The sequence below is a fragment of the Stutzerimonas stutzeri genome, from assembly GCF_002909485.1.
Classification (GTDB): Bacteria; Pseudomonadota; Gammaproteobacteria; order Pseudomonadales; family Pseudomonadaceae; genus Stutzerimonas; species Stutzerimonas stutzeri_AH.
This window is the reverse complement of the sequence record NZ_PPXG01000002.1, coordinates 452443-507883: the sequence shown is the minus strand read 5'-3', so window position 1 is coordinate 507883 and position 55441 is coordinate 452443. Positions and strand designations below refer to the sequence as shown.

Sequence of the window (55441 nt, the reverse complement as noted above, 5' to 3'; positions counted from 1 at the left end):
ATCGCCGTAGAAGACCTTGATGTACTTCTGGCCCGCTTCACCGTCGAAGCGTTGAGTGCCGAGAAATGCAACTTCCATAGTCGAACGTGCCATCTTGTGTTTCCTCTCTCTAGTTGCGCTTTATTGCGCTGCTTTGCTTTCTGCAGGCCGAGCGATCCCGAACCGGTGAACTTGCAAGTTCGCCGTAGCTGGTTTGTTACTTGGCCTACTGGTTAAAACTTTGCGTTATGCGTGTTCTCTAGTTGGTTAACACCAAGGGCTTCGCCCTTGTCATCCCACTCTCGCCGCCGAGGGCTCGGGAGCGCGGGAGGGAAAAGCGCTCCCGCACTCACGAGCGGAGGCTGTTTCGGTTCGTGCAGGGTCAAGGGTGCGCTCCGCCCGTGCTTCCGTTCGCCGGATCGGTGGAGCGTGATCCGACGAGCCGGGAGCGCGGCCCTGGACCTCTTCGGCCACGCGCTCAGCCTGATAGCGCTCAGCGATATAGCGACGCAGCTCGACGAGGGACCGGTGTTTCGTTGGCTCGCTACCATCCAACGGAATGAACAGAGGAACGTCGCGGCGATAGGTGACGTGCCCGTACAGCTCCCCGCCAACGGTCAGCTCCCGACCGACCTCATGCCAGTTGGGATCCGCGATGCGAACCTGCATCCGCTTGCGCCCTACCCCACCAGTTCGAACGGTTCGTGAATCGGGACGAAGGGCGTTGGCTTGCCCGAGTCGTAGATAACGCTCCACCACTTCGCGGGGCGGGCGGGTGGCGTGTGTTTCTCGCAGATAAAGGCCGGTTCCACTGTCCACTCCGAGAGCAGAGGCTTCCAGGTTCCACCGACGCACCCCATTTGCAGCGTGCGAATCGGCCGCGCATACGCGGGGCGGCATTGGGCGCAGGGTGTGGACCGGGAGAGATCGGGTTTCGCCATTTCGCGTCTGGACCAGCAGACAGAGCAGCCGCAGTCCTGGGCGTGCGGAAGGCGTTGATAGCTGGCAGGCTTCTGCATAGGTCATCCCCTCCCCTGGCTTTCCGTAGACGGCGCGGATCATGCGGAGCGCTCCTGTTCATTGGCGCTGGGCGCAACCTGGGCGAATGACGCTTCCAGGCGGAGGACGATTTCGGCGTTCAGGGAGCGGCGTGCAGCCCAAGCGGACCGCTCGACCTGGGCGCGGAGTGCAGCAGGCATGCGCAGCTTGAATTGCGGGTCAGTGCGGCTCATTGGTTCACCCCCGGAAAACGCACCAGACGGGTTTTGCCGAGCTTCACGCTCTCGACGGCGCCAGACCTGACCCAGCCAGCGACCATAGCCACGGACACACCGGCCAGAGCGGCGAATGCGGCTTGCGTATAGAAAGGAGGATTCATGCCGTCCACTCCTGTTCCAGCAGCCAGCTACGCAGCAGCGCACTGTTAATCATGCGGCGTTTGCCGAGCTTTACCGTGGGGAGTACGCCCCGGTAGACCCAGGCGCGGGCCATGGAGCATGTCAGGCCGTTACGTTCCGCCCAAGCTTCGACGGTTTCCACGTCCTGCTGTGGGGCGATCAGCTTTGAAGGTTCTAGCTCTTCCAGTTCCATGCTCGTTCCGTCACTATTCGTGGCATTGCATACGGATTGACCCTATCCGTTTTGACTAGAGTCGAAACGAATCATATTCAGATAGAGTCATATTGGATAGAGCTTATTTAGATCGATTCGTAATGATAAAAGAAAGAGTTATTACCGTTTTGAGGCATAGCGGGCTAAAGCTGCCGCAACTTGAGCAGCTGACAGGAATAAGCCGCTATACCTGGAGCAATTTGAAAAACCCTGCCAAAGCACGAGAGATCAAAGCTGACGAAATTGAGGCGGTGGTGAAGCTATATCCACAATTTGCGCTTTGGATAGTCAGCGGCAACGTCCAACCAGAATGTGGACAAACCAGCCCTGAATACGAAACGGCTCATTCAAACTTGCCCAATCAAAACGCGGGATAGCGATCACAAAGGAAGTGGCTAGGCGCTGGTACGCCAAATGATGGAGGCGAGATGAAAGAGTTATTCCCAGGTTATTTTTCTAAAAGTGATAAGTCTCACAAAGACCTGTGGGCCAAATGCATATTCGTATTCGACACCAACATACTACTCAATCTATACCGTTACTCCGACGAAACAACATCACAGTTCCTACAAATCCTCGAACTACTAAAAGATAGAAGCTGGATACCATACAGAGTTGCAAAAGAGTACCTTGATAATCGGCTTAAGATAATAGACGAGCAACAGGAAAAATATACAGTCACGCTAGCCGAAGTACAGGCTTTAAACGGAAAATTAGAGCACCCGCGACAACATCCATTTGTGTCAAACAGCACAATGGAAAAAGTTCAAAAAAGCTTACAGCGCCTAAAAGAAGAGCTTGAAATAAACAAAGAAGCGCACACAAAGCGAATCAACGACGATGACATTAAAGAAAAACTTTCAACGATATTTGAGAGCAGAGTCGGCAACGATATAAGCGACCACCACTTAGAGGAAATAATAAAAGAGGGAGAAAAACGATACGAAGAAAAAATCCCTCCTGGCTTTGCTGATGTAAAAAAATCTACGGGAGAGGCAAGCCTAGCAGCCAGATGCAAGCCGTATGGCGACCTGATTATTTGGAAGAGCATCATAGCGAAATGCCAAACCGAAAAATTACCAGTTATTTTTGTTACAGATGATGGGAAAGAAGATTGGTGGCTACGGTTCAAAGGGAGAACAATTGGCCCCAGACCGGAGTTAATTAAGGAGTTTAATGCAGAGACAGGCATGGACTTCCACATGTATCAACCTGAGCGTTTCCTGTTCTTAGCGGGTGAGTTCCTTAAGGAGAAAACATCCGAAGAAACACTCGAAGAAATCAGAGAACTCCGAGAGAAAAAATATTATTCCAGAACTCTATCAGAAAAAGTTTCAACAACAGAAAACAATACAACAGAAGCCATAGCTGCTGAGTTAGACAGAATCCTTACAAGAAAGGATATGGAGCGCGACTTTGCAATGCTTTCAGCTACGCAAAGGTTTTTGACGCTTAGACTTAGAGACTTACTAAACCTGCGCAAATCTGCAAGCGATAGTGCTCACAAGATCCGCGACATGTACGAAGGACACGATATTGAGGACGCCTTTGAATACCAGCAATTAAAATCGGAGTGCGTCGAACTAGACTCAAAAATATTTAACGCACAGACCGAGTTAAAAAAGACAGTTAAGCTAATCAGTGAGTTATCGGCAAGAATGGCCGCAGAAGAAGAACTATCTAGCATCACTAGCGGCACAAAATACTAGAAATCAATATAGAGGGAATTTAACGCTAGTAGAGGGGGTAAGTATGACTACGAAAATCACAGAAAACGCAGACAGGCACAGAGACCGAGCTCTCAGCATATTAAATAGCCCCGCAGAGGCAACCGCAACACTGCTGCGAGGCCATCTTCTCATCGAAGAACTCCTAGAGTCATTAATAAAGAAGAAATGCGCCTCACCTTCAGTGATTGATAACTCAACAATTTCTTTCTCCGTCAAGTGCAGCATCGCCAAGGCGCTATACGGATCGGATTTTTATGTATGGCCACTACTTGAACTACTAAATTCAGCACGCAATGAAATGGCTCACTCTATTGAAAGCCCGAAGTTCACAACAAAACTAGAAAAACTTACAAATACCGTTGGCGAATCTCTTGGACGCCCCTCTGACCTTATGGGAGCCATCGGTTACCTTCTTGGATCATTGATGTGCTTAGTAGAAATCACACCGCAAGTAAGTCCCGCGAAAAATTCTCTTAAGGGAAAGGGGCAAGCTAAATAACAACACCGATCACTGAGCAAGGAGGCGTGATGAGATCAGATTGGGATGATGCACCCGTTTACCTACGCAACAGAAAGAAGCCGAGCCCTTGGCGGTTTCTAGCGATCCTGGGTATCGGTTCCGCGGTGCTGACAGCGCTGGCATTTACATTCGGCAAGCCGGTCGTACTGGACGTAAACCAGATCAAGCAAGGCATTCATGTCGGAGGCAAGCCTTGGTTTAACCAAGAGCCTGAGCAGCCCATGCAGCCGGTTAGCCGGCCTTCGGTTGCAAGCTACGAAGCCCCAGCAGCAGCGCCCCAGCAGCGACCGCTGAGCCAGGAAGAACTCGACTGGTTCGAAGAAGGCACCGCGCGAGCGCTACAGCAGCGCCAAACATCGTTTAACGATAGCAACTACACGCCCCGCCCTGTCGCCAACACGATGCAGCCACCACCGGCCCGCTACTACGCAGCCAACTCCACCAGCAGCACGCAAAAGCGCTCCGTTTCCCGTCAGACTCACCTCAGCAACTGGAGCTGGGAGAACGGCCACAACAAGCAGCGCATCAGCGGCCAGTTTGAATGGACAGTGGTAAATGGCCAGATCGACTACAACAGCGTGTGCCAAAACTACAAACGCGGCTCGCTGGTCTACCGCGACTGCCGTAAGGGTGCAAAGGTTGCGTTTAAAAAGATGTGCAGCCGGTATAAACCAGCGTGTGCTGCCGAGAACAATTTCCTACCTTAGAAAGTAAATTAGGACAGTTTAGTGCCACCTTACAGAAGAGCCGCCATCTTAAGTCGACTAAGAAACGTCGCCAATAGCAAAAAAACCAACCCTATTGGTTTTAATTTTGCGAATCTATTTGTTCAACATAAAGAGTTGATCAAGACCATTGGACGACCTCTACTTGTCGCTTTCTCCCTCGCATCCGCTCATTACTTTGGCTTCATGTCGAGCGTTCCGTTTGAGATAGCGTCCGTAGTGACCATTGATTTTTTGCCGGCCTTTATCACCACATTCTCATTTTACTTCTTACTTTGTTACACCATATCAAGCGTCGTTGCATTTATTATATCCCAGGTATTTTTTTCAGCCGGACACACTTTAGCGGCCTTCTCACTGCAACCTAGGAAACGGTGGCCTACCCGCTTTGCTCAAACCTCTATAAAACTCTTCAAAGAGTCAATAAAATATGAAGCACCCGCATACTACTTAGTTCTAGCTATAACATTCTTACTTTTGTTCAATATATCGTACCTAGAACTCCTATATACAAGAGTCGGCATTACCACCTGGATATATTTACTTATTGCACTCATAGCAATGGCGCTAAAACTTGGGTTTCTTGCTCGACCACCTGCGGTTGTAATTAGCCGTCTGAGAGACAAGAAAAGAGTTGCATATAGGCGACAAGCAGCCAGATCAGCGATCTATTTTGCGACTGCTATCGCGCTAGCGTTCTCCTACTATGCTGGACTGCTTAGATTCGACAAGTTAAAGAATGAACAGCCTGTTTCCATCAAGAGCGAGCATTTTATAGGTGCCGCAAACATCCTGTTGAAATCCGGAAGCTCGCATCTAACTCTGCTTCGCGATGAAGAGAAAATCGAGTACATCTATTTCAACCAAAATTTATCCATACGGCACGTAATCAAGCGAAATATGAAAGTGGAAGGTCAGGCTGAGGACTAGCCGCATCTCGTGGCTAGACCCAGCCCTAGTCGTGACGTTCCTGAGTTTCGCTTTGCACCGCTCGGTCAGCTGCTCTGTTACTCGCGTCGACACAGCGAAGCCGGAGTGCAGCGAAATGCTTCTTACCGACAGGATTGGTCAGCGGCGCTGCTGCGCCAGCCAAGAGGCGGTCCCGTAGAGGCTGATTCTCCCGCTTGTCGTCCATCTGTTTACCCTTGAAAAATATACCTAATAGGTTATGTTTACCTCATGGAAAAGCGCAAACCCCATTTCAAGCTTGAGCTGGTGAAGCAGGCCTTAGACGAGCAGCGTTATCGCTTCACCCGTGTCGCCCTTGAAGGGGGAGCTGAGCTGGGTATGGAGCTGGCCGACATGCTAGCGGTCATCAGCAACCTAAACAGCCGCGACTTTTTCAAGAGCATGACAACCTATGCGGACCACACCACCTGGCAGGACGTTTACCTACCGGAAACCCCCTTTGGGCAGGTTTACCTGAAGTTCACGCTGGTGGCTGATCTGCTGATCGTTTCCTTCAAGGAGAAGTGACCATGAAATGTCCGGTTTGCGGCCAGGCTGAACTGGTCCATGACACCCGTAACCTGCCCTTCACCTATAAAGGGCAAACCACCGAGATTGCCAACGTAACGGCAGACTGGTGCGATGCCTGCGGCGAGTGCCTGACAGGCCCTGGTGAAAGCGACCGCGTAATGAAGGCAATGACCGAGTTCCGCCAGCAGGTGAATGCCCAGGGCGGTAGCCAGGAGCTGATTCGCACAGTTCGCAAGCAGTTGCATTTAAGCCAGCGCGAAGCGGCTGAGCTGTTCGGTGGCGGGCCTAATGCCTTTTCCCGTTACGAACGCGGTAGTACCGAAGCCCCTCAACCTTTGGTGCAGCTGTTCAAACTACTCGGCCGCCACCCAGAACTGTTAAAGGAATTGCGAGCCGGCTAGTGTCGAAAAGGTGTCGAAAACACTGTGCCGAATAGCGACGAATCGAGCAGACGGATCAGCCCAGAAACCGCATAACGACACGCTTTGCGACGGAACGACACACCAAGCAAAAGGGTTCGATTCCCTTCGCCCGCTCCAGACACCTAACGTTAAGGCCCTGTTTTACGGGGCTTTTTCGTTTCTGGCTTTTGGTGGTGTCGAAGAAGTGTCGGAAACACCTTCCGGAATACCGGCATGCCTTGAGTCGGCAGCCACGTTATCCACTACAAATCGACGGGACGATTCACGCTCGCCACGGAGATCTCGTCTATCTGCTGGGCATTTTCCAGCAGGTCATCGAATAGCTTCTTCATAGACCGTCAGAATCAGTTGTGACAGGCCGCCTCGAAGCGCATTGCCTCTGCCTTGGTGCTACGCGGCCGGTGGTGGGCTGAAGTGAAGCGGAAGCTGGGAACCGAGTCAGAGTCTCTCCACCACTATTGCCAGCCCCTGCCCCACACCGACGCACATGGTCGCGAGACCAAGCTTGCCGCCCGACTTCTCAAGTTGGTGGACGGTGGTCATCACCAGCCGGGCGCCGCTCATGCCCAGCGGATGGCCTAACGCGATGGCGCCACCATTGGGGTTCACCTTCGGGCTGTCGTCCGGCAGACCAAGGTCGCGGGTGACCGCCAGCCCTTGCGCGGCAAAGGCCTCGTTCAGTTCGATCACGTCGAAATCGCTTAGCGCAATCTTCAGCCGCTCACACAGCTTGCGCACCGCCGGCACCGGGCCGTAACCCATGATGCGTGGTGCGACGCCGGCGCTGGCCATACCGAGCACCTTGGCGCGCGGCTTGAGCCCGTGCTTCTGCACTGCCTCGGCGCTGGCAAGGATCATTGCCGCAGCGCCATCGTTGACACCCGACGCGTTGCCGGCAGTGACTGTCTTGTCCGGGCCGTTAACCGGCTTCAGCTTGGCCAGTGCCTCGGCGGTGGTGTCGGCACGCGGATGCTCGTCGGTGTCGACGACCGTTTCGCCCTTCTTGCCCTTGATCACCACCGGGACGATCTCCTCGGCAAAGAAACCGGCTTGCTGCGCGGCCGCTGCTCGCTGTTGGCTGCGCAGGGCGAAGGCGTCCTGATCGGCGCGGTTGACTCGCCACTCATCGGCGACGTTGTCGGCGGTCTGCGGCATGGCGTCGACGCCGTACAGCTCTTTCATCTTCGGATTGATGAAGCGCCAGCCGATGGTGGTGTCCTCGATCTTCTGCGTGCGGCCAAACGCTGTGTCGGCCTTGCCCATCACATAGGGCGCACGGGACATGGACTCGACGCCGCCGGCAATCGCCAGCTCCATTTCACCGCAAGCTATGGCACGAAACGCGGTACCCACGGCATCCATGCCCGAAGCGCACAGACGGTTGAGGGTCACGCCCGGCACCGTGTCTGGCAGGCCGGCGAGCAGCGCGGCCATGCGCGCCACGTTCCGGTTGTCCTCCCCAGCCTGGTTGGCGCTGCCCATGAACACTTCATCAATAGCCGAAGGGTCGAGCTGCGGATTACGTTCCAGCAGCGCCCGTAACGGGATCGCAGCCAGGTCGTCAGCGCGTACGGCTGCCAGCGCACCGCCGAAGCGGCCGATCGGCGTGCGTATGGCGTCGCAGATGTATACGTCGCGAGTCATTCCTCTCCCCCTTGCTGGCCATAAGCGGCAGCGGTTCAGGCCTCCAGCGCGCGCAGCGCATTGGCGCGAGGCGCTTCGGTGGTGCAGAGCGCATCGGCGAAGCGGATCGCCCAGCCAGTGTCTCCACGCCTGCTCGCGAGCCACGCCCGGATGCAGTGCAGTGACGATGAATTCGTTGGTGCTTTATTCCGGTTCCATGATGCACAGATCGGTAATGATCGCCATCGGGCCTTTGCCAGGAAGGCCCAACTGCTTGCGGTGATCGCCACCCTCACCGAAGCCGACCGAGGTGATGAAGCCCAGCCTGTCGACGAAGGAATGCAGGCGATTGGGCGATTATTGATACCTCCGCCGGTTTTCGCCACCACTTCGCCTCTGATGAGCCCCCCATGAGCGAACTTCCGAGAGACTTATCTCTGTCTTCCTAGGCTCACTAGGCCGAACCGAGTCGGACAGAGGGCGTCTACTGAAACAGATCGCACGAGCGGCAACGCACTCAGGACCCGATGGAGGATGGTGGATGAATGTAACCCGCGGAGTGGTTTCGCTGGCACGTAGTGGCTATGCGGCACGGGGCGTGGTGTACGTGATCATCGGCTTTTTCGCCATCATGGCCGGGCTTGGCTCTGGTGAAACGGTGGATACCCGGGGTGCAGTGCAGCAACTGCTCGGCCAACCGTTCGGAGCGATACTGCTGTGGCTTGTGGTGATCGGCCTTCTTGCGCATGTGGCCTGGCGACTGACCCAGGGTATTGGCGATACCGATCAGCATGGCCACGATGCCAAAGGCCTGCTGATTCGCACCGGGCTGGTGAGTAGCGGCGTGGTCAACCTGTTGCTCGCCCTATTCACGCTGAGCCTGCTGGTAAGCGGCCTGGACCGCTTCTCCGAGGGTGGCGGCGGATCGGGTGGTGAAAGCACCGACAGCCTGATGCGTATCCTCGGCCTCAAGCACTCTCACTGGTTGATTTGGGCAATTGCACTGGTTCCGCTTGGGGTCGGCGTTGCACACCTGATCAAAGCCTGGCGCGCGCATTTCGAGCGCTACTTCCAATGCGATGACGGCACCATGCGTCTGGTCCGTCCCATCTCCCGCGTCGGTCTGGCTGCACGCGGTTGTTCGTTTTTGATCATCGCCGGGCTGCTATTCATGGGTGGCAGCCGCTATGAGCCCACCGACCCACCCGGCCTCAAGGAGGCGCTCGAAGCGCTACAGGGAATACCCGCAGGCGGTGTACTACTCCTGGCAATCGGCATTGGGATGCTCGCGTTCGCGGCGTACAGCTTCGCCGAGGCGCGCTGGCGACGGATTGATTTGTCGGAAGTGATGAATTGAGGGGGTGGACTAGAGCTCGGAGTGAGAGCGCCGCACGTGCTGAATAATGAGGCGGGAAGGCGGACTGAAGCGTACCCTACGGTGAATACGCAACGCACGGCGCATCTGTAGAGCTGGCTTTAGCCCACCACCGGTTAGGTATTGCGCCCACCATGGCACGGGCTTTGGGCATCATCGATTGCAAACAATGTGCAGGCTAAGCCGTGACGCTCAACCTGCGCGCTACCCTCATCAACCAGCGTGGTAATCGGCGTCCGCTTCTTCGAAGCGCTTGACGATTGTCGGCGCCGGTTCGGCGCCCATCTTGCTCACGACATAGATGGCGATGCTGGCGAAGATGAAACCGGGGATGATTTCGTACAGGCCCAGGCCGATGAATTCCTTCCACACCACCACCGTGACCGCACCGACCAGCATGCCGACCAGTGCGCCGTTACGGGTCATGCGCTTCCACAGCAGCGAAATCAGCACCACCGGACCGAACGCCGCGCCGAAGCCGGCCCAAGCGTAGGACACCAAGCCCAGCACCTTGCTCTCCGGGTTGGAGGCGATGCCGATGGCGATCAGGGCGATCAACAGCACCATGCCGCGGCCGACCCAGACCAGTTCGGTCTGCGAGGCATTCTTGCGCAGCATCGCTTTATAGAAGTCCTGCGTCAGCGCGCTGGAGCTGACCAGCAGCTGCGCACTGAGCGTACTCATCACCGCCGCCAGTACGCCGGAAAGGATGATGCCGGCGACCCACGGATTGAACAGGATCTTCACCAGTTCCATGAATACGCGCTCCCCGTTCTGGGTGACCGCACCAGCCTGATCCGGGTGGTCGGCGAAATAGGCGATGCCGAGGAAGCCCACCGCGACGGCGCCAGCCAGCGTCAGGATCATCCAGGTCATGCCGATGCGGCGAGCGTTGGGGATGGTCTTGATCGAGTCGGCGGCCATGAAACGCACCAGGATGTGCGGCTGGCCAAAGTAACCGAGACCCCATGCCAGCAGCGATATGATCGCAACGAAGGAAAGCCCACGGAACATGTCGAAGTTGGCCGGGTTCTGCGCCTCGATGGTGGCCATCGCAGTGCCCATGTCGCCCAGAGCCAGGATGACGAACACTGGCGTGATCAGCAGCGCAAAGATCATCAGTGTGGCCTGGACGGTGTCAGTCCAGCTCACGGCAAGGAAACCGCCGATGAACACATAGAGGATGGTCGCCGCCGCACCGACCCACAGGGCGTATTCGTATGGCATGCCGAAGGTGGACTCGAACAACCGCGCGCCGGCCACTACGCCCGAGGCGCAGTAGATGGTGAAGAACACCAGGATCACCAGCGCGGAGAAGATCCGCAGCATGCGGCTCTCGTCCTCGAAGCGGTGCGAGAAGTAGTCCGGTAGGGTCAGGGCGTTGTGGTTGTGCTCGGTGTGCACACGCAACCGGCCGGCGACGAAGATCCAGTTCAACCAGGCGCCAACGATCAGGCCGATGGCGATCCAGCTTTCCGACAGGCCGGCGACGAAAATTGCGCCGGGAAGGCCCATCAGCAGCCAGCCACTCATGTCAGAGGCGCCGGCCGACAGCGCCGTGACGAAGCTGCCGAGGCTGCGGCCGCCGAGGATGTAGTCAGAGAAGTTCTTGGTGGCGCGATAGGCGATGAAGCCGATCAGGATCATCGCCGCGATGTAGACCACGAAAGTGATCAGAGTGGGTGTGCTGACGTTCATGGGACTTGTTTTCCTTGTTGGTCCTGACATTCCATTGCCAGCGCGGACAACGACCGGCACCCGCAACGGAACAATCGAGGGACGCAAGGATAGCGCGTCATCAGCGTACTTGCGCGTGACCGCGAGGTTCTGCATGCCAGACCGCCTTCCTTAACGAACGAGGGCCGACAGTAGCTGCCGGCCCTCGAGATTGCTGCAGGAGACTTGCTTGCCTTAGAACGCCAGGCGCACGCCCACCGTCAGGTTGCGCCCGGGCAGCAACACCTCGTCTTTGATGAAGGACGTGTGCTGGCGGGCCTTCTCATCCAGCAGGTTGTTGGCCTTGAGGTACAGCAGGTAGTTCGTCTGGTTCAGCGAACCGCTGTAACCCAGGCTCGCGCCGAGCATGTTGTAGCCGCCGGTTTCGCTTTCGTAGTCGGCCAGCTCGTCCTGGCGCTGCACGCGATAGAACTCCAGCTGGCCGTTGAGCGCCGGCGTGAAGCTCTGATCCACCCGCACGCCCAATCGATCGGCGGGAATACGCGGCAGGTCGCCGCCGCCATCGCGCAACTTGCCGCGCACGTGGTCGCCGAACAGGGTGAAGGCGGTAGCGTCGGTCGCCTGGAAGCGCGCCTCCCCTTCTGCGCCAGTAAGCACGGCGTCCTGCTGGCGGTACTCGATTTCGCGGTAGCCCCCGCCGATGTCGTTACCGGTGTCGGCAGCATAGATGAAGTCATCCACCTCGTTGCGGAACACACTTAGGCTGAAGGTCGTCCGGCCGGCGAACTTGCGCAGGGTTATTTCGGCGTTGTGCGAGGTTTCTTCTTCGAGATCGACGTTGCCCAACTCGACCGTGCGGGTCGCCGCATGCGGGCCGTTGGCGTAAAGCTCCTCGGCCGTAGGCAGACGCTGCGAGCGCGTCAGCGAGAAGCCCAGCGAATACTGCGGCGCGAACGTCCAGACCGCACCGGCCGACATCGAGGTGCCACTGTGATCGGTATCCGGACGGCCGTCGGCATCAATGTCCTGCCATTCATGGCGCAGGCCGAGCTCGTAGCGCCAGGCACCAGCGGTGTATTCCTCGAGCAGGAACAGACCGTGGTTGCGCGTTAGCGTCTGCGGCACGTAGGCCTCTTCTCCTAGGGCCTCGAAGTCGCGACGCTGGGTTTGTGCACCGAGCACACCACGCCAGCCGAACAGCGGCTGATGGGTCAGCTCCAGGCGCGCGTCGGTGGCGTCGTTGTTGAAGCGGGTGCCCACTTCGCCCCCTTCGATCTCCTTGTGCTGATAGTCGCTGTGGCCGACGCGCAACCGCGCCAGCTCGAAGCCAGGTAGCGGGTCGCTCAGTTCACCACGCAGGTCCCAGCGCTTCTGGCGCATGTCGACGTAGGGCACGCTGCCATGTTCATGGTCGTCGTGGTCATCATCGTCATGGTCATCATGACCACCGCAGTGCCAGTCGCTGCCGTGGGTGTGGCAATCGGCGTGCTCGTGGGCCAACAGCCCGTAGCGATTGTTCTGCTCGCCGTAAGCCATGCCGATGTAGCCGCGCTCGCCGATGAAGCTGGCACCCAAGTTGAAGCTGTCGGTGTCGTTGTAGGAGCCTTCCTGCTTGTCCGGCGAACCGGGGATTTCATACGGGTCGGCCTGGCGCTTGGTACCTTCGGCGCGCACGGCGAAGTTGCCGCTACCAGCGGTGATGCCGAAGACACCGGCGCCCTCGTTGGCCACGCTATTGGCGCGCAGCTCCAGCTCGCCCTCGTAGCCCTTCTCCGGAACGCGGGTGGGAATCTTCTTGTCGATCACATTGACCACGCCACCGATGGCACCTCCGCCGTACAACAGCGTCGCCGGCCCCTTGAGCACTTCAATGCGCTCGGCGAGCAGCGGCTCGCTGGTCACTGCATGATCGGGGCTGATGGTGGATGCATCGAGCAGCTCCACGCCATCGCTCAGCACCTTGACCCGCGCGCCGTCCAGCCCGCGAATCACCGGACGCGCCGCACCGGCTCCGAAGCTGCTGGAACGTACGCCGGGTACGCTTTCCAGGGTTTCACCGAGAGTCGCTTCGCGGCGCAGCACCAGCTCGTCACCCTCCATCACGGCGGCCGGAGTGGTCATCTCGTGGCTCTGCTTGGCCAGGCCGCTGGCGCTGACCACGACGGATTGCAGTTCGACCGGGTCAGCAGCCCAGGCAGCCGGTACCAGAGCCAGGCTGATCGCCCAGGCCAGGGGATGACGCTTCAGTTTCATGTGACTCTCCAGACAGTGGCGGTTGCCTTTTCAAGGCAACCGAAGACGGCTGTGCGTCGGCCCTCTTGAACGGGCCGACTTCGCGGGGCGAGAATCTAACATGTTATATCGTAACGTTTAAGCCTGTTTTTCCAGTGACAGCACAACGGATGCACGTTGTTCGTGGTCCAAATGGAAACGCCGTGCGACCCGCGTGCGGCTTTGCACCGCTTCGGGAGATAGATCATGACCGTAGACATCGACACCACCACCGGTACCTGCTGCGTGGTCATCAAAGGCAACACGCACCGTAGCGCCCTGATGGACGTACGCATTACCACCGATCCTGAGGCGCGGATGTCGGTAATGAATATCGACGGCACCAGCATCCATGTACCGGAAGACGAAGCCGAACATTTGATTGCGGCGGGCGCGGTGGACGACCGATCCAATCTGGTAGCTGACGACTGATCCCGACCAGAAAAACAAAACCCCGGCTTAGCCGGGGCATCGGCCATTCGGGCGAACTCAGGGTTCGCCAACGCGCGCTCTTCCTCTCATCTAAAGCCTAGCCATTGTGCCGTGAATGGCCAAAACTGCGGGCGTAGGCTTGCACCGCTCGCGATGAGCCCGTGTGAGTTCAAGATGGTCAGTTTTTGAGAGAAATTCACCCTGGGGGTGGCGCCAGAGCGGTGGGCCGAAGCCCACCACTCGTCCTGTATGCCTATACTCCCTCGGTGGGCCACAGAGCGCTATCGACCGCAATGAGGTGCAGGTTAAGCGAAGACGCTCAACCTGCACGCTCTACCTCAGCCCGCGTGGTAATCCGCGTCCGCTTCTTCGAAGCGCTTGATAATGGTCGGGGCCGGCTCGGCGCCCATCTTGCTCACGACAAAGATGGCAATGCTGGCGAGGATGAAGCCCGGGATGATTTCGTACAGCCCGAGGCCAATGAATTCCTTCCACACCACTACGGTGATCGCACCCACCAGCATGCCGACCAGCGCGCCGTTGCGCGTCATGCGCTTCCACAGCAGCGAGATCAGCACCACCGGACCGAACGCAGCGCCGAAGCCGGCCCAGGCGTAGGACACCAGGCCCAGCACCTTGCTTTCCGGGTTGGATGCGATGCCAATGGCTATCAGCGCGATCAGCAGCACCATCGCGCGGCCGACCCAGACCAGCTCGGTCTGCGAGGCGTTCTTGCGCAGCATTGCTTTGTAGAAGTCCTGCGTCAGCGCGCTGGAGCTGACCAGAAGCTGGGCACTGAGGGTACTCATCACCGCCGCCAGTACGCCGGAGAGGATGATGCCCGCAACCCAAGGGTTGAAGAGGATCTTCACCAGTTCGAGGAACACACGCTCACCGTTCTGGGTGACCGGCCCAGCCAGCTCCGGATGCCCGGCAAAGTAGGCGATACCGAAGAACCCTACCGCGACCGCGCCGGCCAACGTCAGGATCATCCAGGCCATGCCAATGCGGCGAGCGTTGGGGATGGTCTTGATCGAGTCAGCCGCCATGAAGCGCACCAGGATGTGCGGCTGGCCGAAGTAGCCAAGGCCCCACGCCAGCAGCGAGATGATCGCGACGAAGCTCAATCCGCTGAACATATCGAAGGCAGCCGGATTCTGGGTGGCGATGGTATCCATTGCCGCGCCCATGTCACCCAGTGCCAGGATGACGAACACTGGCGTGATCAGCAGCGCGAAAATCATCAGTGTGGCCTGTACGGTATCGGTCCAGCTGACTGCCAGAAAGCCGCCGATGAACACGTAGAGGATAGTCGCCGCGGCGCCAATCCACAGTGCGTACTCGTAAGGCACACCAAAGCTGCTCTCGAACAGCCGCGCACCCGCCACCACGCCCGAGGCGCAGTAGATGGTGAAGAAAACCAGGATCACCAGTGCGGAGAAGATCCGCAACATGCGGCTCTCGTCCTCGAAACGGTGCGAGAAGTAATCCGGCAGTGTCAGGGCGTTGTGGTTGTGCTCGGTGTGCACACGCAACCGTCCGGCGACGAACAGCCAGTTGAGCCAGGCGCCAACGATCAGGCCGATGGCAATCCAGCTTTCCGACAGACCGGCGACGAAGATCGCACCGGGCAAGCCCATCAGCAGCCAGCCGCTCATGTCGGAGGCACCGGCCGACAGCGCAGTGACGAAGCTGCCGAGGCTGCGACCGCCGAGGATGTAATCGTCGAAGTTCTTGGTGGCGCGATAGGCGACGAAACCGATCAGGATCATTGCCGCGATGTAGATCAGGAAGGTGATCAGAGTGGGTGTACTGATGCTCATGTGTGTCCCTCGTTAGTTGTTGTTCGGCGCAACGCGAGCGGACCCGCGCGGCACCTTGGCAGAGGGCGATAGCGAAAAGGCCATCACCTGCGACAGGCCCAACCCGGGCCCGTCAGTGGCGGAAGAGCGTCCGCCGACTGTCCAATTTTTGTTGTGTTCGGCGGCCTTAAGCCGCCGTTCTCGCAGGGTGGATAGCCAAGACCATCACCGCCCGCTAAAAGCATCGCCCCGGGGTCGGGCCTCCCACAAAAGCAGCCGGCGTACGCCGCACCCCGGTGGGAGGCGCGCCCTCGCGCCGATTAAAGACCGCAAGGCCTACCCAAAGCACTAATCAGCGCCGCGGAACGGGCCTTCCACAAAAGCAGCTGACGTACACCGCACCCGGTGGAAGGCGCGCCCTCGCGCCGATTACAGACCGCAAGGCCTACCCAAATCGCTAACCCACGCCCCGGGTCGGGCCTCCCACAAAAGCTGCCGACGTAAACCGCCCCCAGTGGGAGGCGCGCCCTCGCGGCGATTGCAGGCCGCAAGGCCTGCCACCCCGTTCAATCGTCTCCAAGCGACAGCAGGGAGGCATTACCGCCCACCGCAGTGGTGTTGATGGAGGTGGTGCGCTCATTGGCGAAGCGCAGCACGTAGCTGGGGCCACCAGCCTTCGGGCCAGTACCGGAAAGGCCGCAACCGCCGAACGGCTGCACGCCGACCACGGCGCCAATCTGGTTGCGGTTGACGTACAGGTTGCCGACCCGCGCCAGCTGCTCGATGCGCGCCGCGGTTTCCTCATTACGACTGTGCACGCCAAGGGTCAGGCCGTAGCCGGTGCCGTTGATCGCCCCGACGACCTTTTCCAGATCCGCCGCGTCGTAGCGCACCACGTGCAGTACTGGGCCGAACTGTTCCTTCTTGAGCTGGTGGATACCGTCGATCTCGAAGGCAACCGGCGCCACGAAGTGGCCGTTCAGACCAGCCGGCAATGTCGCTTCGGCGATCAGACGCCCTTCGCTCTTGAGCTGCTGGATATGCGCCAGCAGGCCTTCGCGGGCTTCCTGATCGATCACCGGACCGATGTCGTTCTCGCGCAGATGGGTCGGGCCGACGTTCAGCTCGGCCATGGCGCCCTTGAGCAGCTCGATCACGCGGTCGGCGATATCACGCTGCACGTAAAGCACGCGCAAGGCCGAACAACGCTGGCCGGCACTGGTGAAGGCGGAGCCGACGGCATCCTTGATCACCTGCTCGGGCAGCGCCGTGGAGTCGACGATCATCGCGTTCTGTCCGCCGGTCTCGGCGATCAGCGTGGCGATCGGGCCCTCCTTCTCGGCCAGCTGGCGATTGATGATGCGCGCCGTGTCGGTGGAACCGGTGAAGCACACGCCGACCACGCGCGGATCGCGGCAGAACACGCCGCCCAGGGTAGCGCCATCGCCCGGCAGGAAGGCGATCGCTTCCTTCGGCAATCCGGCTTCAAACATCAGTTCCAGCGCACGCGCGGCGATCAGGCTGGTCTGTTCGGCCGGTTTGGCCAGCACGGTATTGCCGGCGACCAGCGCCGCGGTGATCTGGCCGAGGTAAATCGCCAGCGGGAAGTTCCACGGGCTGACGCAGACAAACACGCCGCGGCCCTCGTGGAACAGCTCGTTACGCTCGCCGGTCGGGCCTTTCAACTCTTCGCGACCGAGCTTCTGCCGAGCCTGCTGAGCGTAGTAACGGCAGAAATCCACCGCCTCGCGCACTTCGTCGATACCGTCTTGCAGCGACTTACCGGCTTCCACGGTACACAGCGCCATCAACTCGGCGCGGTGCTGCTCCAGCAGATCGCCCAGACGTTCCAGTACGGCGGCACGGGCTTCCACCGGCGTGGCATTCCAGGTTGGCCAGTAAGCCGCCAGCCGATCGACAGCCTGGCGCGCCTGCTCGGCGCTGGCGAACTGGGCGTGGCCGACAACCTTGTTCAGGTCATAGGGGCAACGCACCTCGGACGGCGTACCGGCGAGCCCCTGCCCGCTGATGACCGGCGCAGCCTGCCACTGGCGCTCGAGGAAAGGTTGGTAGGCGCTGGCCAGGTCGTTCCATTGGTTCTGGATATTCATGTTGATCCCTTGGGAGTTCTTGCGATTGCCGAACAGCGCCGACGGCAGCGGAATGCGCGGGTTGCCCAGTGCGGCGAATCTGCGTAGCTGGGTTACCGGGTGATCGATCAGCGATTCGACCGGCACGCGCGGGTCGACCAGCTGGTGGACGAACGACGAGTTCGCACCGTTCTCCAGCAGGCGACGCACCAGATAGGGCAGCAAGTCCTTGTGCGCACCGACCGGGGCGTAGATCCGTACGTTGCGGGCGTACTTCTCGATCACCGTGTCGTAAAGGGCATCGCCCATGCCGTGCAGACGCTGGAACTCGAACTCGCGTGGCTGCGCCGTTTCCTCGGCCATGGCCAGAATGCAGCTGACCGTGTGCGCGTTATGGCTGGCGAACTGCGGGTAGATCACCCCACGGGTGTGCTCGGACAGCAGGTAGCGCGCGCAGGCGAGATACGAGGTGTCGGTGCCTTCCTTGCGGGTGTAGACCGGGTAGCCGTCCAGACCCTGAACCTGGCACTGCTTGATCTCGCTGTCCCAGTAGGCGCCCTTGACCAGGCGCAGCGGAATACGCTCGCCGAGCTCGCGGCCGAGCAGGGTCAGCCAGACCAGCACTGGCAGGCAACGCTTGGAGTACGCCTGGATGACCAGGCCGAACTCGCCCCAACCAGCAATGGCTGGGTCGCGCAGAAGCTTTTCGTACAGCTCCAGAGACAGCTCGAGCCGATCTGCTTCCTCGGCATCAATGGTGATCCCGACATCCCGCTGACGGGCCAGCACGGCCAGCTCACGAACACTGCCGAACAGCTCGGTGAGCACGCGCTCACGCTGGGCAACTTCATAACGCGGATGCAGCGCCGACAACTTGATCGACACCGACGGACGCGGGCCCTTGCCGACCTGCGGCTCGGCGCCCACGGTTTCCACGGCCTGACGGTAGTCGGCCATGTACTTGGCGGCGTCTTCGGCGGTCAGCGCCGCCTCACCGAGCATATCGAAGGAATAGGTGTAGCCCTTCTCGCGCTCGGGACGACCGTTCTTCAAGGCTTCGGAAATGGTACGGCCAAGCACGAACTGCTTGCCCATCAGCTTCATCGCCTGGTTCATCGCGCTGCGAATCACTGGCTCGCCGGAGCGCTTGAGCAGGCGGCCGATGACGTTCTTCGGACGACCATCGGCGGTTTCCGGATCGACCACCTTGCCGGTCATCACCAGCCCCCAGGCGGCGAAATTAACCAGCACGTTGTCGCTCTGGCCGAGGTGACGTTCCCATTCGGCGGCGTTGAGCTTGTCGCGAATCAGCGCGTCAGCCGTGGCGGCATCCGGCACCCGCAGCAGCGCTTCGGCCAGGCACATCAGCATCAGCCCTTCCTGGGTATCCAGGCTGTACTGACGCAGCAGCGCATCGAGGGTGTCGACCGCGTTGTCACGGCCGCGCACCGCCTCGATCAGGCTGCGCGCTCGCTCGCGAATGGCGGCAATGCCCGCCTCCCCAGGATCGGCAAGCTGCAGCAGCTCGGTGAGATATTGCGCCTCGTCAACGGCGTAGTTGCCGCTGATGGCGGGAAAGAATTCCGCGGCTTTCTGGTTGGCGAAGGCGCCATCCAGCACGTGACCGGCCTTGAACATGCGCCGCTCCTCTTGTGAGTTGTGTCTGCTTATAGGTCTAGTCCACGGCCAGGCTGATGGTGCAGCACAAGACGAAGAGCCAGGTCGGGAGACGGAATGTAGGGTCTGCAAGACGGGCCGTTCTTACGCAAAGCTACGGAAGTTTTACGAAAAACTCCGAAAGCCGCGCAGCGAAACGCGACGGTCACAAAAGCGCACCAGGATGGCGCAGGAATATCTACTTTGCAGCTGAAAGGCTCGAAAACAGGGCGATCGGGAATCGCTTAGAAATCCGATTTACGCAGCCCGCGTGGCGTCAGCCCAAGGTAACGGCGGGTGGCTGTGGTCAGCGCACTCTGGCTGGAAAAGCCACATTCCTCGGCAATCCGCACCAACGGTAGAGGCGTTTCGCGTAGCAGCCGCGCGGCGCGGTCGAGGCGGGTCTTGAGCAGGTACTGGTGGGGCGTAAGGCCGACGCAGTCCTTGAACTGGGCATGGAAATGGCTGGGGCTCAGGCAGGCAACTTGTGCCAGCTCGGCGACGGTGATGCGCCGCGCCAGGTTGTCTTGAATATGGTTGTCCAATCGTTGGATATCGAGCGGTCCAACGGGGCGCTGCAGTGACTCACCGAACAGCCGCAGGTGCAGTGCACGCAACAACACGCCCCCCAGCGCACGCGCCAGCAGCGGATCGCTGCCATAGCGCGCCAGCTCAGCGCCGGCATAGGCCAGCAGGTTCTGAAAATCGGCATCCAGTGCCGGATAGCGCGGCGCCTCGAACAGCCGGGCGAGCAACTCCGGGTCCTCGGCGCCAACATCCTGCTCGTCCAGATCGATGATCAGCATGCGGTTGTCGCCCATGCCGGCGAAGCCATGATCGGCATCGCCCGGCACCAGACAGGCACGCATCCGGCAGACTTCGCCACCCGAGCCATTGACCTCGAATTCCGCGCGCCCAGAGAGCGACATCACCAGTTGGTGATAGTCGTGGGCGTGCTGGTGAGTCTGGTCATCCAGACGAAGCAGACGGGCGTTGAGCATGATGGGCACCTGTGCGTGCAAGCACTGTACCGAAGCCTGCATGAAGTGCCCACCCCCATGCGACGGGATTGAAATCATCCGGGCCACCACCCATCTAAGGTGCACGTATTCGCAACGGGTGCCGCATGAACGACGACGTCAACCACGATCATATCGAGCAGGAAATCATCTCCTCCAACGGTCTCGTACTGCCTGACCAACAGCTACCGGAAAAGCTCTACATCATTCCGGTACACAACCGGCCGTTCTTCCCGGCACAGGTGCTGCCGGTGATCGTCAACGAAGATCCCTGGGCCGAGACACTGGATCGCGTTGCCAAGACGCCGCATCAGCGCGTTGCGCTGTTCTTCGTCGATTCGCCAGTACTGGACATGGCGACGTTCGATCCGGATAGCCTGCCGGAGCACGGCACCATGGTCCGCGTGCATCACGCATCCCAGGAAGGCGGCAAGCTGCAGTTCGTCGCCCAGGGCCTGGCGCGGGTACGCATCCGTGGCTGGCTGCGGCGCAAGCCGCCGTACCTGGTCGAAGTCGACTACCCGAAAAGCGATGAAGACCCGCGCGACGAGGTAAAGGCATACGGCATGGCCCTCATCAACGCGATCAAGGAGCTGCTGCCGCTCAATCCGTTATATAGCGAGGAACTGAAGAACTACCTGAATCGCTTCAGTCCCAACGATCCCTCGCCGCTGTCTGACTTCGCAGCCGCGCTGACCACCGCGCCTGGCGCGGAGCTGCAGGAAGTACTGGATACCGTGCCCGTGCTCAAGCGCATGGAGAAAGTGTTGCCGCTGCTGCGCAAGGAAGTGGAGGTCGCCAAGCTGCAGAAGGAGCTGACCGGCGAGGTCAATCGCAAGATCGGCGAGCGTCAGCGCGAGTTCTTCCTCAAGGAACAACTGAAGATCATCCAGCGCGAGCTGGGCATTACCAAGGACGATAAGAGCGCCGACGCCGACGAGTTCCGCGCCCGCTTGGAGGGCAAGGTGGTGCCGCCTGCCGCGCAAAAGCGCATCGACGAGGAACTGAACAAGCTGTCGATCCTCGAAACCGGCTCGCCGGAATACGCTGTCACCCGCAACTATCTGGATTGGGCCACCGCCCTGCCCTGGGGGGTGTTCGGCAAGGACAAACTCGACCTCAAGCGCGCGCGCAAGGTGCTGGACAAGCACCACGCCGGGCTTGATGACATCAAGAACCGCATCCTCGAGTTTCTCGCTGTCGGCGCCTTCAAGGGCGAGATCGCAGGCTCCATCGTCCTGCTGGTCGGCCCGCCCGGCGTTGGCAAGACCAGCATCGGCAAGTCCATTGCCGAATCCCTGGGGCGGCCGTTCTACCGTTTCTCCGTCGGTGGCATGCGCGACGAAGCGGAGATCAAGGGCCACCGCCGCACCTACATCGGCGCCCTGCCCGGCAAGCTGGTACAGGCGCTCAAGGATGTCGAGGTGATGAACCCGGTGATCATGCTGGACGAGATCGACAAGCTCAGCACCAGCTATCAGGGCGATCCGGCTTCAGCGCTGCTGGAAACGCTCGACCCGGAGCAGAACGTCGAATTCCTCGACCATTACCTGGACCTGCGCCTGGACCTGTCCAAGGTGCTGTTCGTCTGTACGGCAAACACCCTGGACTCGATTCCCGGCCCGCTGCTTGACCGCATGGAGGTGATCCGGCTGTCCGGCTACATCGGCGAAGAGAAATTGGCCATAGCCAAGCGCCACCTGTGGCCCAAGCTGCTGGACAAGACCGGCGTGCCCAAGCACCGCCTCGCCATCAGCGACAGCGCCATGAAAGCGGTAATCGATGGTTATGCCCGCGAAGCTGGAGTCCGCCAGCTGGAAAAGCAGCTGGGCAAGCTGGTGCGCAAGGCAGTGGTCAAACTACTGGAAGACCCGCAAGCGGTGCTGAAGATCAGCCCGAAAGACCTGGAAAGTTACCTCGGCAAACCGGTGTTCCGCAGCGAGCAGGTGCTCTCCGGCGTCGGCGTGATCACCGGTCTGGCTTGGACCAGCATGGGCGGTGCCACCCTGCCGATCGAGGCCACGCGGATCCATACACTGAACCGCGGTTTCAAGCTCACCGGCAAACTCGGTGATGTGATGAAGGAGTCGGCGGAAATCGCCTATAGCTATGTCAGTTCGAACCTGAAAGCCTTCAAAGGCGACCCGGAGTTCTTCGACGAAGCCTTCGTGCACCTGCACGTACCGGAGGGCGCCACACCCAAGGACGGCCCTAGCGCCGGCATCACCATGGCCAGTGCGCTGCTTTCGCTGGCGCGTGACCAAGCGCCGAAGAAGGGCGTTGCCATGACCGGAGAGTTGACGCTGACCGGCCACGTATTGCCGATCGGCGGCGTGCGCGAAAAGGTGATCGCCGCGCGGCGGCAGAAGATATTCGAGCTGATTCTGCCGGAAGCCAACCGCGGCGATTTCGACGAGCTGCCCGACTACCTCAAGGAAGGCCTGACCGTGCATTTCGCCAAGCGCTTCGCCGACGTGGCCAAAGTGCTGTTCTGAAAGGTGCAGCAGGCCTGTGGCGAGCATTCGCCGTGAGGGCGCGCCTCCCACTGGTGCGGTGGGCGGCCCAGCCTCGCGGCGTTGCTTTACGACTGGGAGCACAGAATCTCCCACGGCACACTCCCACTTCCATCGTCCGCAGCGCCTGCTTGCCGGTGCTCGGCCTCTTTTGGGCTATGCTTCCCACTCCATCCCGACCGGTGCCGATCATGTCTTTCGACATCCCTCGTCTGCTGCTGCCCACCAGTTTCGCCCTGCTCGCTGCCTGCGCGAGCACTGACACACCCTCCAGCGTGGTACTCAGCGACGATAACCGCTGCCCGCAAGAGCTGCAGAGCGGCCAGCAACTCATCATCAGCCTGCCGAGCAACCCTGCCACGGGATATCGTTGGGTTTTGCACGAAGCTGCCGCGGAGCAAATGCGCAGCCTCGGCCCCGAGGTGTTCAGCAACCCCAAAGGCGACATGATCGGCGGCGATGGTCTGTCCACCTGGCGCTTCGAAGCGCGGCAGCCCGGCAGCGGCCGGCTGTACTTGACCTACCAACGTCCATGGGAGTCCGACGCCGAGCCGGTGGGAATGTTCGATTGTCGGATCGAGGTGCGCTGAGCCAGGCAGGGTCCGCGGCGAACGTGGTTTCGGCTACAATGCCGCCCCGTTTTCATACACGCCGCCCGACACCGTGAGCCACGACCCCGACCGTCTGTTCGCCCAGCCCCTGCCCCGCATTCAGGACTTCGTCTTCAACGAAGATGTGGTGCGGGTGTTTCCCGACATGATCAAGCGATCCGTACCCGGCTATCCAACGATCGTCGAGAACATCGGGGTGATCGCCGCTCAGTTCGCGCAGCCGCATACCTATCTATACGACCTCGGTTGCTCGCTGGGTGCAGTGACGCAGGCGTTGCGGCGCCACGTGACGGCCGAAAACTGCCAGGTCGTCGCCGTGGACAACTCCGCGGCAATGGTCGAGCGCTGCCGCGAATACCTCCACGGGCAGGACTCTATGTTCCAGGAGCTGTTGCCGGTCGACGTCATCGAGGGCGACATCCTGGCTCTGCAGTTCCAGCCCAGCTCGCTGGTGGCGCTAAACTTCACCCTGCAGTTCATCGCACCGGAACAGCGCCCGGCGCTGCTCAGCCGCATTCGCCAGGCACTGGTACCCGGTGGCGCGCTGATCTTGTCGGAAAAGCTGCGCTTCGAAGATGAAGACGAGCAACAATTGCTGACCGACCTGCACATCGCCTTCAAGCGCGCCAATGGCTATAGCGAACTGGAAATCGCCCAGAAACGCAGCGCCATCGAGAACGTGATGAAGCCCGACAGCCTGGAAACCCATCGCCAACGTCTACTGGATGCCGGCTTCTCTAAAGTCGTGCCCTGGTTCCAGTGCCTGAATTTCGCCTCGCTGATCGCCCTGCCATGAACCTCGATCTGACTCCCCTCGCCTGGCGCCTGGCCGGCACCCCGCTGGCCGCCTGGGCCAACGGCGTTCAGCAGCAGCTGGATGCCAAACTCGCGGTCGGTCACGGCGATCTGCCGCGCTGGCGGCGTGCCGTCGATGCGCTGCCTGCGCTGGCGCCTGTGCAGGTCGAACTGCGTGACAGCTTCCGCCTTGACGCCAGCTGCGACGACGCCACGCGTCAGAACACCCACGAAGCGCTGATGGGGCTTTCGCCATGGCGCAAGGGTCCGTTCGAGGTGTTCGGCGTGCATGTCGATACGGAGTGGCGCTCGGACTGGAAGTGGGACCGTGTTGCGCCGCACCTGAATCTCGTCGGTAAACGCATCCTCGATGTCGGTTGCGGAAACGGCTACTACATGTGGCGCATGCTCGGTGCCGGTGCCGACAGCGTGGTCGGAGTCGACCCCAACTGGCTGTTCTTCTGCCAGTTTCACGCAATGAAGCGCTACCTGCAGGAGCTGCCGGTCTGGCATCTACCTTTCGCCCTGGAAGAGCTGCCAGCCAAGCTCGAAGGCTTCGACACCGTATTCTCCATGGGCGTGCTCTACCATCGCCGCTCGCCGGTCGACCATCTGCTCGACCTCAAGGACTGCCTGCTACGCGGCGGCGAACTGGTACTGGAGACCCTGGTGGTGGAAGGTGACGAAAACACCGCACTGGTGCCGGAAGACCGCTATGCGCAGATGCGCAACGTCTGGTTCCTGCCCTCGGTGAAGGCGCTGGAATGCTGGTTGCGCCGGGCCGGATTCGTCGATGTGCGTTGCGTGGACGTCAGCGTGACCAGCATCGAGGAGCAGCGCAGCACCGAGTGGATGCGCTACCAGTCGTTACCTGACTTCCTTGATCCGGAAGACCACGGCAAAACCGTCGAAGGCCTACCGGCGCCCATGCGTGCCGTACTGCTGGCACGCAAGCCTTGACTGCCTGATCTGAACATCCATTCAGCGGCGGCCGCGGGTTGCCGAACCCTTCTGACGCCGCTGCGCCACCAGTTGCCGTAACGGAGCCTGGGCCATTTCGCTAAGCCTGCACCGATCCAGATCGCGCGCAGCCAACTGACGATCATCCAACATCAGCAGTTGCCGATACAGGCGTCTCTGTCGCCAGGCGCGAAACCAGTCGTACAGACTACGCTGCAGGTCCAATGGCCACATGGCCGGCATATAAAAGTCAGGTATCTGAGCCTCGGTTGGTTGCCGCGCATACGTCTTGCGCCTTTCACCAGACATACTCACCTCCGCTTCGCTAATGGCGACAGCTCACTGGTTGTGGCGCCACCGGTTAACGACAGGATGAGCGGGGGTTGATCGTTCAAACAAACGACTAATATGAAAGCCTGTGTTCAGAAATACTGAAGGCTACCCATATGACCGAGTCAGTCGGGCAAACGCCTGCCAGCGCCACGCCGCTGCTGGAAAGTGACGTCCTGCGCACCTTCGTTGCCATCGCTGAAAGTGGCAGCTTCACCCGTGCAGCCGGGCAGATCTATCGCAGCACCTCGGCAGTCAGCATGCAGATCAAGCGTCTCGAAGAAACCCTGGGGCACTCGTTGTTCGTTCGTGAGGCCAGGCAGGTGCGCCTGACTCCCGCGGGCGAAACGTTGCTCGGCTATGCGCGGCGCCTGCTCAGGCTCAACGAGGAAGCGGTCGCCCAATTCCGCCAGCCTACGCTGCAGGGCCGCGTACGCTTCGGCACCCCGGCGGATGTCGGCACTCGCATCATGCCCGGCCTGCTGGCGCTGTTCGCACGCAGCCACCCTGGCGTCGAAGTGGACGTCTCGGTCGCCCGCAGCATTGACATGATCGAGCGCATCGACGCAGGCGAGCTGGACCTGGCTCTGGTCACCATCGGCAATCTCGGACAGGACGACTCGCGGGGTGAACCGGTCCATAGTGAACCCCTGGTCTGGGCGGGACGCAGCGGTGGGATTGCGGCGCTGCGCTCGCCGCTGCCACTGGCCCTGGCCAGTCCCGATTGTGCCTGGAGGAGGCAAGCACTGGATGCACTCGATCGTATCGGTCGCCATTACCGCGTTGCCTATTCGAGCGAGCAGACCTCCGGCCAAGAAGCGGCGATGATCGCCGACCTCGCAATCGCGCCCTACCCGGCGAGCCTGCTACGCCCTCCCCTACAGTGTCTGGATGGGCAATACGGACTACCCCAGCTTGGGGACTATCGAATCAACCTGCTACGCGGAAGCAATCGCAGCGAAGCGGTGGACATACTGGCAGAACAGGTGATCGCCGCCTTCGTCGAATATCGTCAGCTGCGAGGCGGCCGTCGAACCGAGCCAAGCGAGGAGATGAAATGGCACGCTGGATGATCATCGCGGGCGCGGCACTACTCCTGCTCGGCGTCACGTGGCACTACTTTCCCTGGCTGTTGAACTGGCTCGGCCGGCTGCCCGGCGACATTCGCATCGAGTCCGAACGCAGCCGGGTCTTTATCCCAATAACCTCGATGGTAGTCCTCAGCGTTCTGCTAACAGTGCTGGTCAACCTGTTCCGCCGCTGAGGGCCTTGCAGCGTTCTAGAGTGTAAGGCGAGCGCGGCTCCGCACTGCCCCGAGAGCTAGCTTGCCCGCGAATGACGCCTCCACACCGGCTGGGCATTGCAATGCTTGTCCGCCGGCGCGCCATCGCGGGTTGCTCTACGCGCTTCAGCCCCGAGCTGCCGCGCTCAGGATCAGATGCTTCATTTCCTTGACTGCCTGCTTGAAGCCGACGAACAGCGCGTGGGCAACAATGGCGTGGCCGATATTCAGCTCATTGACACCGCGAATGGCGGCGATGGCCTCGGCGTTGTGGTAATGCAGGCCATGCCCGGCGTTGACGATCAACCCGTGGCTCAGGCCGGCTTCGACGCCGTCGCGAATGCGAGCCAGCTCGCAGGCCCGCTCAGCCACGCTGTGGGCATCTGCATAGCGCCCGGTGTGCAGCTCGATGGCAGGCGCACCGACCCGCGCCGCTGCCTCGATCTGACGCGGGTCGGCGTCGATGAACAGTGACACTTCTGCTCCGCAGTGGCGCAGACGCTCGACGGCTTCGCGAATACGCGCCTCCTGCCCGGCCACATCCAGACCACCCTCGGTAGTCAGTTCCTGACGCGTTTCGGGGACCAGGCAGACATGTTCCGGGCACAATTGTTCGGCAAATGCGAGCATCGCCTCGGTGACGCCCATCTCGAAGTTCATCCGCGTCTGCAGGGCATCCTTCATCATCAGCACATCGCGTTCCTGGATATGCCGACGATCTTCGCGCAGGTGCACGGTGATACCGTCCGCACCGGCCTCTTCTGCATCCAGCGCGGCCTTGACCGGGTCCGGATAGCGGGTGCCGCGGGCCTGACGCAGGGTAGCGACATGGTCGACATTGACGCCGAGCAGAATTCGATTGGCTTCAGTCACGCGGGGGCTCCTTCAGATTCATGAACAGTTCGCGGCTGACCAGCGGTCGACCGCCCAGATGAGGTGCCAGGGCCTGGCGCATCAGCCGCTTGGCTGCGGCGAGCGCCCCCGGCACCTGCCAGTCTGCCTCGGCCATGGCCAGCAGCTCGGCGCCATTGAACAGCCCAGGCTGGAACGTCTCGACCGACTCGAAGCCAGCATCGGGCAGCAGGTGATACAACCGCTGCGGGTCGATGGGCTGGCCGGCAAGATCCACATCAAGGGCGAAACCATAGCCCAACTCGCTGAGCAGCCGCCATTCGAAGGCTCGCAACAGCGGCTCCAAAGGCCGATGTGCAGCCAGGGCTGGTAGTGTAGCGACGTAATGGTCGAACAACGCAGGGTGCGCGTCTTCGGCAGGCAGCAGGCGGATCAGCAATTCGTTCAAGTACATGCCACTGAATAGCGCCTGGCCATTCAGCCAATACGATGGCCCGGCGCTTTCGAGGCGTGCAACGGTCTTCAGCTCAGACTTGCCGCGCAGCTCCACTTCCAAGGACACAAAGGGACGGATCAGACTTCCAGCCTTGCCGCGCGCCGCCCGCATGACAGCGCGCAGACGCCCCTGAGGCGTGAACAGGTCGACCAGCGCGCTGCTTTCCTTATAGGGACGACTGTGCAGAACGAAAGCAGGCTGGTGCATGTCAGGCCAGAAGGTGCGCGATGCGCACCATTGATTGCGGGTCGGCGCTTACTGGTAGCCCAGCGAATGCAGCGCACGCTCATCGTCGGACCAGCCACCCTTCACCTTGACCCACAGGTGGAGCATGACCTTGGAGTCGAACAACACCTCCATATCCTTGCGTGCTTCCTGGCCGATACGTTTGATGCGCTCGCCTTTGTCGCCAATGATGATCTTCTTCTGGCCATCGCGTTCAACCAGAATGAGCGCATGGATGTGCAGCACACGGCCTTCCTGCTTGAAGTCCTCGATCTCCACGGTGATCTGGTAAGGCACTTCGGCGCCGAGCTGACGCATGATTTTTTCGCGGACCAGCTCAGCGGCGAGGAAGCGGCTGCTGCGATCGGTAATCTGGTCTTCCGGGAAGAAGTGCTCGCTCTCCGGTAAACGGTCAGCCACCAGCTTTTCCAGCGTTTCGAGGTTTTGTCCGTGTTGTGCGGAAATCGGCACGATCTCGGCGTTCGGCAGTTGCTCGGCCAACCAGCGCAGATGCGGCAGCAGGTCGGCCTTATCTTCGACCCGGTCGGTCTTGTTGACTGCGATGATCAGCGGCCCGGTGACGTACTGTACGCGCTCAAGCACGGCCTGGTCTTCGTCGGTCCAGCGCGTGCGGTCGACAACGAAGATCACCACGTCGACGTCCTTCAGCGCCGAGGCCGCGGTGCGGTTCATGTAGCGGTTGAGCGCGGTCTCGCCGTTCTTGTGCAGTCCGGGCGTGTCGACATAGACCGCCTGCACACTACCCTCGGTCTTGATGCCGAGCATGTTGTGGCGAGTGGTCTGCGGCTTGCGCGAGGTGATTGCGAGTTTCTGGCCGAGAATGTGATTGAGCAGAGTGGACTTGCCGACGTTCGGCCGACCAACAATCGCGACGTAACCGCAGCGGCTGACACTCTCGGGCTGTAGCTGTTCGTCAGTCATGTCCATTCTCCACGCCCAAGGCGATCAATGCAGCTGCCGCGGCAACCTGTTCGGCAATACGGCGGCTGGCGCCCTGCCCATGGGTTTTATCATTGAGCAACGCCACCTGACATTCGACGAAGAACGTGCGGCAATGCGGTTCGCCTTGAATATCCACCACCTCGTAGCGCGGCAGATCACAGGCGCGCGACTGCAGGAACTCCTGCAGCCGCGTCTTGGGATCCTTGTTGGTATCGACCAGGGTCAGCCCCTGCAACTCGTTGGCGAGCCAGGCGACGACCCGCTCGCGCGCAACGTCCATACCGGCATCCAGATAAATGGCACCAATCAGTGCCTCAAGGGTGTCCGCCAGAATCGACTCGCGGCGAAATCCGCCACTCTTGAGTTCACCAGAGCCCAGGCGTAGATAGTCGCCGAGCTCGAATCCACGCGCCAGCACCGCCAGCGTCTCGCCCTTGACCAGCCGAGCGCGCAGACGCGACAGCTGCCCTTCACGGGCCTGCGGAAAGTGATTGAACAGCGCTTCACCGGCGACAAAATTGAGGATGGCGTCGCCAAGAAATTCCAGACGCTCATTATTGCGTCCGGCAAAGCTTCGATGGGTCAGAGCCAGGAGCATGAGCTCCTGGTCCTTGAATTGATAACCGAGCCTGCGCTCGAGACGGGCTAACGAAGTGCTCACGGCATCCTTAGGCGATATTCTTTGTCGAAGTTCGCCACCAGATCGAGATTGCGGATCAGCGGCTCGCGTTTTTCGTATTTCAGATGCGCTCTGAATTCGTTGTTCTGGATCTCGACCTTCAGCGCATCCTTCAGGTCGATGTCCTGGATGCCGTTGACCTGCATCCCCTTGCTGACATGACTATAGAACTCCCCGACGCTTCGGATATCTAGCGCTTCGTCGGTTTCCACGGATTGGATGATTTTGTCCATGGACATGTAATCAAAATAATGCGGGAACATCTTGAACCCAGTACTGGCCACAAAAGCCACAACCGCCAGGACCATGATCCAGCTAAGCATGGACAGCCCTTTTTGCGAACGCGCAAAACTCATGTCGACCTCTATGTCGTTACGATACCCGCCGATCGGGGCAGCCCAAATATAGCGACCCTGCGTCAATCAACAGGGGCCGCAATTCACAGCTTTCAGTGAATCAGGCCCACTCGGGAGAAATTTGGCAGGTTGCCGAGCTTGGGATCAGGCCAACTCATCCAGACAGCGAAAGCCTTGCCTACAATATTGCGGTCAGGAACCATACCCGAGAGCTCGGCGGGTATCGACTCATCCTGCCAGTAACGACTGTCGTTGGAGTTGTCGCGGTTGTCACCCATCATGAAGTAGTGCTCTGCCGGTACGACCCATTGCCGGCTCGGCTCGATGCGGTAGCGCCCCATCTCCTTGCGGATCAAGTGCTCCATCTCGCCCAGCTTCTCCCGATACAGCACGGCGCTGCCCAGGCTGCCCGGCTCCTCGCCGACCAGGGTTTCGGCGACCGGCTGATCGTTGACGTACAGCCGCCGATCCCTGCTATAGCGCACGATATCACCTGGCAAACCAACGACCCGCTTGATGTAGTTGATGCTCGGTTGATTGGGATAGCGGAAAACCATGACGTCGCCACGCTTCGGGTCGCTGACTTCAATAATCTTGGTATCCACCACAGGCAAACGAATGCCGTAAGCGAATTTGTTCACCAGGATGAAGTCGCCTACTTCGAGCGTGGGAATCATTGAACCGGATGGAATCTGGAACGGTTCGACGAGGAAGGAGCGCAGCACCAGCACAATGGCTAGAACCGGAAAGAACGACTTGCCGTACTCGATCAGCACCGGTTCCTTGTTCAACGCTTCCAGCGTTGATGGGTCAATTTCCCCTGTGCGCCCTTCGTAGTTGGCGATCGCGGCCCGACGGCGGGGTGCGAAGAACAACAAATCGCTTAGAGCCAACAAGCCGCAGACCGCTACGGCAATAACCAGCAACAACGGGAAATTGATCGACATATCAGCTATCTACCTTCAACACCGCGAGGAAGGCCTCCTGCGGGATTTCGACGTTGCCGACCTGCTTCATGCGCTTCTTACCGGCTTTCTGCTTCTCGAGTAGCTTGCGCTTACGGCTGACGTCGCCACCGTAGCACTTGGCAAGAACGTTCTTGCGCAAAGCCTTGACCGTGCTGCGAGCGACAATCTGACCGCCGATAGCCGCCTGAATAGCCACGTCGAACATCTGACGCGGAATCAATTCCTTCATCTTTTCGACGAGGATGCGGCCCTTGTAGTGGGCATTGTCACGGTGAACGATCAGCGCCAGCGCGTCGACCTTGTCGCCGTTGATGAGGATATCCAGGCGCGTCAGATTAGCTGACTGGAAGCACTCGAAGCTGTAGTCCAACGAGGCGTAGCCGCGGCTGCACGACTTCAATCGGTCGAAAAAGTCCAGCACCACCTCGCTCATCGGCAGGTCGTAGCGCACTTGCACCTGAGTCCCGAGGAACTGCAGGTCACGCTGAACGCCACGCTTCTCGATACACAGAGTAATAACGTTACCCAGGTGCTCCTGCGGCACAAGGATGTTCGCGCGCACGATCGGCTCGCGCATGTCCTCAATGGAGGACACATCCGGAAGCTTGGACGGGCTGTCGACATAGATGGTGTCGCCGTTCTTCAGCACGATCTCGTAGACCACCGTCGGCGCGGTAGTGATCAGATCCAGGTCGTATTCGCGCTCCAGGCGCTCCTGAATGATCTCCATGTGCAGCATGCCGAGGAAGCCGATACGGAAGCCGAAGCCAAGCGCATCGGAGCTCTCCGGCTCGTATTGCAAGGCGGCATCGTTCAGTGTGAGTTTCTGCAGTGCCTCGCGAAAATCTTCGAAATCATCCGAGCTAACCGGGAACAGACCCGCATAAACCTGCGGCTTGACGCGCTTGAAGCCGGGCAGCATTTCAACGTCCGGCGTGCTCGACAGCGTCAGGGTGTCGCCCACCGGGGCTCCAAGGATGTCCTTGATGCCCGCGATGATGAAGCCCACTTCACCGGCCTTGAGGTCTACCGTGGCGGTGTGCTTGGGGTTGAATACGCCAACGCTGTCCACTTGGTGAATCTTGCCGGTGGACTTTACTAGTACCTTGTCGCCCTTCTTGATACGACCATGGCGCACTCGCACCAGCGAGACGACACCCAGGTAGTTGTCGAACCAGGAGTCGATGATCAGCGCCTGTAGCGGTGCCTCGATGTCGCCGGTCGGCGGCGGAATGACTGCTACCAGGCGTTCGAGTACCTCATCTACACCCATGCCGCTCTTGGCACTGCAGGCGACGGCATCGGTGGCATCGATACCGATGATGTGCTCGATCTCTTCCTTGACCCTGTCCGGATCTGCCTGCGGTAGGTCCATCTTGTTCAGCACCGGCATCACTTCAAGGCCCTGCTCGATCGCCGTGTAGCAGTTGGCAACCGATTGCGCCTCGACGCCCTGGCCGGCGTCCACCACCAGCAGCGCACCCTCGCAGGCAGCCAGCGAGCGGCTGACTTCATAGGTGAAGTCGACATGGCCGGGCGTGTCGATGAAGTTCAGCTGGTAGGTTCTACCGTCGCGTGCTGGGTAATAAAGCGTGACGCTGTGGGCCTTGATGGTGATGCCACGCTCGCGCTCAAGATCCATCGAATCCAGCACCTGGGCTTCCATTTCACGCTCGGTCAGGCCGCCGCACATTTGGATGAACCGGTCGGCCAGAGTCGACTTGCCGTGGTCGATATGGGCGATGATGGAAAAATTGCGGATATGACTCAGGTCACTCACAGCTCAACACTCGGAAAAGTCGCGGGCCGATTGCCCGCCGAAAATAGCCGCGAAGTGTAACTGATCAGTCCTGCCAGTGCCACGCACAAGCCGTTCGCATGCTGACCGGTAAGACCAGGGAAGCCCACCAGGGCGCCAGAATAAGAAAGGGCGGTAAAACCGCCCTTCTATATATCCCTTGCCGACGCTTACTCGGCGAGCTTGAAAGTGATAAAGCTTGCACGGCCCTGACGCAACACCCGCATCGAAACCGAACGATTCTTCGGAAGCTGTTCAGCCACTCGACCGAAAGTCGCAGCCGAATTGATCGCCTGATTGTTCAGATGGGTGATGACGTCGCCCGGACGCAGACCGATCATCGCCGCAGGTCCGTTGAGTATTTCAGTGATCACAACCCCGCCAGGCAGATCCAGACTCTTCTTCTGCTCGTCAGTCAGCTCGGTCACCTTCACGCCCAGGCGGTTGTCGCTGCGCTCCTGACCACCACTGGAAGCTGCTACCGCCTCGCCTTCTTCAGGCATGGCGCCAATACTCACATCGAGGGTCTTGCGATCACCGTCGCGCACCACTTCCATTCGCGCCTTGCTGCCAGGCTTCAAAGCACCAACCAGATGAGGCAGATCCGCCGACATAACGATAGGTTTACCGTTGAGGCTAAGGATCACATCACCAACACGCAGACCGCCCCGCGCTGCCGGGCCACCATCCATCACCTGAGCGACCAGCGCACCGGCAGGTCGCTCGAGGCCAAAGGATTCGGCCAGATCCTTGTTCACTTCCTGAATCACTACACCGAGCCAACCGCGACTGACCTTGCCGTCGGTACGCAACTGATCTGCCACGTCCATCGCCACATCAATCGGAATGGCGAATGAAAGCCCCATGAAGCCGCCGGAGCGCGTGAAGATCTGCGAGTTGATACCAACCACTTCACCCTTCAGATTGAACAGCGGCCCACCCGAGTTACCAGGATTAATGGCTACGTCCGTTTGAATGAATGGGACGTAGCTCTCGTTCGGCAAGCTACGACCAGTCGCACTGACGATACCTGCGGTTACGGTGTGATCGAAGCCGAAAGGCGATCCAATTGCCAGCACCCACTCGCCTGCCTTGAGCTCATCGGACCGGCCGATCTTCACAGTCGGCAGCCCCTTACCCTCAACTTTGAGGACGGCGACATCCGAGCGTGGATCGGCACCAACCAGCTTCGCTTCGAGTTCGCTCCGATCAGGTAGGCGGACAATGATTTCATCAGCCCCGGCGACCACATGATTATTGGTCAGCACATAGCCGTCGTCGGAAATGATGAAACCCGAGCCCAGGGATTGCGCTTCACGCTGCTGCCCCCGCCCCGGCGCACCCGGCATTTGCGGGATGCTGTGCTCGAAGAATTCACGAAAGATTGGCGGCAGCCCCTCAAGCTCGGGCATCTGCGACGTGGCGCCACGAGCGGGCACCTTCTGCTTGGTACTGATATTGACCACTGCCGGCGACGCACTTTCAACCAACGGCGTGAAATCAGGCAAAGCCGCCTGCGCGACCATGGCTTGCCCAAGCAACGCAAGGCCCGCCACAAAGGCAAGGCAGCTATTTCGATTGAACATGACTACAAGTCTCCCCACTGAACAAAATATGAAAGCTCAGGGACTCGCAGGCCCCGCGAGCATGGCGCGCAAAACCACCGGCTGCAGATTCGGGTCACCCGCTGTGCTCCGGCTTCGCATACGCACGAACAGCCAGGAAACGAAGAACCCGCCGATGCCAGCCAGAATGACGATTGGCTCGTGCACCGAAAACTGGGCGGCAACTGTCGCAGCCGCCATCAGCATGATCAGGGGAAGAAGATAGACAAGGACGGCACCGCGCAGCAATACATCCTCACGGATACCAACTATGACCGAATCACCAACTTGTAAGTGGAGATCGCTAAGCGCTCGAATCAACCCGCGACGCTCACGCAAGCCGAGCGTATCCATCAGCCCTTGGCCGCAGCCGCTTTTAGCGGAGCAACCGGAGCAGGTGCTCTTGCGTCGAGTTTCGACCCATACTGCGCCTTCCTCCAGCGCAATCACCCGCCCCGGCTCTTCGATCATTTCTGCGCCTGTTCTGCGCCTGCCCGCATGGAAAGCGCTACCCGCTCAGCTGTGCCCAGTGGGATCTCCCCGACTACGGTGACCATCACGTCGCCATCAGCAGTGCTGATGCGCTTGGACACCGCAACGGTCGGCCCCATCTGGCTGCGGGCATCTTCGACCAAAGCACCACGCAGCGGCTCGAGAAATACCGAGAACTTGGCAAGCCCGTCACCATAGGACAGCCAGGACACCGTTTCAGACGAAGCAGGACTTGGACGCTCATTGGCATCAAGCAGCTTGAAACCCACCGGCAACCAGTCTGACCTCCAAACGGAGGACGGGTTGGCCTCGCGCTTAGTTACCGACAGGGGTTTGCAGGCAGCGCCAGGCTTCAACTGCGAGGCGTCGATCGCATCAGTTGAGAAATGGGTGAACTGAAAACGCTCTAACAGCTGGCCTTTTTCATTGAGCATCAGCGATTTGAGCGGCAGAGCCGTGTCTCGATCCAGATGCAGTTCGAAGCCGTAACGATGCTGATCCCGCGGAACTACTGCGACTGCAACTGCAACGCGACCAGCCACACGAGAGTCACCAATCTCACGAAACTCATACCACTCGGAAAGCGCTTTCGGGTCGAGACGCTGACCGTGCCAGGCCTGGGCCTCGCGAACCTGCGCGGCCAAATCGTCAGTGGCACATTGCATATGCCCGTCGACCAATAAAACCTCTGCGGGGGCCCCATCAAGCTGAAGCAGGCGCTCTTGCACACGGCTGTCATCAACCTGCTGCCATACAGCATGGCTGGAAAAGCTGCCGTTTCGCTCGTATACGAACGTGCCTGTATAACTCTGCTTCTGCTCCGCTATCGCAAGGCGCTCCATCCAGGACCCAGCATCAGCAGCAAGGGCCGGCATTGATAGCCAGCCCCCCATCACCACATACAGCGGTAAGACGCGCATGTTTCTCCCTAACGTTCTTCCATGCTGGCCGCGCGAGCGTATGGCAGCGCGCTCTCCGATCCATTACCAAAAGCAGCCTGCTGCGCATGCTGACGAATATAGGAAGGCAGACGCTCTTCGTGCCAACGTTCGACAGGCGCGCCATCAGCCGTAGCTTGCGCAGGTACTTCCGCCTGCTCGCTGTAACCAGCCAGCACCGTTGGCCCCTGACTGGTCTGAGGTACGGAAATGCTGGGCTGTGGAGCCTGCTGAGCAAGCTGCGGACCCGCAACTTCGTTCTGATTATACAGACGAACACCTGCCAAGACGGCGACCGTAACCGATGCGGCCACTGCCAGACGCCCCAGACCTTTCCAGCTATTACGCTGCGCCTTAACAGGCGCTGCCTCGTCGGCCAAAGCTGCTGATACTGCCGAAGCAATATCAAGGCGCGGCTCAATCAATTCCTTGTGCATAGCGGCACGGGCTAACTGGTAGCGAGACCAGGTCGCACGCAGCTCCGGGTTGTCGCCTGCGAGCATGCGACGTAATTCCAACTCATCCGCTTCGTTATCCATCACGGCGGACAGCGATTCATGCAGGGCTTCACGACTCATGGCGGTTCCTCTCTTGGCTGTCGCCGCTGTCTCAGGATTCGTGCAACAAGGGTTGCAACGCTTTATCTATGGCTTCACGCGCCCGGAAGATCCGGGAACGCACAGTGCCCACCGGACACTGCATGACGCTTGCAATGTCTTCATAACTAAGACCATCAAATTCGCGCAGTGTTAGAGCAGTTCGCAAATCTTCGGGCAAAAGCTGAATAGTTCGATGAACGGTATCTTCTATCTCATCCCTGAGCAGCGAGCGCTCCGGCGACTCAATGTCCTTGAGGGCATGATCACCTTCGTAGAACTCTGCATCCTCGGAACTCACATCACTATCCGGAGGGCGTCTACCACGCGCCACCAGATGATTCTTCGCCGTATTGATGGCGATGCGGTACAGCCAGGTATAAAACGCGCTGTCTCCGCGAAAATTGGCAAGTGCGCGGTAGGCTTTGATAAACGCCTCCTGGGCGACATCCTGAGCCTCATGAGAGTCATGCACGAACCGCACAATCAACCCAAGGATCTTGTGCTGGTATTTCATTACCAGCAGATCAAACGCCCGCTTGTCCCCACGCTGCACTCGCTCAACCAGTTGCTGGTCCTGCTCCTGGGTCAACATGAATGCCCCTCCCCGATACCGGAGTAGCATCGCTCACACCAGTGAACCGACCTGCCAGAATAGACCCGGGCTTTACGCAAAAGTTCTCCCCCTCCTAGCAAGCTATCCTGCAATACCTGACGGCGATTGCACCGCAGCGTTGCGCTAAATTGACTAGCGACGCCGTCCTGGTGTCCATAGCAAACACGCACCGCCCATTCGCGATGGCCAGCTGGTTTGCATTCACAACTGCCTATTGAGCCACCCCAACGAGGAAAAGTTCCGCTCGTTAGAAGACAAATGCACAGTCATCTATTTTGACGCTACATCCCGTCTATATACTAGAGCTCGTTTTTCCGCGGAATTGAACATGAATCAGGTTCAACGATACGACGTCTTGGTCATCGGTAGCGGCGCCGCCGGCTTGACCCTCGCCCTCAATCTGCCGGCTGATCTTCGCGTTGCTGTGCTCAGCAAGGGCGACCTGGCCAATGGATCGACCTATTGGGCACAAGGGGGCGTCGCCGCAGTTCTGGACACCACTGATACCGTGGAATCACACGTTGCCGACACGCTGATAGCGGGCGGCGGCCTCTGCCAGGAAGACGCGGTCCGCTTCACCGTCCAACACAGTAACGAGGCGATCCAGTGGCTGATCGAACAGGGCGTGCCGTTTACTCGCGATGACGCACCTGATCGCGAGGACGGCAGTTTCGAATTCCACTTGACGCGCGAAGGCGGGCATAGCCACCGCCGCATCATTCATGCGGCAGATGCCACAGGTGCCGCTATTTTCAATACCCTGCTCGCGCGGGCCAGAACCAGGAGCAACATCGAACTGCTCCAGCAGCGCGTCGCGGTTGATCTAATCACCGAGCACAAACTTGGGCTTCCTGGCAGGCGCTGCCTTGGCGCCTACGTACTCAATCGCAGTACCGGGGAAGTGGAGACATTCCAGGCGCGGTCCGTGGTTCTAGCAACCGGCGGGGCCGCCAAGGTATACCTCTATACCAGCAACCCGGACAGCGCCTGCGGTGACGGCATTGCTATGGCATGGCGTGCCGGCTGTCGAGTTGGCAACCTCGAGTTCAACCAGTTTCATCCGACATGCCTGTATCACCCGCAAGCCAAGAGCTTTCTGGTCACCGAGGCACTGCGCGGAGAAGGCGCTCTGCTCAAGCTGCCAAATGGCGAGCGCTTCATGCCACGCTTCGATGCTCGCGAGGAGCTGGCACCGAGAGACATCGTCGCGCGCGCCATCGATCATGAAATGAAGCGCCTAGGCATTGATTGCGTCTATCTGGATATAAGCCATAAACCCGCAGAATTCATCAAAGCCCACTTCCCGACGGTTTATGAGCGGTGCCTGACATACGGCATCGACATCACCTGCCAACCCATTCCGGTCGTGCCTGCAGCGCACTACACCTGCGGCGGCGTAGTCGTTGACCAGGCGGGCCATACCGACATCCCCGGGCTCTACGCGATTGGTGAAACCAGCTTCACCGGTCTGCACGGCGCCAACCGCATGGCGAGCAATTCGTTGCTGGAGTGCTTCGTTTACGGTCGCGCAGCCGCACAGGACATTCTGCGCCAGCTGCCGCAGATCACCGCCCCAGCCCAGCTCCCCACGTGGGACGCCAGCCAAGTTACCGACTCCGACGAGGACGTGATCATTGCGCATAACTGGGATGAATTGCGGCGCTTCATGTGGGACTACGTCGGCATCGTCCGCACCAACAAACGTCTAATGCGTGCGCAACACCGGGTTCGGCTGCTGCTCAGCGAGATTGATGAGTTCTACAGCAACTATAAAGTCAGTCGCGACCTGCTCGAACTGCGAAATCTGGCGCTGGTTGCAGATCTGATGATTCGCTCAGCCATGGAGCGCAAGGAGAGCCGCGGACTGCATTACACCCTCGACTATCCTGACCTGCTACCGCAAGCCGTCGACACTATTCTGGTGCCGCCCACCTACGCCGACTGAACTTAAGCCGCACACGCAGACGACGATGCTGCTCGTGCGGCAGCGAGTCGCGAGGAACACAGACGCTTCTAGCGAAGCGTCGTCCGGGCAGACGGAAGCGAAGAACAACCACCAAGGGCAGCGCCAGGCTGTCAGGCAGCAGCTGAACCGGCTGCCAGCCCTGCTGCTCGCTCCATAGGTGCCAGCCAAACTGATCGTGACGCAGGCCGCACCACGCCCGACGGCTGGATAACAAAATGCCACGCGGCATTACGTACCAAGCATGGACAAATCCCAGCAGCAAGCAGATCACCTGCAGCCAAAGCGGGGCCGCCGACAGCAGGATTGCCGCCAAGGCCAGCACCTGAGCGACAAGGTAGAGCGCCAACAAAAGACCAGAGGGTCGCCAGCGGCACTCGAAAGGCTGGTTACTTGGGCTGGACACGATCGAGAATCATGCGAACCATGCGCCGGAGATCTTCGTCCTCTGGCTCCCCACGCTGCATGAACCAACCAAACATGTCCTGATCTTCGCAGCTCAGGAGTTTGCGGTAGCAGCGCTGATCCTCCTCATCGAGATCCGGGTAGACCTCCTTGACGAATGGCACCAGCAGCACATCCAGCTCCAACATGCCGCGACGGCTCTGCCAGAACAGACGATTGAGTTCGGATTGCTCAGCCATACATCGGCTCCTGTTGAGAAGGCGCGCATTATAGCGACTGCGCTGAGCACTTCAGTCGCTTTTTTCGCAACACTACAAACCAGCCACCACGCAACCGTTTTCATCGGCCTGTTATGATGCCCACCCGGATTCCGAAGACGACTGATCATGAACGACACTGCTTATTTTTGCGTTCTGTCGCATGAGGGCGTCCTTGCCGTACGCGGCCCGGATGCCAGCAAGTTTCTCCAGGGTCAGCTGACCTGCAACCTGAACTACCTCAATGCCGAGGCGTCCAGCCTAGGCGCGCGCTGTACCCCCAAGGGGCGCATGCAATCGAGCTTTCGCATCGTGCAAGATGGTGATGGCTACCTGCTGGCGATGGCCAACGATTTACTGCAATCGCAACAGGCCGACTTGAGCAAGTACGCCGTATTCTCCAAATCGCGCCTCAGCGATGAGAGCTCCAATTGGTGCCGGTTTGGTCTTTGCGGTGGTGACGGCTCGCTGGTCAGCCTCGGCCTGGATCTGCCTCAGTCTGCCGACGCGATTGCGCGTTGCAACGGCATGATTGCCATTCGCCTCAATGACGGCCGCGTAGAGCTTTGGGTATCTGGCGCCGACGCCCCCCAGATTCACGCTCGCCTGAGCGCACAGCTTCGCGAGGCACCTGTTAACCGCTGGCTGCTCGATCAGGTTCGCGCGGGCGTGGGGCAGGTATTCGGCAGCACCCGAGAGCTGTTCATCCCACAAATGATCAACCTCCAAGCGCTTGGCGGCGTTAGCTTCAAGAAAGGCTGCTATACCGGCCAGGAGATCGTGGCGCGCATGCAGTACCTGGGCAAGCTCAAGCGGCGCTTGCATCGCCTCGCGATTGAAGGCGCGCAGGATGAGTTGCCAGCACCTGGCGCAGAGCTGTTTTCGCCGGTTCACGGCTCCAGCGTCGGTGAGGTGGTGCTTGCGGCTACCAGCGCTGACGGAATTGAACTGCTTGCCGTAGTGCAGGAGGACGCGGCAGCCGACGGGCGCCTGTACCTCGGATCACCGGACGGCATGCCGATGACGCTACTCGATCTACCCTATAGCCTGAATCCGGACAAGGAAATTCAGCGCTAGTGCGAACCGGAACCAGAAACTAGATAACCCAGAGGCGCACCATAGGCGGCAGGCCGAGGCCAGCGTAACCATAAGCGCCCGAGCAACTCTGACCGACACCTTAAAGGAATGACATGAGCACCCTTGCCGAGAAAGTCCAGCGTGAACTGACGCTCGCGATCGAGAACGATGAACTGGTCCTGCCCACCTTGCCGGAGGTGGCGCTGCGCGTCCGCGAGGCCGCCGAAGACCCGGATATCAGCATCCCTGCGCTAAGCAAAGTGATCGGTAACGATGCGGCGGTGACCGCCCGCATCATCAAGGTGGTCAACAGCCCGCTGTTGCGCACCAGTCGCGAGATCGACGATCTGCAGATGGCTATCAGTCGCCTGGGCATCAATTACACCTGCAACTTGGCAACGGGCCTCGCCATGGAGCAAATGTTCCAGGCAACCACCGACTTAGTCGATCGAAAGATGCGCGAAGTCTGGAACAAGAGTACCGAGGTTGCCGCCATCAGCCATGTGCTCTGCCGCCACTACACACGACTCATGCCCGACCAGGCGACGCTCGCGGGCCTGATTCACCAGATCGGAATTCTGCCGATTTTGACCTACGCCGAAGAGCACAGTGCGCTGCTTGCAGACTCGTTCAGCCTCAATCACGTCATCGACAAGATTCACCCCTTGCTCGGCGAGAAGATACTGCGGGCCTGGGACTTCCCCGACGCCATCGCTTCGGTCGCAGGCCAATACACCGACTTCCAGCGCAACTCCGCCACGGTCGATTACGTGGACATCGTCCAAGTCGCGACGCTGCAGAGCTATATGGGCACCCAACACCCCTACGCGCAGCTGAATTGGAGCGAAATCCCGGCCTTCGCCAAGCTGGGGCTGGATCCAAGTGAACTCATGCAGGAAGACGAGGACCTGTCCGCCGCGATGGATGCCGCAATGACCATGCTTCAATAGACAACACCGTCTGCCGTCACCGTTCGCCCGAAAGCGAGGAACCGTCCCCCATGACACCTAGTCACAAAAAGGGACGGCAATTTCGCCGCATTGTGGTTTCGTGTCTCACCTGCGACCGACACGACCCCTGGTGAAAAAAGGAGAACGCGATGATGGCCAGAACAACTAAGACAATCTTCTCAGGCACCTTCGGCTTACTGCTCGGGCTAGCCGCCAACATGGCCCTGGCTGCAGAAGGTGACAACTTCGTCGACGAGGCTTCGGCGAAGGGCATCGCCGAAATTGAAACGGCAAAGATGGCGCTGGACAAGGGCACGTCCCAGGACGTGAAGCAGTTTGCGCAGAAGATGATCGACGATCACACCAAAGCCAATCAGGAGCTCGCACAGTTAGCGCAGCAGAAAGACCTTGAGATGTCCGACGAAGCAACGCTGATGGACAAGGCCAAAGCCATGATTCTGAAGCTACGCGAAGGCGAGAATTTCGATAAAGCCTATGCGAACAATCAGGTCGTTGCTCACGAACAGACGATCGAGCTGTATCGAGAATATGTAGAAGACGGCGAGAATGCGGATCTCAAGCAGTTTGCTCAGAAAACGCTGCCGAAGCTCGAAGAGCATCTGAAGCACGCCAAAGACCTGCAAGCCAAGCACGGCGACAAGAATTGACTCTCAAGCCCGATGCCCCGTCGGGCATCGGGCTAAACCTCTGCCGGCAGCTGCCAATCGATAGCCTGCATCCCTTGCTGTTTGAGGAACTGATTGGCCCGACTGAAATGCCCATTACCGATGAATCCGCGGTGCGCAGATAGCGGCGATGGATGCACCGATTTCAGCATCAGGTGCCGTGTTGCATCGATCAGCTTCGCCTTCGACTGCGCATGCGCGCCCCACAGCATGAAAACCAGATGCGGCCGGCGCTCGCCCACCACTTCGATTATCCGATCAGTAAACTGCTGCCACCCAGCCTTGGCATGTGACCCCGCCACACCCTGCTGTACGGTGAGCGACGTATTGAGCATCAGCACGCCCTGCTCTGCCCAATGCTGCAGATAACCATGTCTCGGGATATCCAGATTCAGATCGCGCTTCAATTCCTTGAAGATGTTCTGCAACGATGGCGGCGGGGTTATGCCTGGCTGTACCGAGAAGCATAAACCATGGGCCTGTCCCGGACCGTGGTAAGGGTCCTGACCGAGAATGACCACCTTGACCTGGTCGAGCGGCGTCGAGTTGAGCGCGTTGAATATCATCGGCCCAGGAGGATAGATCGTCTTGCCTGCTGCCTTCTCGCGGCGCAAAAAAGCCCCGAGTTCGCGCATGTAGGGCTTATCGAACTCCTCGAGCAGTGCTTCCTTCCAGCCGGCCTCGAGCCTGATGCGATCATCTTGAGTCATGAGCTATTTCCGGGTGGCCAAGCCGCCGAACCCTAAAAAACCCAGTCATCATTGTCAACGGCAAAACCACCCGAGCATTGCGTTACCGCAATATCAGCCCCCCTCCTTTAGTCATAATCGCACTTGGCTCACGTACTGATGCAGGTACGCCTTCCAGAGCGCACATATAGAGTGACGCAAGCACCAGTCGCAAGGTAAAAAAGCCAACTGCCAATACACCAATAACAAAAGCGATAACAAGGAACATGCTATGAAGCGGATTACCCTCTTGGCGTTAGGGCTGGGGTTCTGTCTTACGGCTCAGGCTGCCGACCCCATCACGCTTGGTCTGAACTACCCCCGCACCGGCAGCTACAAGGAAGAAGGTCTGGCGCAGATGCGCGGAGCCTTGCTGGCCATCGACGAGATCAACGAGGCCGGTGGCGTGCTCGGACGCCCTCTGCAATTGATCAGTCGCAATAGCGCCTCGCGACCCGACAAATCCATCGCCAATGTTGACAAGATGGCTGACGAAGGCGTCGCCATGCTGTTTGGCGGCGTATCCAGTGCAGTGGCGATCGCCGCCAGCAAGCGCGCCAAGGAACGCGGGCTGCTCTACTTCGGCACCCTCACGTATTCCAACGACACCACAGGCAAAGATGGCCACCGCTACATGTTCCGCGAATGCAACAACGCCTGGATGAGCGCCCGAGTACTGGGTCAATATCTAAACGAAAACATGCCGGGCAAGACGTACTTCTACATCACCTCCGATTACACATGGGGCCACACCAGCGAAAGTTCGCTGCGCCAAGCCACCGGCACTGTCGACGCGAACAGGCACCAAGGAATCAGGACAGCCTTCCCGGGCGCGCGCCTTTCCGAGTACCGAGCCGCACTTGAAAAGGCAGCCAACAGTGACGCCGAGGTGCTGGTATTGGTGCTGTTCGGCGAGGATATGGTGCGTGCCATGCGCATCGCCGATGAACTCGGCCTGAACAAGAAGATGCAGATCGCAATCCCCAACCTCACACTTTCGATGGTCGAGTTGGCTGGCCCTGACATCATGCGCGGCGTGCTCGGAACCGAGCCCTGGACCTGGCGTGTACCCGAGCTGGAAGGCTCCGAGCGCGGCAAAGCTTTCGTACGCAACTTCGGCGACCGTTATCAGACCCACCCGTCCAGTTCCGCCGCGTCGGCTTACAGCATCGTATATCAGTGGGCGGACGCCGCCACTCGCGCCAAGAGCATCGGCAGCGAGCAGGTCATCGCAGCGTTGGAGAACCACAGCTACAGCCTGCTCAAGGATCAGCAGCAGTGGCGCGGGTTCGACCACCAGAACGTGCAGACCGTCTATGCCGTTCGCGTCAAGCCTCGCGACGAAGTGCTCAAGGATCGTTTCAAACAGGACTATTTCGAAATCGTTCATCGACTGTCGGGCGAGCAGGCAGCACCTACGCTTGCCGAATGGCAGGAAGAGCGTCGTGTCGGCGGCCAGCCGGCTAGACTACAGTGACACAAGCACGGCGTGACGGAGCAGCAACTCCGGCACACCGCGCAGGTCCGCTGAACGATCGGAACGCTGCAACCTCGCTGCGCTGATGGGCTCTGAAGAGGAGCGGCGTGCCTGTATCGCTTGTCCGCGGACGTCCGAGCGCCACGAGGATTTCGAACATGACCACTGCCGTAGAGCCATACCAAGCCGGCGTCTTCGACCTTACCCACAAGCTGACCGTGGAAAAGCATGGTCACACAGCCCTCATCACGATCAATCATCCGCCCGCCAATACCTGGGACCGAGAGTCGCTGATCGGTCTCAAGCAGATCATCGGCCACCTCGACCACGATGATGAAATCTACGCGCTGGTGATATCCGGCCAAGGCGACAAGTTCTTCAGCGCCGGCGCGGATTTGAAACTCTTCGCTGACGGTGATCGCAATCGAGCTCGAGAGATGGCACGACGCTTCGGCGAAGCCTTCGAGGCGCTGCGCGACTTTCGTGGTGTATCCATTGCGGCGATCAACGGCTTCGCTTTGGGTGGAGGGTTGGAATGTGCACTTGCCTGCGATCTGCGGATTGCGGAGCAGCATGCACAGATGGGACTTCCCGAAGCCTCAGTCGGACTGCTGCCCTGCGCCGGCGGCACCCAGGCGCTAGCCTGGCTGGTCGGCGAAGGCTGGGCCAAACGCATGATCCTCTGCGGCGAACGCATCACCGCGGAAACGGCGTTGCGCATCGGCCTTGTGGAGCAGGTGGTGGAACCAGGCCAGTCTCGCGGCCATGCATTGATGCTCGCATCTCGAGTCGCACGACAAAGCCCTGTGGCGGTGCGTGCAATCAAACCGTTGATCAATGCAGCAAGACAGCGGGTGCCCAACACGCTCGCTGCGGCCGAACGCGAGGCGTTCGTCGAGCTGTTCGAGGCCGAAGACACCCTTGAAGGCGTCAATGCGTTTCTTGAAAAACGCGACCCTCGCTGGCGCAACCGTTAAGCGCCGCGCCACGCAAAAGACCGTGAGCACTGCCAAACAACGAGGTGCCGAGAATGCCTATGCACGTCACCCTTGAACAACGCCCTGCGTTGCACGGCATGCAAGTCGCCATTGCCACCCTAGACGCAGCGGAGCAACTCAACACGCTGAGCTTGCCGATGATCGAAGCATTGCTTGATCAGCTTCGTCGCTGGGCGGCTGAGCCGGCGGTGGCGTGTGTGCTCTTGCGGGGAAACGGCGCCAGGGCGTTCTGCGCTGGCGGCGATGTACGGCACCTTGCGCAAGCGTGCCACGCAGAGCCCGGGGCAGTGCCGTTACTGGCCGAGCGCTTTTTTGCCGACGAGTACCGTCTTATCCACCTGATGCACCACTACCCGAAACCACTGATCTGTTGGGGCCATGGCTATGTAATGGGCGGCGGCATGGGGCTGTTGCAAGCTGCAACGACCCGAATCGTCACGCCGGACAGTCGCCTGGCGATGCCGGAAGTTGCCATCGGCCTGCATACCGATGTCGGCGCAAGCTGGTTTCTCCCGCGCCTCCCAGGCAAGCTGGGCCTGTTTCTCGGCCTAACCGGCACGCATATCAATGCACGCGATGCGCTGGATATCGGCCTTGCCGATCGCTGCCTGATGAGCGACCAACAGCCCGAGCTGATCGAAGGACTGGTGCAGATCAATTGGCAGGATCAGGCGGACCGCCAGCTTCACAGCCTATTGCAGGCCCTGACCAAGCAGGCAACAGAACAACTCCCCGAAGCCCGCCTGATGTGGCGGCGTGAGCGTATAGATGAATTGCTCGATGTCGCCGACCTGCCCCAGGCCTGGCAAGCCCTGACCGCCATTCAGCGCGATCCGGACGAAGTGTTTGCACAGGCCGCTCACAACCTGATCAACGGCTGCCCGCTAAGCGCTCACCTGATCTGGGCTCAGCAGGAGCGAGGAAGAAAGCGTTCGCTGACACAGGCATTGCAGATGGAATACGCACTAAGCCTGAATTGTTGCCGCCATCCTGAGTTTGCCGAAGGCGTTCGTGCACGACTGATCGACAAGGACAACCACCCGATCTGGCATTGGCGCGACGTCTACAGCATTCCATCCGCTATCGTAAACGCGCATTTCGAGCCAACATGGGATGGGGCGCACCCGCTGATAGGCTTATCTGAATGACCGCCCATCAGCGTCGGTAGTAGTGGCGCCCACCCCGGTCGTATTGCGGGCGCAGACGATGATCGCGGCCATCCCTGATTAGCGGTGGCCGCTGATGCCGGTGCTCCTGTCGCCACTGCTGTCGCCGTTCCACGCCACGGTGCCGATCGTAGTACTGCGGCGGCAGCTGGCTCTGGTAACGCGGCGGTAGATTGTGCTGATACTGTGGATAGTGGGAATAGGGGCTACGCGGGTCATACTGATGCGGACGACGGTCCTGACGGTAGCCTTGGTTATACTGCCGCGGGCTCTGGTTGAAATAGCGAGGGCTCTCGGCTTGAAACACCCATACGCCGTCCCGTCGCTCCGCGTGGGCCTGTAGGCTCATACCCAGCCACATGCAGAGTAGAATCAATAAATAACGAATGCTCATGGAACCACCTCCGAGGGTGTCACAGGCTTCTATCCATCAGACCACAACCCCGAGCCAGCTGCAGAAACAGCGGACAACCGGCAGGCCTGGCACGAAACTCCACACCTCCAAGCGTCGCTCGAGTACCGCGACGGGCCGCCGCAGCTTGTATGGCTGGCGCCGCTTCCCGATAATAGCGGCCCTTTAGCCCCAAGGCTCTCGCAGAGCGGACGGAACGGGAAATAGACCCTAGATGACCGAACTCGCCCTGATCATGGTTAGCGCCATCCTGGTCAACAACTTCGTGCTGGTGCAGTTCCTCGGCCTGTGCCCGTTCATGGGCGTTTCGAAGAAGATCGAAACCGCCATCGGCCTGTCACTAGCCACAACCTTCGTGCTGACGCTTGCGGCCATGTGCAGCTACCTGGTCCAGCAGTACGTGCTCAAACCGTTGGATCTGGAGTTCCTGCGCACCATCAGCTTCATTCTGGTGATCGCGGTGACCGTTCAGTTCACCGAAATGGTGGTGAACAAGACCAGCCCACTGCTATACCGGGTACTCGGCATCTTTCTGCCGCTGATTACCACCAACTGCATCGTACTCGGCGTAGCGCTGCTCAATGCCAACAAGGCCGAATTCACCTTTCTCACCGCCACCGTCAACGGCTTCGCCGCGGGCCTGGGCTTTTCTCTGGTACTGGTGCTGTTCGCTGCCATGCGTGAGCGCATCGCCATTGCCGACGTGCCCAAGTCATTCCAGGGCGCAGCGATCGGCATGGTAACCGCCGGACTGATGTCCCTGGCGTTCATGGGCTTCACCGGGCTGATCAAACTATGAGCGCGGTCCTCATTGCGGTGGTCGCCCTGCTCGGCCTGTGCCTGCTCGGCGGAGCCATCCTCGGTTTCGCCGCTGTGCGCTTTCGTGTCGAAGGCGACCCGATCGCCGAACAGATCAACGCCCTGCTGCCACAGACTCAGTGCGGCCAATGCGGCTATCCGGGCTGCAAGCCCTACGCCGAAGCCATCGCCGGTGGCGACAAGATCAACAAGTGCCCACCGGGCGGCGAAGCGACCATCCAGGCCCTGGCCGACCTGCTCGATGTCGAGGCGGAGCCACTTGATGCCGAAGGCGGCGAAAAGCCGCAGATGGTCGCCTACATCCGCGAAGCCGAGTGCATCGGCTGCACCAAGTGCATCCAGGCCTGTCCGGTTGACGCCATCGTCGGTGCCGCGCGGCAGATGCACACCGTGATCATCTCCGAATGCACCGGCTGCGACCTGTGTGTCGAACCCTGTCCGGTGGACTGTATCGACATGATCGAAGTCGGCAGCAACCTGCAGAGCTGGAAATGGAGCCGGCCGCTGGCGCCCGGCCAGCTGATCGCAACTGATCGGGAGCAGGCCGCATGACCGTACTGAAGATATGGGACATCCACGGCGGTATTCATCCGCCTGAGCACAAGGATCTGTCCAACCACACGCCGATCCAGCCGGCACCGCTACCCAAGCGCCTCGTCCTACCATTGGCGCAGCATCTGGGCGCTCCGGCGGAGCCCTGTATCACGCTGGGCGAGCGAGTGCTCAAGGGCCAGCAGATTGCGACTGCCAGCGGCTTCGTCAGCGCGCCGCTGCACGCCCCCACGTCCGGGGTGATCAGTTTTATCGGCCCGCAACCCTTCCCTCATGTGTCAGGCATGCTCGCCAATGCGATCGTCATCGACAGCGACGGCGAAGACAAATGGGTCGATCTGCACCCGCAACCGAATTACCGCGAGCTCGAACACGCCACGCTGCTTGAATTGATTCGCCAGGCCGGCATCAGTGGCCTTGGCGGCGCCGGCTTCCCCACCGCCGTGAAGCTAAGTCCACCGCCGACCCAAGCGATTCGCACGCTGATCATCAACGGCACCGAATGCGAACCCTACATCACCGCAGACGACCTGCTGATGCGCGAGAAAGCGGCCGAACTGGTGGCGGGCATCGAGATCCTTGCCCACCTGATTCAGCCACAGGAAGTACTGATCGGCATCGAAGACAACAAGCCCGAAGCGATTGCCGCTGTTCGCGCCGCTATCGGCGAGCGGTCGTTCGTGCTGAAAGTGTTCCCGACCAAGTACCCCTCCGGCGGCGAAAAGCAGCTGATCCAGATTCTCACCGGCGAGGAAGTGCCCAGCGGCGGCCTGCCGGCAGATATCGGCATGCTCTGCCAGAACGTCGGCACCTGCGTAGCCATCCATGACGCAGTGGTCCTCGGCAAACCGCTCATCTCACGCATCACCACCCTCACCGGCGAAGCGCTGGCACGGCCGATGAACGTCGAGGTGTTGATCGGCACACCGATAGACGAGTTGCTGGCCTTCGCCGGCCTCGAGCAAAACCGGCTCAATCGGTTGATTATGGGCGGCCCGATGATGGGCTTTACCTTGCCTTCGCTTGAGGTCCCGCTAGTCAAGACCACCAACTGTCTGCTGGCCAGTACGCTGGAAGAATTGCCGCCGCCGCCGCCCGCACTGCCCTGCATCCGCTGCGGTGAGTGCGCCGAAGCCTGCCCGGTCAGCCTGCTGCCGCAGCAGTTGCATTTCTTCGCTCTCGGCCAGGAGCACGAACAGCTCAAGGCTCATCACCTGTTCGACTGCATCGAGTGCGGCGCCTGCGCCTACGTTTGCCCATCCAGTATCCCCTTGGTGCAGTACTACCGTGCCGCCAAAGGTGAGATTCGCGAGTTGGAGCAGAAGCACCAGAAAGCCGAACACTCCAAACAACGCTTCGAGCTACGCCAGGAACGCCTGCGCCGAGCCGAAGAACAGAAAGAAGCCGAACGCAAGGCCCGCGCCGAACGCGCAGCGCGCGCCAAGGCCGCGCAAAGCGAGAGCAGCCCGGCCGCGGCCACAACCGGTGAGGCTTCGGCACAGAAGACCGGCCTTTCCGAAACGCAGAAGAAGCTGAAGATCGAAGCCAGCATGGCCCAGGTCGCCTTGAAAAAAGCCGAAAAACAGCTGGCCACCCATGCCACCACCGAGCTGGAAGCCCAGGTTGCCGACCTGCGCAGCGCCGCCGAGGCCGCACAGCGTGCGCTGGACGCTGCTAAGCAGGTAGAGGCTGCGACATCCAGCGCGACGGCGCCAGCGGCAGACGACGCAGCTGCGAAGAAAGCCAAGATCGAAGTCGCCATGCTCAAGGCGCAGATCCGCAAGCTGGAAAAGATCGAAGCGCCGGACGACGACCAGCAGGCCGAACTCGCCCGTCTGCGTCAGCAACTGCACGAAGCCGAACAGGCTCTCAGCGCCGCGCAGAGTGCTGCACCCGCTCCCGCCGCCAAGTCGGCCGATGACGAAGCCCTGAAGAAAGCCAAGATCGAAGTCGCCATGCTCAAGGCGCAGATCCGCAAGCTGGAAAAGATCGAAGCGCCGGACGACGACCAGCAGGCCGAACTCGCCCGCCTGCGCCGGCAACTGCACGAAGCCGAACAGGCTCTCAGCGCCGCGCAGAGTGCTGCGCCCGCTCCTGCCGCCAAGTCGGCCGATGACGAAGCCCTGAAGAAAGCCAAGATCGAAGTCGCCATGCTCAAGGCGCAGATCCGCAAGCTGGAAAAGATCGAAGCACCGGACGACGACCAGCAGGCCGAACTCACACGCTTGCGCCAGCAACTGCACGAAGCCGAACAGGCTCTCAGCGCCGCGCAAAGCGCAACACCCGCGCCAGCCGCCAAGCCAGCCGCTGACGATACGCTGAAGAAAGCCAAGATCGAAGCCGCGATGCTCAAGGCGCAGATCCGCAAGCTGGAAAAGATCGAAACGCCGGATGACGATCAGCAGGCCGAACTTGCCCGCTTGCGCCAGCAGCTGAACGCCGCCGAGCAGGCGCTCAGCGCCGCGCAAGACGCAATACCCGCGCCGGCCACCAAACCGGACGCTGACGAAGCGCTGAAGAAAGCCAAGATCGAATTGGCGATGAAACGCGCCGAACTCAAGAAAGCCGAAAAAGCCGGTGCAGAAGAGGCGGAGCTCAGTCGCCTGCGTGACGCACTGGGCGCAGCCGAGCAGGCTTTGCATGCCGTAGAAGACGCCTCGCAAAAGCCGGCGCCGGAACTGGTACGCACCAGCAAGCCAGGCGTCGATGATCGCCAGCGAGAGCTCAAGACCGAACTTGCCTTTGCCCGAGCCGACCTGCGCAAGCTTGAGCGTGACGAGAATGCAGAGCCGGCCGTGGTAGAAGCGGCCCGCACACGGTTGAGTGAAGCGGAGCGCCAACTCGCGGACTACCAAAGCTCATGAGCGCTGCGCATGGAACAGGCGCAGCGCTGGCGCCATTAACGCATCTGATTCGTCGGAAGGTTGCTTAGCCTTCCAATGACAACGCTTTAACACCGGAGAGCCAATGGCCCTGCCCCGCATCACTTCCCCCCATGCCAAGGGGCCCAGCCGTACCCAGCGCGTCATGCTGCTGGTGCTCGCTGCCACCCTGCCCGGCGTGGTTGTGCTGACCTGGCTTTACGGCGCCGGCACGCTGATCAACCTGGCTTGGGCCTGCATAGCCGCACTCGGCTTCGAGGCAGCAATCCTCAGGCTGCGCCAGCGCCCGGTAGGTTTCTTTCTGCGTGATGGCAGCGTGCTGGTAACCGCCGTTTTGCTGGCCCTCGCGCTGCCGCCCTACTCACCCTGGTGGCTGACACTGATCGCCACCGGCTGTGCTGTCGTGTTCGGCAAGCAGCTTTATGGCGGCCTCGGCCAGAACCCCTTCAATCCGGCGATGATTGGCTACGTAGTAGTGCTGATCTCCTTTCCAGTCGAAATGACCACCTGGCCTGTGCCACACAGCGTCGGGCTAAGTGCCGGCTTGCAGCATATCCTCGGCATTGCCTCGTTGCCTGATGGTTGGACCCAGGCCACGGCTCTCGATGTACTGAAGGTAAACAAAAGCCTGACCATCGACGAGCTGTGGAGCAACCCGGCGTTCGGCCACTTCGGCGGCATCGGTTCGGAAGTGGTGAACCTGGCGTTCCTGGCCGGCGGCCTGTTCCTGCTGCACAAGCGGCTGTTCAGCTGGCACGCACCGGTAGGCATGCTCGCCGCGTTGATGCTGATGAGCCTGGTGTTCTGGAACGGCTCGGGTTCCGATAGCAACGGCTCGCCGCTATTCCACTTGCTCAGCGGCGCCACCATGCTCGGTGCGTTCTTCATCGTTACCGACCCGGTCAGCAGCGCCACCAGCCCGAGTGGACGCCTTATCTTCGGCGCTGGCGTCGGCATTCTGGTCTATGTCATCCGCGCCTGGGGCGGCTACCCGGATGGGGTGGCCTTCGGTGTGCTGCTGATGAACCTGGCCGCACCGACCATCGACTACTACACTCGCCCGCGCACCTACGGCCACCGCAAGGCCGAGCGCGGCTTCAAGCTGGGCGAATGACATGATGCTTCCTGAAATCAGCCGCTCAATGCTGAAGAACGCCGCAGTGCTGGGCCTATTCGCAATCGTCACCGTTGGGGCGGTGACCCTGCTTCAGCAGGGCACTGCCGAACGTATCCAGGCAGCCGAACGAGCCGCGCAGGTACGCGCGCTGGGCGAAATCCTGCCGCCCGGCAGCTATGATAATCAGCTTCTGGACCACAGCGTTTTGATTCAGGATCGCTTGCTTGGCAACAAGAGCCCGCTGCCCGCCTATATCGCCATCAAGGAGGGCCGGCCGACCGCTGTGATCATCCAGGCCATCGCCCCGGATGGCTACAGCGGTGCTATCCATCTGTTAGTGGGCATTCACGCCGATGGCCGCGTCGCCGGCGTGCGGGTCATCGGCCACCGTGAAACCCCTGGTCTGGGCGACAAGATCGACCTCGCCAAGAGCGCTTGGATTCGCAGTTTCGAAGGCAAATCACTAAGCAATCCCGAGGACGCCGGGTGGGCGGTAAAGAAGGACCGAGGCGAATTCGATCAGTTCGCAGGCGCCACCATTACCCCGCGCGCCGTCGTCGGCGCCGTGCATCGCGCCTTACAGTACTTTGATGCACACAAGGCCGAGCTACTGGCAACCGACAGTGATTCAGGTGCAGCCGCCACCGTCGGCAACCTGGAAGGCCGCAGCGAGCCAGCCGAGGCCACTGTCCACTCCCGTGCCGGCAGCGCAGCCACCCGCGATGAGCTGCATACCACCGAGCCTGAAGCCGAGCCGCAAGGGGATCAGCCATGAGCACACCCAGCTATAGCGAATTGACCGTCAACGGTCTGTGGAAGAACAACCCAGCACTGGTGCAGCTGCTCGGGCTCTGTCCGCTGCTCGGCGTCAGCAACTCGGCGGTCAACGCCCTCGGACTCGGCCTGGCGACAATGCTGGTGCTGACCTGTTCGAACATCGGCGTCTCACTGGTGCGCGGCGTGGTCAATACTGCGGTGCGTCTGCCGGCATTCGTGATGATCATCGCTGCGCTAACCACCTGCATCGAGCTGCTTATGCAGGCCTTTACCTACGAGCTGTATCAGATCCTCGGCATTTTCATCCCGCTGATCACCACCAACTGCGTGATCCTTGGACGCGCCGACGGTTTCGCCGCCAAGCACAACCCGCTGGTCGCGGGATTCGACGGCTTGGTCATGGGCGTCGGCTTCTGTCTGGTGCTAGTAGTGCTCGGCGGACTGCGCGAACTGTTCGGCACCGGCGCGCTGTTCGCCAACATGCACTTACTGTTCGGCCCTATCGCCGCTGACTGGCAGATCACTCTGTTCAGCGACTACAAGGGCTTTCTGCTGGCGATCCTGCCACCTGGCGCATTCATCGTGCTTGGCTTGCTGATCGCCTTGAAGAACCGTATCGACCAACAGCTCGCAGAACGCGCCCGCGCGGCGCAACCCGCCGCGCCGGCCGCCAGCCGCCGCGTACGCGTAACCGGTGTGATCGAGTGAGCCTGGCTGGATGAACGCTGAGAAGCGCAGGGAGATCTTTCGGCGCCTGCATGAAGACAACCCCGAGCCAAAGACCGAACTGGCGTACAGCACCCCTTTCGAGCTGCTGATCGCGGTGATCCTCTCAGCCCAGGCCACCGATGTCGGAGTCAACAAGGCCACAGCCAAGCTCTATCCTGTGGCCAATACCCCGGAGGCGATCTATGCGCTCGGTTACGACGGGCTCTGCGATTACATCCGCACCATCGGCTTGTATCCGAGCAAGGCCAAGAACGTCATCGAGACCTGCCGCATCCTGATCGAAAAGCATGGCAGCCAGGTTCCAGACAATCGTGAAGCCCTGGAAGCCCTTCCCGGCGTGGGCCGCAAGACCGCCAATGTGGTGCTGAACACCGCGTTCCGCCAATTCACCATGGCGGTGGACACCCACATATTCCGGGTCAGCAACCGCACAGGCATCGCCCCAGGCAAGAATGTCTTGGAGGTCGAGCGAAAGCTGATCCGCTTCGTGCCAAAGGATTACCTGCTCGATGCTCACCATTGGTTGATCCTGCACGGACGCTATGTCTGCAAGGCGCGCAAACCGCAATGTGGCAGCTGCCGGATCGAAGACCTGTGCGAATACAAGCACAAAACGTCGGACGATTGAGCGCGCTAGTGAAAAGCTTGCAGCACGATTGAAAAAAACTTTTTTACCGGCCTCCAATTTGCGGCTATAAGGTGCGCCAAGAGCGCCCCGTAGCCTTGGAGTGAACAAGTGGCCGAGAAAGAAGACATTCAAATCGAAGACGATTTCATCGCCGAAGATGACGATGAGAGCAGTGAAGCTCCTGTCGAGGTCGCGAAGACCAATCTGACTAAGCGTCGAATCATCGACAACCTTCTGGAGGAACGCCGCCTGCAGAAACAGTTGAACGACTTCGACTTCGATCTATAAAGAAAAAAGCCCCGAAAGGGGCTTTTTCATATCCGCTTATTCCAT

Annotated in this window: 57 protein-coding genes and 1 pseudogene (1 of these 58 cut by a window edge); 29 read left to right on the top strand and 29 right to left on the bottom strand. The window is 59.9% G+C overall.

Annotation, left to right across the window (positions count from 1 at the left end; all coding sequences use genetic code 11):
- From CXK91_RS06050 to CXK91_RS06030, 5 genes are all read right to left on the bottom strand, one after another.
- Nucleotides 1-93, bottom strand: partial view of a hypothetical protein gene (locus CXK91_RS06050; RefSeq protein ID WP_181003917.1) — the 5' end (the start) only. Its footprint begins 267 nt before the window's first position; only the first 93 of its 360 coding nucleotides appear in the window; the start codon lies at nucleotides 91-93; the stop codon falls past the left edge of the window.
- A 566-nt stretch (nucleotides 94-659) separates the two neighbouring features.
- The gene (locus CXK91_RS06040; protein WP_103455370.1) at nucleotides 660-998 is read right to left on the bottom strand and encodes a DUF5447 family protein; all 339 of its coding nucleotides are present in this window, start codon (nucleotides 996-998) and stop codon (nucleotides 660-662) included.
- Nucleotides 999-1037: 39 nt separating this feature from the next.
- Nucleotides 1038-1211 carry an Arc family DNA-binding protein gene (locus tag CXK91_RS06035; RefSeq protein ID WP_103455369.1) on the bottom strand — a complete coding sequence of 58 codons (174 nt, stop codon included), beginning with the start codon at nucleotides 1209-1211 and terminating at the stop codon, nucleotides 1038-1040.
- Nucleotides 1208-1357, bottom strand: coding sequence for a helix-turn-helix domain-containing protein (locus CXK91_RS22555; RefSeq protein WP_146048119.1), 150 nt, complete (start codon nucleotides 1355-1357; stop codon nucleotides 1208-1210). The genes CXK91_RS06035 and CXK91_RS22555 overlap by 4 nt, the downstream gene beginning before the upstream one ends.
- Nucleotides 1354-1569, bottom strand: a complete 216-nt coding sequence (locus CXK91_RS06030) for a hypothetical protein (RefSeq protein ID WP_014819553.1) — start codon at nucleotides 1567-1569, stop codon at nucleotides 1354-1356. Before CXK91_RS06030 ends, CXK91_RS22555 begins: the two co-directional genes overlap by 4 nt.
- A gap of 92 nt (nucleotides 1570-1661) precedes the next feature.
- On the opposite strand from CXK91_RS06030, the gene CXK91_RS06025 reads away from it, so the two are divergent.
- From CXK91_RS06025 to CXK91_RS06000, 6 genes are all read left to right on the top strand, one after another.
- The gene (locus CXK91_RS06025; protein ID WP_256055782.1) at nucleotides 1662-1967 is read left to right on the top strand and encodes a helix-turn-helix domain-containing protein; all 306 of its coding nucleotides are present in this window, start codon (nucleotides 1662-1664) and stop codon (nucleotides 1965-1967) included.
- Between the two features lie 51 nt (nucleotides 1968-2018).
- Nucleotides 2019-3299: a PIN-like domain-containing protein gene (locus tag CXK91_RS06020; protein ID WP_103455367.1), complete on the top strand. Its 1281-nt coding sequence runs from the start codon at nucleotides 2019-2021 to the stop codon at nucleotides 3297-3299.
- A 43-nt stretch (nucleotides 3300-3342) separates the two neighbouring features.
- A complete protein-coding gene (locus CXK91_RS22550) occupies nucleotides 3343-3819 on the top strand; it encodes a hypothetical protein (RefSeq protein ID WP_146048118.1) in 477 nt (158 codons plus the stop codon).
- Nucleotides 3820-3848: 29 nt separating this feature from the next.
- On the top strand, nucleotides 3849-4547 hold the full coding sequence (locus CXK91_RS06015) for a hypothetical protein (RefSeq protein ID WP_103455366.1): 699 nt from the start codon (nucleotides 3849-3851) through the stop codon (nucleotides 4545-4547).
- A 1197-nt stretch (nucleotides 4548-5744) separates the two neighbouring features.
- Complete coding sequence (locus tag CXK91_RS06005; RefSeq protein WP_045666967.1) at nucleotides 5745-6041, top strand: type II toxin-antitoxin system MqsR family toxin; 297 nt, start codon at nucleotides 5745-5747, stop codon at nucleotides 6039-6041.
- Between the two features lie 2 nt (nucleotides 6042-6043).
- The gene (locus CXK91_RS06000; protein ID WP_103455364.1) at nucleotides 6044-6445 is read left to right on the top strand and encodes a type II TA system antitoxin MqsA family protein; all 402 of its coding nucleotides are present in this window, start codon (nucleotides 6044-6046) and stop codon (nucleotides 6443-6445) included.
- A gap of 459 nt (nucleotides 6446-6904) precedes the next feature.
- Here CXK91_RS06000 and pcaF read toward each other — a convergent pair whose 3' ends face one another.
- Together pcaF and CXK91_RS22875 are read right to left on the bottom strand one after the other, a co-directional pair.
- Entirely contained in the window at nucleotides 6905-8110 is a 1206-nt protein-coding gene (gene pcaF, locus CXK91_RS05995) for a 3-oxoadipyl-CoA thiolase (RefSeq protein ID WP_103455363.1), read from the bottom strand.
- A gap of 35 nt (nucleotides 8111-8145) precedes the next feature.
- Nucleotides 8146-8428, bottom strand: a pseudogene (locus tag CXK91_RS22875) (CoA-transferase subunit beta); the annotation flags it as partial.
- A 202-nt stretch (nucleotides 8429-8630) separates the two neighbouring features.
- Here CXK91_RS22875 and CXK91_RS05985 point away from each other — a divergent pair.
- Nucleotides 8631-9446: a DUF1206 domain-containing protein gene (locus CXK91_RS05985; RefSeq protein ID WP_103455362.1), complete on the top strand. Its 816-nt coding sequence runs from the start codon at nucleotides 8631-8633 to the stop codon at nucleotides 9444-9446.
- Between the two features lie 231 nt (nucleotides 9447-9677).
- Here CXK91_RS05985 and putP (CXK91_RS05980) read toward each other — a convergent pair whose 3' ends face one another.
- Both putP (CXK91_RS05980) and CXK91_RS05975 read right to left on the bottom strand, forming a co-directional pair.
- The gene (gene putP, locus CXK91_RS05980; protein ID WP_103455361.1) at nucleotides 9678-11162 is read right to left on the bottom strand and encodes a sodium/proline symporter PutP; all 1485 of its coding nucleotides are present in this window, start codon (nucleotides 11160-11162) and stop codon (nucleotides 9678-9680) included.
- 213 nt (nucleotides 11163-11375) lie between these two features.
- Nucleotides 11376-13394, bottom strand: coding sequence for a TonB-dependent receptor (locus CXK91_RS05975; RefSeq protein WP_103455360.1), 2019 nt, complete (start codon nucleotides 13392-13394; stop codon nucleotides 11376-11378).
- Nucleotides 13395-13619: 225 nt separating this feature from the next.
- Here CXK91_RS05975 and CXK91_RS05970 point away from each other — a divergent pair, with 225 nt between their 5' ends.
- A complete protein-coding gene (locus tag CXK91_RS05970; protein ID WP_103455359.1) occupies nucleotides 13620-13844 on the top strand; it encodes a DUF3203 family protein in 225 nt (74 codons plus the stop codon).
- Nucleotides 13845-14182: 338 nt separating this feature from the next.
- Here the strand turns inward: CXK91_RS05970 and putP (CXK91_RS05965) are convergent, their stop codons facing one another.
- The 3 genes from putP (CXK91_RS05965) to CXK91_RS05955 form a co-directional block, all read right to left on the bottom strand.
- A complete protein-coding gene (gene putP / locus CXK91_RS05965) occupies nucleotides 14183-15667 on the bottom strand; it encodes a sodium/proline symporter PutP (RefSeq protein ID WP_103455358.1) in 1485 nt (494 codons plus the stop codon).
- A 545-nt stretch (nucleotides 15668-16212) separates the two neighbouring features.
- A complete protein-coding gene (gene putA, locus CXK91_RS05960) occupies nucleotides 16213-19374 on the bottom strand; it encodes a bifunctional proline dehydrogenase/L-glutamate gamma-semialdehyde dehydrogenase PutA (RefSeq protein WP_103455357.1) in 3162 nt (1053 codons plus the stop codon).
- Nucleotides 19375-19637: 263 nt separating this feature from the next.
- Nucleotides 19638-20393: an AraC family transcriptional regulator gene (locus tag CXK91_RS05955; RefSeq protein WP_103455535.1), complete on the bottom strand. Its 756-nt coding sequence runs from the start codon at nucleotides 20391-20393 to the stop codon at nucleotides 19638-19640.
- A gap of 125 nt (nucleotides 20394-20518) precedes the next feature.
- On the opposite strand from CXK91_RS05955, the gene lon reads away from it, so the two are divergent.
- From lon to cmoB, 4 genes are all read left to right on the top strand, one after another.
- A complete protein-coding gene (gene lon, locus CXK91_RS05950; RefSeq protein WP_103455356.1) occupies nucleotides 20519-22906 on the top strand; it encodes an endopeptidase La in 2388 nt (795 codons plus the stop codon).
- A 209-nt stretch (nucleotides 22907-23115) separates the two neighbouring features.
- On the top strand, nucleotides 23116-23514 hold the full coding sequence (locus CXK91_RS05945; protein ID WP_103455355.1) for a protease inhibitor I42 family protein: 399 nt from the start codon (nucleotides 23116-23118) through the stop codon (nucleotides 23512-23514).
- Between the two features lie 73 nt (nucleotides 23515-23587).
- Nucleotides 23588-24331: a carboxy-S-adenosyl-L-methionine synthase CmoA gene (cmoA, locus tag CXK91_RS05940; RefSeq protein WP_103455354.1), complete on the top strand. Its 744-nt coding sequence runs from the start codon at nucleotides 23588-23590 to the stop codon at nucleotides 24329-24331.
- Nucleotides 24328-25290 carry a tRNA 5-methoxyuridine(34)/uridine 5-oxyacetic acid(34) synthase CmoB gene (gene cmoB / locus CXK91_RS05935; protein WP_103455353.1) on the top strand — a complete coding sequence of 321 codons (963 nt, stop codon included), beginning with the start codon at nucleotides 24328-24330 and terminating at the stop codon, nucleotides 25288-25290. Before cmoA ends, cmoB begins: the two co-directional genes overlap by 4 nt.
- Nucleotides 25291-25311: 21 nt before the next feature.
- On the opposite strand, the gene CXK91_RS05930 is transcribed toward cmoB, so the two are convergent.
- On the bottom strand, nucleotides 25312-25599 hold the full coding sequence (locus CXK91_RS05930) for a hypothetical protein (RefSeq protein WP_181003915.1): 288 nt from the start codon (nucleotides 25597-25599) through the stop codon (nucleotides 25312-25314).
- A 137-nt stretch (nucleotides 25600-25736) separates the two neighbouring features.
- On the opposite strand from CXK91_RS05930, the gene CXK91_RS05925 reads away from it, so the two are divergent.
- Both CXK91_RS05925 and CXK91_RS05920 read left to right on the top strand, forming a co-directional pair.
- On the top strand, nucleotides 25737-26693 hold the full coding sequence (locus tag CXK91_RS05925) for a LysR substrate-binding domain-containing protein (protein WP_103455352.1): 957 nt from the start codon (nucleotides 25737-25739) through the stop codon (nucleotides 26691-26693).
- Entirely contained in the window at nucleotides 26678-26884 is a 207-nt protein-coding gene (locus CXK91_RS05920; RefSeq protein ID WP_103455351.1) for a DUF2905 domain-containing protein, read from the top strand. Before CXK91_RS05925 ends, CXK91_RS05920 begins: the two co-directional genes overlap by 16 nt.
- Before the next feature lie 144 nt (nucleotides 26885-27028).
- Here CXK91_RS05920 and pdxJ read toward each other — a convergent pair whose 3' ends face one another.
- The 12 genes from pdxJ to rpoE form a co-directional block, all read right to left on the bottom strand.
- Nucleotides 27029-27775: a pyridoxine 5'-phosphate synthase gene (gene pdxJ, locus CXK91_RS05915; RefSeq protein WP_103455350.1), complete on the bottom strand. Its 747-nt coding sequence runs from the start codon at nucleotides 27773-27775 to the stop codon at nucleotides 27029-27031.
- A complete protein-coding gene (gene recO, locus CXK91_RS05910; RefSeq protein WP_103455349.1) occupies nucleotides 27768-28457 on the bottom strand; it encodes a DNA repair protein RecO in 690 nt (229 codons plus the stop codon). The genes pdxJ and recO overlap by 8 nt, the downstream gene beginning before the upstream one ends.
- A gap of 48 nt (nucleotides 28458-28505) precedes the next feature.
- Nucleotides 28506-29417: a GTPase Era gene (gene era / locus CXK91_RS05905; protein ID WP_103455348.1), complete on the bottom strand. Its 912-nt coding sequence runs from the start codon at nucleotides 29415-29417 to the stop codon at nucleotides 28506-28508.
- Nucleotides 29410-30099, bottom strand: a complete 690-nt coding sequence (rnc, locus tag CXK91_RS05900) for a ribonuclease III (RefSeq protein WP_103455347.1) — start codon at nucleotides 30097-30099, stop codon at nucleotides 29410-29412. Before rnc ends, era begins: the two co-directional genes overlap by 8 nt.
- The gene (locus tag CXK91_RS05895; protein WP_103455346.1) at nucleotides 30096-30473 is read right to left on the bottom strand and encodes a DUF4845 domain-containing protein; all 378 of its coding nucleotides are present in this window, start codon (nucleotides 30471-30473) and stop codon (nucleotides 30096-30098) included. Before CXK91_RS05895 ends, rnc begins: the two co-directional genes overlap by 4 nt.
- A gap of 92 nt (nucleotides 30474-30565) precedes the next feature.
- Nucleotides 30566-31420: a signal peptidase I gene (lepB, locus tag CXK91_RS05890; RefSeq protein ID WP_103455345.1), complete on the bottom strand. Its 855-nt coding sequence runs from the start codon at nucleotides 31418-31420 to the stop codon at nucleotides 30566-30568.
- Between the two features lies 1 nt (nucleotide 31421).
- Entirely contained in the window at nucleotides 31422-33221 is a 1800-nt protein-coding gene (gene lepA, locus CXK91_RS05885; RefSeq protein WP_103455344.1) for a translation elongation factor 4, read from the bottom strand.
- 188 nt (nucleotides 33222-33409) lie between these two features.
- Nucleotides 33410-34825 (bottom strand): DegQ family serine endoprotease, encoded by a 1416-nt coding sequence (locus CXK91_RS05880; protein ID WP_103455343.1) that lies wholly within the window; start codon nucleotides 34823-34825, stop codon nucleotides 33410-33412.
- A gap of 36 nt (nucleotides 34826-34861) precedes the next feature.
- A complete protein-coding gene (locus tag CXK91_RS05875) occupies nucleotides 34862-35314 on the bottom strand; it encodes a SoxR reducing system RseC family protein (protein WP_103455342.1) in 453 nt (150 codons plus the stop codon).
- Entirely contained in the window at nucleotides 35311-36255 is a 945-nt protein-coding gene (locus tag CXK91_RS05870; protein ID WP_103455341.1) for a MucB/RseB C-terminal domain-containing protein, read from the bottom strand. Before CXK91_RS05870 ends, CXK91_RS05875 begins: the two co-directional genes overlap by 4 nt.
- Before the next feature lie 8 nt (nucleotides 36256-36263).
- Nucleotides 36264-36851 (bottom strand): sigma-E factor negative regulatory protein, encoded by a 588-nt coding sequence (locus CXK91_RS05865; RefSeq protein ID WP_103455340.1) that lies wholly within the window; start codon nucleotides 36849-36851, stop codon nucleotides 36264-36266.
- 31 nt (nucleotides 36852-36882) lie between these two features.
- On the bottom strand, nucleotides 36883-37464 hold the full coding sequence (gene rpoE, locus CXK91_RS05860; RefSeq protein ID WP_003282114.1) for an RNA polymerase sigma factor RpoE: 582 nt from the start codon (nucleotides 37462-37464) through the stop codon (nucleotides 36883-36885).
- Nucleotides 37465-37813: 349 nt separating this feature from the next.
- Between rpoE and nadB the strand changes: the two genes are divergently transcribed.
- Nucleotides 37814-39430: an L-aspartate oxidase gene (gene nadB / locus CXK91_RS05855; protein WP_103455339.1), complete on the top strand. Its 1617-nt coding sequence runs from the start codon at nucleotides 37814-37816 to the stop codon at nucleotides 39428-39430.
- Here nadB and CXK91_RS05850 read toward each other — a convergent pair.
- Both CXK91_RS05850 and CXK91_RS05845 read right to left on the bottom strand, forming a co-directional pair.
- Entirely contained in the window at nucleotides 39399-39854 is a 456-nt protein-coding gene (locus CXK91_RS05850; RefSeq protein WP_103455338.1) for a protein YgfX, read from the bottom strand. The two genes, nadB and CXK91_RS05850, sit on opposite strands and share 32 nt — an antisense overlap.
- Nucleotides 39838-40092 (bottom strand): succinate dehydrogenase assembly factor 2, encoded by a 255-nt coding sequence (locus tag CXK91_RS05845; protein ID WP_103455337.1) that lies wholly within the window; start codon nucleotides 40090-40092, stop codon nucleotides 39838-39840. Before CXK91_RS05845 ends, CXK91_RS05850 begins: the two co-directional genes overlap by 17 nt.
- A gap of 147 nt (nucleotides 40093-40239) precedes the next feature.
- On the opposite strand from CXK91_RS05845, the gene CXK91_RS05840 reads away from it, so the two are divergent.
- The 3 genes from CXK91_RS05840 (at nucleotide 40240) to CXK91_RS05830 (ending at nucleotide 42805) form a co-directional block, all read left to right on the top strand.
- Nucleotides 40240-41187, top strand: a complete 948-nt coding sequence (locus tag CXK91_RS05840; protein ID WP_103455336.1) for a YgfZ/GcvT domain-containing protein — start codon at nucleotides 40240-40242, stop codon at nucleotides 41185-41187.
- A gap of 113 nt (nucleotides 41188-41300) precedes the next feature.
- Nucleotides 41301-42137, top strand: coding sequence for an HDOD domain-containing protein (locus CXK91_RS05835; protein ID WP_103455335.1), 837 nt, complete (start codon nucleotides 41301-41303; stop codon nucleotides 42135-42137).
- Between the two features lie 152 nt (nucleotides 42138-42289).
- Nucleotides 42290-42805 carry a DUF4142 domain-containing protein gene (locus tag CXK91_RS05830; RefSeq protein ID WP_103455533.1) on the top strand — a complete coding sequence of 172 codons (516 nt, stop codon included), beginning with the start codon at nucleotides 42290-42292 and terminating at the stop codon, nucleotides 42803-42805.
- A gap of 32 nt (nucleotides 42806-42837) precedes the next feature.
- Here CXK91_RS05830 and ung read toward each other — a convergent pair whose 3' ends face one another.
- On the bottom strand, nucleotides 42838-43533 hold the full coding sequence (gene ung / locus CXK91_RS05825; RefSeq protein WP_103455334.1) for a uracil-DNA glycosylase: 696 nt from the start codon (nucleotides 43531-43533) through the stop codon (nucleotides 42838-42840).
- 250 nt (nucleotides 43534-43783) lie between these two features.
- Between ung and CXK91_RS05820 the strand changes: the two genes are divergently transcribed.
- The 3 genes from CXK91_RS05820 to CXK91_RS05810 all read left to right on the top strand — a co-directional run bounded on the left by CXK91_RS05820 (nucleotide 43784) and on the right by CXK91_RS05810 (nucleotide 47174).
- Nucleotides 43784-45028, top strand: coding sequence for an ABC transporter substrate-binding protein (locus tag CXK91_RS05820; protein WP_103455333.1), 1245 nt, complete (start codon nucleotides 43784-43786; stop codon nucleotides 45026-45028).
- A 158-nt stretch (nucleotides 45029-45186) separates the two neighbouring features.
- Nucleotides 45187-46005, top strand: a complete 819-nt coding sequence (locus CXK91_RS05815) for an enoyl-CoA hydratase (RefSeq protein WP_103455332.1) — start codon at nucleotides 45187-45189, stop codon at nucleotides 46003-46005.
- A gap of 59 nt (nucleotides 46006-46064) precedes the next feature.
- Nucleotides 46065-47174 carry an enoyl-CoA hydratase/isomerase family protein gene (locus CXK91_RS05810; RefSeq protein WP_103455532.1) on the top strand — a complete coding sequence of 370 codons (1110 nt, stop codon included), beginning with the start codon at nucleotides 46065-46067 and terminating at the stop codon, nucleotides 47172-47174.
- A 7-nt stretch (nucleotides 47175-47181) separates the two neighbouring features.
- Here CXK91_RS05810 and CXK91_RS05805 read toward each other — a convergent pair whose 3' ends face one another.
- A complete protein-coding gene (locus tag CXK91_RS05805; RefSeq protein WP_103455331.1) occupies nucleotides 47182-47586 on the bottom strand; it encodes a hypothetical protein in 405 nt (134 codons plus the stop codon).
- Nucleotides 47587-47818: 232 nt separating this feature from the next.
- On the opposite strand from CXK91_RS05805, the gene rsxA reads away from it, so the two are divergent.
- The 8 genes from rsxA to CXK91_RS05765 all read left to right on the top strand — a co-directional run bounded on the left by rsxA (nucleotide 47819) and on the right by CXK91_RS05765 (nucleotide 55396).
- The gene (gene rsxA, locus CXK91_RS05800) at nucleotides 47819-48403 is read left to right on the top strand and encodes an electron transport complex subunit RsxA (protein ID WP_003282096.1); all 585 of its coding nucleotides are present in this window, start codon (nucleotides 47819-47821) and stop codon (nucleotides 48401-48403) included.
- Nucleotides 48400-48975, top strand: a complete 576-nt coding sequence (gene rsxB / locus CXK91_RS05795) for an electron transport complex subunit RsxB (protein WP_103455330.1) — start codon at nucleotides 48400-48402, stop codon at nucleotides 48973-48975. Before rsxA ends, rsxB begins: the two co-directional genes overlap by 4 nt.
- Nucleotides 48972-51839, top strand: coding sequence for an electron transport complex subunit RsxC (gene rsxC, locus CXK91_RS05790; RefSeq protein WP_103455329.1), 2868 nt, complete (start codon nucleotides 48972-48974; stop codon nucleotides 51837-51839). Before rsxB ends, rsxC begins: the two co-directional genes overlap by 4 nt.
- 103 nt (nucleotides 51840-51942) lie before the next feature.
- The gene (locus CXK91_RS05785) at nucleotides 51943-52971 is read left to right on the top strand and encodes an RnfABCDGE type electron transport complex subunit D (RefSeq protein ID WP_103455328.1); all 1029 of its coding nucleotides are present in this window, start codon (nucleotides 51943-51945) and stop codon (nucleotides 52969-52971) included.
- 1 nt (nucleotide 52972) lies between these two features.
- Nucleotides 52973-53749 carry an electron transport complex subunit RsxG gene (rsxG, locus tag CXK91_RS05780; RefSeq protein ID WP_103455327.1) on the top strand — a complete coding sequence of 259 codons (777 nt, stop codon included), beginning with the start codon at nucleotides 52973-52975 and terminating at the stop codon, nucleotides 53747-53749.
- Nucleotides 53746-54459 carry an electron transport complex subunit E gene (locus tag CXK91_RS05775; protein WP_103455326.1) on the top strand — a complete coding sequence of 238 codons (714 nt, stop codon included), beginning with the start codon at nucleotides 53746-53748 and terminating at the stop codon, nucleotides 54457-54459. The genes rsxG and CXK91_RS05775 overlap by 4 nt, the downstream gene beginning before the upstream one ends.
- Before the next feature lie 10 nt (nucleotides 54460-54469).
- Nucleotides 54470-55108 (top strand): endonuclease III, encoded by a 639-nt coding sequence (gene nth, locus CXK91_RS05770; protein WP_103455325.1) that lies wholly within the window; start codon nucleotides 54470-54472, stop codon nucleotides 55106-55108.
- Between the two features lie 108 nt (nucleotides 55109-55216).
- The gene (locus CXK91_RS05765) at nucleotides 55217-55396 is read left to right on the top strand and encodes a PA3496 family putative envelope integrity protein (RefSeq protein WP_003282969.1); all 180 of its coding nucleotides are present in this window, start codon (nucleotides 55217-55219) and stop codon (nucleotides 55394-55396) included.
- The last annotated feature ends 45 nt before the right edge of the window (nucleotides 55397-55441 follow it).

What these genes read in the sequence shown, in the direction of transcription:
- CXK91_RS05830 (WP_103455533.1), top strand. Translation starts at nt 42,290, where the DNA reads ATGGCCAGAACAACTAAGACAATCTTCTCAGGCACCTTCGGCTTACTG.
- CXK91_RS05920 (WP_103455351.1), top strand. Translation starts at nt 26,678, where the DNA reads ATGGCACGCTGGATGATCATCGCGGGCGCGGCACTACTCCTGCTCGGC.
- CXK91_RS05810 (WP_103455532.1), top strand. Translation starts at nt 46,065, where the DNA reads ATGCACGTCACCCTTGAACAACGCCCTGCGTTGCACGGCATGCAAGTC.
- CXK91_RS05970 (WP_103455359.1), top strand. Translation starts at nt 13,620, where the DNA reads ATGACCGTAGACATCGACACCACCACCGGTACCTGCTGCGTGGTCATC.
- CXK91_RS22555 (WP_146048119.1), bottom strand. Translation starts at nt 1,357, where the DNA reads ATGAATCCTCCTTTCTATACGCAAGCCGCATTCGCCGCTCTGGCCGGT.
- CXK91_RS05895 (WP_103455346.1), bottom strand. Translation starts at nt 30,473, where the DNA reads ATGAGTTTTGCGCGTTCGCAAAAAGGGCTGTCCATGCTTAGCTGGATC.
- lon (WP_103455356.1), top strand. Translation starts at nt 20,519, where the DNA reads ATGAACGACGACGTCAACCACGATCATATCGAGCAGGAAATCATCTCC.
- nadB (WP_103455339.1), top strand. Translation starts at nt 37,814, where the DNA reads ATGAATCAGGTTCAACGATACGACGTCTTGGTCATCGGTAGCGGCGCC.
- recO (WP_103455349.1), bottom strand. Translation starts at nt 28,457, where the DNA reads ATGCACCAGCCTGCTTTCGTTCTGCACAGTCGTCCCTATAAGGAAAGC.
- rpoE (WP_003282114.1), bottom strand. Translation starts at nt 37,464, where the DNA reads ATGTTGACCCAGGAGCAGGACCAGCAACTGGTTGAGCGAGTGCAGCGT.
- CXK91_RS05975 (WP_103455360.1), bottom strand. Translation starts at nt 13,394, where the DNA reads ATGAAACTGAAGCGTCATCCCCTGGCCTGGGCGATCAGCCTGGCTCTG.
- CXK91_RS06035 (WP_103455369.1), bottom strand. Translation starts at nt 1,211, where the DNA reads ATGAGCCGCACTGACCCGCAATTCAAGCTGCGCATGCCTGCTGCACTC.
- CXK91_RS05955 (WP_103455535.1), bottom strand. Translation starts at nt 20,393, where the DNA reads ATGCTCAACGCCCGTCTGCTTCGTCTGGATGACCAGACTCACCAGCAC.
- CXK91_RS05945 (WP_103455355.1), top strand. Translation starts at nt 23,116, where the DNA reads ATGTCTTTCGACATCCCTCGTCTGCTGCTGCCCACCAGTTTCGCCCTG.
- ung (WP_103455334.1), bottom strand. Translation starts at nt 43,533, where the DNA reads ATGACTCAAGATGATCGCATCAGGCTCGAGGCCGGCTGGAAGGAAGCA.
- CXK91_RS05845 (WP_103455337.1), bottom strand. Translation starts at nt 40,092, where the DNA reads ATGGCTGAGCAATCCGAACTCAATCGTCTGTTCTGGCAGAGCCGTCGC.
- rsxB (WP_103455330.1), top strand. Translation starts at nt 48,400, where the DNA reads ATGAGCGCGGTCCTCATTGCGGTGGTCGCCCTGCTCGGCCTGTGCCTG.
- CXK91_RS06030 (WP_014819553.1), bottom strand. Translation starts at nt 1,569, where the DNA reads ATGGAACTGGAAGAGCTAGAACCTTCAAAGCTGATCGCCCCACAGCAG.
- CXK91_RS05880 (WP_103455343.1), bottom strand. Translation starts at nt 34,825, where the DNA reads ATGTTCAATCGAAATAGCTGCCTTGCCTTTGTGGCGGGCCTTGCGTTG.
- CXK91_RS22550 (WP_146048118.1), top strand. Translation starts at nt 3,343, where the DNA reads ATGACTACGAAAATCACAGAAAACGCAGACAGGCACAGAGACCGAGCT.
- CXK91_RS05870 (WP_103455341.1), bottom strand. Translation starts at nt 36,255, where the DNA reads ATGCGCGTCTTACCGCTGTATGTGGTGATGGGGGGCTGGCTATCAATG.
- CXK91_RS05835 (WP_103455335.1), top strand. Translation starts at nt 41,301, where the DNA reads ATGAGCACCCTTGCCGAGAAAGTCCAGCGTGAACTGACGCTCGCGATC.
- CXK91_RS05875 (WP_103455342.1), bottom strand. Translation starts at nt 35,314, where the DNA reads ATGATCGAAGAGCCGGGGCGGGTGATTGCGCTGGAGGAAGGCGCAGTA.
- putA (WP_103455357.1), bottom strand. Translation starts at nt 19,374, where the DNA reads ATGTTCAAGGCCGGTCACGTGCTGGATGGCGCCTTCGCCAACCAGAAA.
- cmoB (WP_103455353.1), top strand. Translation starts at nt 24,328, where the DNA reads ATGAACCTCGATCTGACTCCCCTCGCCTGGCGCCTGGCCGGCACCCCG.
- lepB (WP_103455345.1), bottom strand. Translation starts at nt 31,420, where the DNA reads ATGTCGATCAATTTCCCGTTGTTGCTGGTTATTGCCGTAGCGGTCTGC.
- putP (WP_103455361.1), bottom strand. Translation starts at nt 11,162, where the DNA reads ATGAACGTCAGCACACCCACTCTGATCACTTTCGTGGTCTACATCGCG.
- era (WP_103455348.1), bottom strand. Translation starts at nt 29,417, where the DNA reads ATGACTGACGAACAGCTACAGCCCGAGAGTGTCAGCCGCTGCGGTTAC.
- CXK91_RS05815 (WP_103455332.1), top strand. Translation starts at nt 45,187, where the DNA reads ATGACCACTGCCGTAGAGCCATACCAAGCCGGCGTCTTCGACCTTACC.
- CXK91_RS05930 (WP_181003915.1), bottom strand. Translation starts at nt 25,599, where the DNA reads ATGTCTGGTGAAAGGCGCAAGACGTATGCGCGGCAACCAACCGAGGCT.
- CXK91_RS06015 (WP_103455366.1), top strand. Translation starts at nt 3,849, where the DNA reads ATGAGATCAGATTGGGATGATGCACCCGTTTACCTACGCAACAGAAAG.
- CXK91_RS06040 (WP_103455370.1), bottom strand. Translation starts at nt 998, where the DNA reads ATGCAGAAGCCTGCCAGCTATCAACGCCTTCCGCACGCCCAGGACTGC.
- rsxG (WP_103455327.1), top strand. Translation starts at nt 52,973, where the DNA reads ATGATGCTTCCTGAAATCAGCCGCTCAATGCTGAAGAACGCCGCAGTG.
- CXK91_RS05865 (WP_103455340.1), bottom strand. Translation starts at nt 36,851, where the DNA reads ATGAGTCGTGAAGCCCTGCATGAATCGCTGTCCGCCGTGATGGATAAC.
- rsxC (WP_103455329.1), top strand. Translation starts at nt 48,972, where the DNA reads ATGACCGTACTGAAGATATGGGACATCCACGGCGGTATTCATCCGCCT.
- CXK91_RS05805 (WP_103455331.1), bottom strand. Translation starts at nt 47,586, where the DNA reads ATGAGCATTCGTTATTTATTGATTCTACTCTGCATGTGGCTGGGTATG.
- CXK91_RS05925 (WP_103455352.1), top strand. Translation starts at nt 25,737, where the DNA reads ATGACCGAGTCAGTCGGGCAAACGCCTGCCAGCGCCACGCCGCTGCTG.
- CXK91_RS05840 (WP_103455336.1), top strand. Translation starts at nt 40,240, where the DNA reads ATGAACGACACTGCTTATTTTTGCGTTCTGTCGCATGAGGGCGTCCTT.
- nth (WP_103455325.1), top strand. Translation starts at nt 54,470, where the DNA reads ATGAACGCTGAGAAGCGCAGGGAGATCTTTCGGCGCCTGCATGAAGAC.
- CXK91_RS06000 (WP_103455364.1), top strand. Translation starts at nt 6,044, where the DNA reads ATGAAATGTCCGGTTTGCGGCCAGGCTGAACTGGTCCATGACACCCGT.
- CXK91_RS05985 (WP_103455362.1), top strand. Translation starts at nt 8,631, where the DNA reads ATGAATGTAACCCGCGGAGTGGTTTCGCTGGCACGTAGTGGCTATGCG.
- rsxA (WP_003282096.1), top strand. Translation starts at nt 47,819, where the DNA reads ATGACCGAACTCGCCCTGATCATGGTTAGCGCCATCCTGGTCAACAAC.
- putP (WP_103455358.1), bottom strand. Translation starts at nt 15,667, where the DNA reads ATGAGCATCAGTACACCCACTCTGATCACCTTCCTGATCTACATCGCG.
- CXK91_RS05775 (WP_103455326.1), top strand. Translation starts at nt 53,746, where the DNA reads ATGAGCACACCCAGCTATAGCGAATTGACCGTCAACGGTCTGTGGAAG.
- pcaF (WP_103455363.1), bottom strand. Translation starts at nt 8,110, where the DNA reads ATGACTCGCGACGTATACATCTGCGACGCCATACGCACGCCGATCGGC.
- CXK91_RS06005 (WP_045666967.1), top strand. Translation starts at nt 5,745, where the DNA reads ATGGAAAAGCGCAAACCCCATTTCAAGCTTGAGCTGGTGAAGCAGGCC.
- CXK91_RS06020 (WP_103455367.1), top strand. Translation starts at nt 2,019, where the DNA reads ATGAAAGAGTTATTCCCAGGTTATTTTTCTAAAAGTGATAAGTCTCAC.
- CXK91_RS05785 (WP_103455328.1), top strand. Translation starts at nt 51,943, where the DNA reads ATGGCCCTGCCCCGCATCACTTCCCCCCATGCCAAGGGGCCCAGCCGT.
- CXK91_RS05820 (WP_103455333.1), top strand. Translation starts at nt 43,784, where the DNA reads ATGAAGCGGATTACCCTCTTGGCGTTAGGGCTGGGGTTCTGTCTTACG.